We start from the raw sequence: 41,130 nt of genomic DNA on the forward strand, positions 1-41,130 counted from the left end.
TAAAGTGCAGAACGCCTTTGTGGTTTTTTTAGCTCGACCAACAAGGACGCTGCCATCACTCTCACCAGACTGGCCGGAAGGCTCGACAGTGTGCTGACTGACCCGGCGCCAGGCGAATCTTACCCGCAGGTTCGTGCGTATCAGATGGATGACACCCGCATTCCGGTGCGTTATGCCGGGTTAGATAAAAAGACCAACAGCTACTCAGTTGCGCTTGAGGAAAACGGCCCGCGTATTACCCAGTTAAAAGGGCAGTCACTTTGGGTCATTGATTTCTGAAGCAGTGAAATACGCAGGGCACATTGTTTGATGTGTCCTGCTGGCCATAAAACAGCCTTATCTTGGGTACAACCGAAGAGCTGGCATGGCACAGGCTGAGTTGAATGACGTTGTAAACTCCCGTTTGGATTATGGGTAACTGTCATATCCAATCTCAGCCAGATCCGGGCAAGTATTATATCTAAACCAGTGCTGGTTCAGATGCTCATTCCTAAATTTGCCATTAAAGCTTTCGATACAAGTATTTTCATTGTTGGGACGGCTCGGATGCTACCTCATTATCGGAATCAGGATCGGCTTGTTGTTGCTCCATCTGACGCATCATTCGGTTGCAGCGTTCCATCATCTGATTCATATTCTCCATCATATTCATCATTCCCATGGAATCTTGCTTCATCATAGATGACTTGTCACTTTCATGGGCCTGTAAGTTTGTTGCACCTAAAATAATGAAAGGTACAAGGGTTAAGATTTTCATTGTGTGTTTCATCATGCATACTCCTGTTTTTCATGTGCGTCGTAATGCTTATGGATGAGTCATTTGTTTAACTTGTCTTGTTTAGTCTGGAGCTCCGCAGGCCATTGACTCTTTATATAAGCAAGTACGGCGATGATCTGTTGATCACTCAAAATGCCCGTGAATGCGGGCATGTCACTCTCGTAACCGGGTATAACAGCATCAATACTGAACTTGGTCATCTCGAACAGCTCCTGATCCGAATGAGCCCAAGTGTGACCACTTTTATCGTGAGGTGGTGCAGGCATACGACCTGTATTGAGCCGACGTTTCCAGTTGGGTTGGCCTTCCAGTTTCTTACCGTGGCAAGAGGCACAATATTGCGCATAGATATCTTGACCGAGTTCAAGCTCCTTGCTCATTACACTCTGGCCCAACAAGACGAGATTATTGGGCGCTGTCTGTGATTCTTCGCCCCATGCCAGTGTCGGGATGTGAGTCAGTGATATAATGACGACCGCTATTTTGAACCTTCGTATTGCTTCTGCTGCGCTTAGAAATCTATTCATTGGAATAAACGGAGACCCCGTCCTCACTGAATGCATAAATCTTTAGCGTCCCAGTTTTTTCCGGCGACATCCCAGGGGCATTGCCCGGCATTCCAGGCAGTGTTATTCCAGTGATCTGAGGGCGCTCATTCATGAGCCTTTCGATGATCTCAACGGGGACAAGTCCACTGACGATATAGCCGTCGATCTCGGCCAGGTGACAACCTAAACCTTGCTCAGGAACACCGGCTGAAATCGAATGATTGCCAAAATTGCGATCATCTACACGTGTCACCTGATAACCATTTTCATCCAGATAGTCAGCATAGGCATCACAGCATCCGCAATTTGGATCACGGTAGATAGTCATTTTCTTGCTTTCCGGGGCGGAAGCGGCAGTTTTTTCCGAACTCGGGGGATCTACTCTGTTTTGCTCAGAAAAAGCGAATCCGACCACGATAGACAAAGAAAGCAGTGCTGCTGCAACGTAGTATTTTTTCATTGTGTTCTCCATAATTTGTTCAGTAAGCCGTCCAGGTTAAACCGCCATCATTGCTTTGAATCAGACCATTACCTGTACCGGCAACCACAAAATTGGAATTGACGGGGTGAACGGCAAGAGCCATGGCGTATTGGCTGGTTCTGTTCGACCAATTGAGTCCGGCGTCATCAGAAACCCAGATCCCAGAAGGCAAAGCTGCATAAAGTCTGCTTGGGTGTGAAACAGCACTGATTAAGGCAATGACAGCCTCACCATCAGGCAGTGGTTTCAGCTTTGGTTGCGGTGTTTCAGACACGAGTGCATTCATTGCATTGTTAGACTGAACGTCCTGCCAACGGCAGAAACAGTCAGGAACGCGTGTCACACCTGTTTCGGTTCCAGCGTAGATCCAAATTCCGCCCATTCCCGTTGCCAGATCAACCGAGGCCAGTGCCGTCAGGTCATGTTCGGCATCTGTCAGCCAGGGGCGGTCCATCGCGAAAGTCCATGACCGACCGGCATCATTACTCTGCCAGAGACCGTCACCGCGAATGGCAGCATATAATGTGTCTGGGTTTCCAGCAGCTACTGTCGCTGCAGTAACCACAGCCTTCGGCAAATCTTGGCCTCGTCTTGTCCAACTGTGTCCGCCGTCCTCAGATATGGCAATACCGCCCGTTGTCAGACCAGCGATAATCCTGCCGGGAAGAGCGGGATGTGTGGTCAGTGTAGTCACTTCACCTTCTGCTTCTGCAGAGATAGGAAGTGATGCCCAGGTTTCGCCTTCTTTCTTTCGTATCAGTGTTCCGTGGGCAACGATGAGTGCGTCACCGTCAAAGGCGATTGCCGAATATAGCGAATCCCCGCCAATTGCATAACGAATGCTCCAGGGTAAGCTGATCAGTCCTGCTCCCGCTGCGATTGCGCTGATGAAGGCACGTCTGGATATTCGAGAATAGAATGCCGTTTGCGTCATAAAGATGCCCTTATGTTGATAAGTTCACATACAGCGAGACTAGGGCGTTTGAATCGCCCAAACTCGGTAATATCACCGAGAAAGAATCGCTGGTATAGCAAGCAGTTCCAAAGTGTTCGGAGTCATAACAATCTCAAAGTCAGTCAACTGACCATAGATATGAACATGAGCTGCCTGCTGGCAGTTAAACGTAGAGCGGTTTTCTGGGGGGATGGGGATCCGGTTCCGGGGATAAGCTGGCGTGAAAGCGTGGAACGAATACAAATGGCTCGATGACAGCAAGCTGTGTGGGTAAGTTATTTTGGGTGAGGATTAACAGAGGTAGTTGTGCACATTGCCCGTTGAACGTGACACAGTTAGCCTCAAGCATCATGGTTTCGTCACATCCATCACAAAGAACTGACATTTCCATCATGTGATTTTGTCCAACAGACATTTGACTATCCATTGTGGAACGACCCAGCGTTTGCAGTGAAAAGCTGAGTAATATGGAAGCAAGGGCTATGTACGCAAGCACATAATGTCGTGTTGGTAAGCGTTTCATAACGCAAATTAAAGCACATGGGCCAGATCTGGGCAAGGTGAGAGCGTTGCTTCAGAGAGATTAACCTGACTATCTTTCATTTGTTTTAATCTTGATACGAGGGAAGGCTGAAACGTTTGGGATTCATCAAATAATTTTTGACTTCGGGCTGTTGTGATCATGAAATGGCTTAAAAGTGAAACCGTGTGCTCAATAAGTAATGCCAGTTCTGCGCTGCATTTAAGTCTCGGATAACTCCGCCTTCGAGTACCCATGTTGGATGAATCCATTGAACCCCGGCAGTGAGTTGATGAACCAAGCTACCTCCTTCCCTCCAGCGTCCATTGAATTCCATGACACTATTCAGCTCTGGCGGAATGCCCCAGTCAGGTCGTTCTTCTGGCAAGAGGCGATATTGCCAGGAGATATCATAACGTCCACTGTTAGGTCGATGTTCTACGCCAGCTTGATATAAAACATCAATATCAATTTCATGACGATCCTGGAAGTGCGTAAACACAAAACCAGACTGTATCGCAGCATCTCGGCTCGCTTCCGTCGGAACAATAGCTCCGCCCAGCACCCCGATTCGACGAGTGCCGGTGAGGCTATCCTGCTGCCATGCCATATACCGATACAAAACAGATAAGTCGCCGTGCTGATCGGCCCCACCGGGCGACAACCGATAAGGAATACCCAGCAACAAGGTCTGTTCTGCTGTCAAGCCATAAGCGGCGCTGAGCGATAACACATCAGTGTCTAATCCGCTGATGTGTTCAAAAGTGGTGCGAAGCACCGTGCCGCCTTTATCAACCGGTAAGGCAACAAATGAGCGCAGCCCCATTCCGTATGCAGGGGAGACAGCAACCAGACAAATCAGGCATGCGATAGTAAAACGGTTATTGTGGATTGTTTTCATCGTTCAGAACCGTGATTTTAACTGGAGTAAAACCGGAATCCAGAACCGCTTGTTTGAGGGTATCGATACTTGGAGCATCCCCTTCGGTTTCAAGCCGCACTTTTTTATTTTTTAAACTGACTTGCACTTTGGAAACAGATGGCATGTCAGTAAGTTTGCGCTGAAGGCTGTCGACACAGAAGGCACAGGTCATACCATGAACCTCAATCTCATAGGTCTTCGCAACAGCTGTTTGTATGTTTATTAATAGCACAATGAACAGGGCTAACATCAGTCGTTGAATCATGTTGATTTCTCCTACCCAAATGCCTGACGAAGTGGTAACAATCCATAACTAAAGAAAACACCGGTAAACCAAATGCCGACACTGAGCCAGAATATTCTCCTGTTCCAGCGTTTGGCTTTTTGGCAAAGTGCGGCCATTTCCGGATCGGAGGGACACGTCTGATCGGGGCGCCAGATTAGCCAAGCCAGGAAGAGCAGTAACAATGCGGACAGACTTAAGGTCCAAAGCTTGTGTTCAGCCAAAAATACCAAACCGGGAATGTTGTAATTCAAGCTGGCCAGAGCAGCACCAAACCCTAAAGACACCATGAGCACCGGTAAGGCACAGCACAACAAGGTACTGCTGGTCGCTAACAGAGTTAGCCATCTCAGCCAGGACTTATCTGATACCTGATTAACCACGGCAGCACCCTCCTGCTTGCTTGGACGTCCGAAGATGCTGGATCGGCGGACAAGGCACAGAGCCATATGAGCAGAAAACACAGCAATCCCCTGAATGGGGTTTGAGCAGGGTATGGCAGTTTGAGCACTCATGGAACCATAGGCAGGCATCAAGCGGCATCGTGAGTGTTTCCTTGTATCCACATTCCGGGCAGGTGAGTTCTGACTGTTCTATTATCTTTTTCATCAAGATTGACCCTGAAATATCAGTGATATCTGATAGTATAAAACCTAGAGTAACTACAGGTTCAAGTGGGAGGCTGCGATGAACTTACCGCAATTTTCAATTGGTCAGCTTGCTCAGCGTGCCGGATGCAAAGTAGAAACAGTGCACTATTACGAAAAAGCTGGCCTGATGCCCAATCCACCACGGACTGACGGAGGGCACCGAGTGTATACCTTGCCACACGTCAAACGGCTCAACTTTATTCGCCGCAGTCGTGAGCTTGGCTTCAGCATTCAACACATCAAAGAGTTGTTGAGGTTCATTGATGAACCAGATCATTACTGTTGTGAGGTTCAGGCAATCGCAACACTTCATGCCAGAGCAGTACAGCAGAAGATTGATGATCTTGAACGGCTTAAAGCAGCATTGGACAAGATGGTTAGTCAATGTAAAGGACACCGTTATTCTATTGAGGAATGCCCGATCATCGATGCGCTTTATGTGGAAAAATAAAGAAAATCTGAGTTATACCTATAGGTATTCCCTTCACAGGAATGTGGTACACAATCACTTAGGTGAAAATTTAGTCGCATTCTTCCTTAAATGCTTATTGTGTCTTAGCACAACGAATGGCACTTCAGATATAAGTTCAGATTGAACATGGCAGTACCTACTGCACCGTAGTTATCAATTCTACTTTATCAAACGCTTCACCTATACGATGGACGATATAGTGACTCAATGTTGAATATCTACGTTGGGCTGAAAAACCAATCATTTCCCACTCAATCAAGTGCTTTGAAGTCACTTGGGTCATAAATCTTACCGCATAAAATGTAATCACTGCCGTTGAGTCTCTGTTTACATTCTTGACAATTATTTAAAAAATAGAACTATCACTATTGTAAATGATTGTGATATTTGTTTTCATTTGCTGCCTTTGATGGCGCTACTGAAGTCACTGATCTCTTTGTCGAAACAGTAGTTGCTATGTGATCAGCAACTCTAAAGGGTAGGCCTTGGTGGATTTTAATAATCATGTAAAGGAGTGCGAGGCGTGGGCCAGCGAGGAAATTTCGTTTTTGGATTGATATTCACTGTTCTGGGGGGCTTGCTTTGTAGTGCTTCAATATCGGCGGCTGAAACCAGAACAGTACAAGGTGAAATCGGAGACGTCACTCTGGCAGGAACGCCAACACGTATCGTCGCGCTCGAGTTCTCATTTGTGGATGCCATGGCAGCAGTGGGTGTTGCGCCTTTGGGTATTGCGGACGATGGCAAGCCGGAGCGCCTGATTCCTGCCGTGAAGGCGGTTGTCCCAACCTGGCAATCTGTTGGCTCGCGCTATCAGCCGAGCCTGGAGGCGATTGCCGAATTAAAGCCGGATTTGATTATCGCGGATTTAGAGCGACACAGCACTATTTATCAGGATCTGAGCCGTATTGCACCGACTCTGATGTTGAAGAGCCGGGGAGAGACGTATCAGGAGAATCTTGAAGCGGTGCTCACCCTGGGCAAGGCCATTAACAAATCACAAGAAATGGCGGTTCGCCTTCAACAACATAGGGAAATCATGTCGGCTTTCAAAGCTGAGATCCAAGTATCTGGTACTGTTCAGTTTGCCGTACTCTCTGATCGGGGCATGTGGATGCACGGACCCGCGTCTTATGCTGGCAGCGTATTGGACTCATTGGGAATTAAAGGTCCAATTCCGGAGCAAACTGAACAAGCTTACATTCCAACCAGCCTGGAGCAACTTCTGGCCGCTAACCCTGACTGGTTGCTCATTGGCCGCTATTCAGAGCAAACACCACTGGATGAATGGCAGTCGAGCCCGATGTTCTCGTTGCTACAAGCGGTAAAGCATGATCGAATTGTGGAAGTGTCGCCGGCACTTTGGTCTCTGAGCCGTGGCATGCTGGCTGCTGAGGGGATGGCTGAGAATATTGCTCAGTTAATGAATAATCAGTCATGAATCGTTCACCTTCAGCAACATACCGCGTTGCTTCAAGTAAACCGTTCTCTTTTCAAGGCGTGGCAAGGTGGAGCCTGTTGTTGGCATTGGCAGGCAGCGGAGCGGTAGCGGGCTTGCTCAGTTGGTCTAGCTTCTCCCTGAGCTTGTCTGATTTGACCGATCTGATCTTGGCATACCATGAGGCCAGCATTGCTCAGCAACTGATTATTAATATTCGCCTGCCGCGGGTATTGTCCACTTTTATGATCGGTGCAAGCCTGGCTGTTGCCGGCGTACTGATGCAGGGTGTGACACGTAATCCGCTGGCGTCTCCGGCTATTTTGGGGGTGAATGCCGGGGCGGCTTGTTTCATGGCACTGTCTGCAATTGGGCTGGCTGTGATGAGTGAGTTGCATCCGTTGCTTTGTGCTGTGCTTGGCGGAGCGTTGGGCGGTTTGATGGTGATCGCACTTGGCGGGTATTTTAATGGTAACCGCATCAATCCGGTGCGACTGGTCCTGGCTGGGATCGCGATCAATGCCCTGTTGGCCGGGTTGACACGCGCCTCTTTGATCATGGCTGATGAGATGGCTTACAGCATTCTATATTGGCTGGCTGGCTCTGTCGCTGAGGCTGGTTGGCAACAATGGTCGCTGCTGTGGCCAGTTTGTACTGTGGCTTTATTGCTCTCGTTCTGGCTGGCTCCGCAGCTCAATACTCTGGCGCTGGGTGATGAAGTGGCTGAAAGCTTAGGGATCGGCCTGGGCAAGGTGCGTTTTATTGCTGTACTGGCTATTTTGGCTCTGGCATCTGCCTGTGTGGCTATCGCTGGGCCAATTGCTTTTGTTGGCTTGATTGTGCCGCATGTCTGCCGCGCGATTGTCGGCAATGATCACCGAATGCTATTACCGTATGCCGCACTGGGTGGGGCGACTTTGTTAGTGTGGGCGGATGTCATGGCAAGAGCGATAGGCTTTCCTGCTGAAACGCCGGTGGGTGTCGTCACTGCTTTGATTGGTACTCCCTTCTTTATATTCCTTTCAGCAAAAGGGCGCGGCTAATGAAGTTGGTTTTCACGCAAAAGCCTGTTGGTCTGGCTGTGTTCGGGTTAATTTTCGCCGGTGTTGTGAGCTTGTATACCGGGGTGAGCGACTTGGACACTGGACAGATTGTTCGTGCTTTTCTCTATGGCGGGGAGCATGACTTCGTTGTGAATCACTACCGGTTGCCCCGTCTGGTGCTGGCGATGCTGGTTGGAACGGGGTTGGGTTTGTCGGGTGTTCTGGTTCAGGGCGTGATCCGTAATCCGCTGGCTTCTCCGGATTTAATGGGGATCAGTGCCGGTGCCGGGTTGGCCGCGACCAGTCTATTAGTGATCTTTCCACAAGCACCGTTATGGGCACTTCCTGTTGTGGCCATCGTCGGTGGGCTGTTGGCGGCAATGATGATTTATGCGACGGCGATGCTGACGAAACCGACACCGGCCCGCCTGGCACTGACAGGGGTGGCAATCAGTGCGTTCTTATCCAGCGGGATTGATTTCCTTCTGATTGTGCATCCCATAGAAGTTAACACGGCCATGGTCTGGCTGACCGGCAGTTTGTGGGGGCGAAACTGGCAACAGTTTCCGCTCCTGTTTGCCGCGGTGTGCTTGTTGATCCCGGTTGCTTTCTGGCTTGCCTGGCGTCTGGATGTGCTGGGTAGCGGTGAGCTTATTGCCCGAGGGCTAGGTGTTCATGTGACTCAGGTTCAAGTTCTGGCATTGATTGTCTCAGTGGTACTGGCCAGTGTCAGTGTATCGGTTGCCGGAACGATTAGCTTTGTCGGATTGCTCTCGCCGCATCTGGCCCGGCTATTGGTCGGTAGTAAGCATCATATCCTCATTCCGATGGCCGCATTGATTGGTGCGATCTTGGTACTCGTGAGCGACATTTTGGCTCGGGGACTCATACCACCCACTGAGTTCCCGGCAGGTGTTATCACTTCAGTGATCGGTGCGCCTTATTTCATTTATTTGTTATCACGGTATAAGGGCTGGTAATGCTGAACGCGATGAATATCACCGTTGGGTATGGCGATAGAGCAATCCTCAAGAATCTGTCTGTCTCAATCCCGGAAGGAAAAGTGACGGCGTTGATTGGTCCGAACGGATGTGGGAAGTCAACATTGCTTAAAACGCTGTCTCGGGTGATCACGCCATCATCCGGACTGGTTCAATTTAATGGTCGTCCATTAAATAAGTGGGTAAGTAAAGCGATTGCCCAGCATATCTCCCTGTTACCGCAGAACTTACACCACCCGGAAGGAATCACAGTCCGCCAACTGGTTGAGTATGGTCGTACACCTTATGTATCGCATTGGGGCCGCCTGACACAGGCTGACCAGCATGTCGTTGAGCAAGCGATGGTACGCACCGGCGTTGATGAACTGCAGCATACTTTGTTGGATAACTTGTCGGGAGGACAACGGCAACGGGCATGGATTGCGATGATCCTGGCTCAGGATACTGAGGTCGTGATGCTGGATGAGCCGACGACGTTTCTGGATCTCTCACATCAAATTGAGTTGATGCATATTATCCGTGATATGCAGGCGACCGGAAAAACGGTTGTCGTTGTCCTTCATGATCTCAACCAGGCTGCGCGATATTGTGATCACCTGGTGGTGCTCAAGGGTGGGGCGATTGAAGCTGAAGGAGAGCCCGAGGTCATTATGACCCACCAGTTATTGGATGATGTTTTTTCGGTGAAAGCCAGAGTCGTGGCTGATCCGGTATCCGGCACACCTTTGTGTGTGCCGTTATAACAATAAATAGCTGCCGTCGGTGGCGAAGTGTCATGGATGCTACATGTGAGTAGCAAGCATTATGATTTTTAAGACGTAAGTAGGATAAGAAGCGTGGCGAATAAAACTCAAACCCCCTCTCAAACCCCCTCTCAAAACCCCTGGAAATATTCATTGCTCGCTGGTTCGGTCGTATTGGCCCTGAACGCGCAGGCTGCGGAATACCAGACAACTGATGAGGTGATGGTGATCACCGGCAGTGTGATTGGCACATCAAGCCCAGAAGAAGTAAGAGATTACCCAGGTAGCCGTACCGTTTTAACCCAGGATGACATCAAAAAGTCAGCAGCCTTGTCAATTGACGGCGCTTTGCAGCGGGTGCCCGGCATTAAGATCCAGGATGAAACAGGAACTGGGGTATTACCAAACATTTCGGTTCGGGGTTTGAAAGCGAGCCGAAGCGGAGATGCTCAGTTTTTGATGGATGGTGTGCCTATGACGCTGGCACCCTATGGGCATACAGGCCAGTCTATTTTTCCTTCCACTTTGAGCACTTTAGACCGCATTGATGTGGTACGCGGTGGCGCAGCGGTTCAGTATGGCCCGAACAATGTTGGTGGCGTGATTAATTTGGTAACTAAACCAATTCCGCAGGTGTGGGAAACTGAACTGAGTAATAAACTGACTGTGTTTGAAGGCGGTGATACACCCCTGAATGACTTCTACCTGCGCACTGGCGGCTGGGTGTCGGATAACTTTGCGATTCAGTTGGAAGGTAACGTCTTAACCGGAGAAAGCTTCCGTGAGCACACGGATACCGACGTCAAGAACTTCCAGTTGAAAACTGAATGGTTGGTTGATGAGTTACAATCTGTGGAAGCATTTGTACAACGTTATGATGCAGATACCCAAATGCCAGGAGCTTTAACCCCTGCCGATTATCAGGAAGACCGGCATCAATCTACTCGTCCATATGATAACTTTGAGGGAGAAACAACACGATGGAACGTTCGTTACAAGCGTGATATTTCAACGCTCCCATTTTCGGATCTGGCGGAAGCTGAGGTGTTGCTGTTTGGTCACCATGCCAAGCGTAACTTTGAGTGGGGCTTCAACAGTGGCGATGGCCACTGGGCCGATCCGGGGATTGAGTCGACTCACTTACGTACTTCTCCGCGTACCTTTGATGTTTATGGTATCGAACCTAAGGTTAATTTCTTTATTGTGGGCACCAGTATCAGTCAAAACTGGATTATCGGCACCCGGTTTGTGAACGAAGACATTGACTATAAGTTGACTCAAACCGCCTTCGCCGATGGGACAACGACCACCCCTCGTGACTGGAACCTGGCAACCGATGCCTGGGCGGCCTACGCCAGTAACGAAATGGGCTTCCTGGACGATACGCTGATGGTTACCCCAGGGCTGCGTTACGAGTCAATCGACATGCGTTTTCATGATTTAGGCAAGGAAACGAGCGACGATAACCAGGTCAGTGAGCTGTTGCCAGGTCTGACACTGGCTTATCACTTGACTGAAGAATGGGTCGGCTACGCTAATGGTCAGCGCTCATTGCGTGCGCCGCAGATTGCCTATATTCGCGGCAAAGGAGAAGAAGGCATGGAGCTGGCGTGGAACTATGAGTTAGGTGCACGCTTTACTGGCGAAGAATCAGCCTTCAATATCGCGCTGTATCGTATAGACTTTGAAGATCAGCTGCAATGGAATAGCAGTGAGCAGTCGTTTGATAATATCGGTGAAACGCGCCATCAGGGGATTGAAGTAGAAGGCAGTTATTCACCGATGGCGCTGCCAGAGCTGTCGCTGCATCTGGCGTATAACTACCTGAATGCTGAGCAGCGGGAGGGTGAATTCACGGGGAACCGCTTGCCATATACCTCAAAGCACCAGGTTATCTGGGATGCGACCTATGATTTGCGTGGCTACGAAACAACTGTATCCGGACTGTACTTCAGCGATGCCTTCAGTGATAACGCGAATACGGCAGATGAAGATGCCAGCGGCGCAACAGGCCGCATTCCGGCTTATACCGTGTGGAATTTCAATGTCGGTAAGGACTTGTTCGCGAACGACAGTGGTACGTTGCGAGCAAACATTTCTATTAATAACCTGTTCGATAAAGAATACTATTTCCGCGGCATTGATGTCAGCCCGGTAGGGCGCTACCCGGCACCAGGGCGTTCGTATAGCCTGGATGTCAATTACTCTTTCTAATTTAATTGGCCAGCCCCTTCTCAATCACGTTTAAAAGAAGGGGCACCCGCTTTTCATATACGCTTTAAGAAGCTGTTGAGTCGATGATGTCAAACGAGCGCAGTAAGTTCGCTTCAATCAGAGAAAACTGTTTGCCCTTAGACCTTACTCCAGGGTCTACAATGTTGCTAGGTGGGTGCGTAGTGAAAGCTATGAGTACTGCCCACAGTTAACCGGTGAACTTGTATGATTTTATGGAACAATCATCATGACATCTAAACGTAAAATTGAGATATTCAGTGCCGGTTGTATTGTGTGTCAAGAGACTATAGAACAGGTAAGGAATATGGCTTGCTCATCCTGCGAAATCACCGTTCTTGATATGCATGAACCGAGTGTGTCCAAACGGGCGAAGAAACTTGGAATTCAGTCTCTTCCTGCTGTTGTTATTGACGGAAGACTTGCTGATTGTTGTACCAACCGTGGTATTGATGAGTCGGTGCTCAGAGCTGCTGGGGTAGGTTCTCCTTTAGCGCACAGTAAGTTTTGACGATTAAGAAAGGTTTGTCGAAACGTCAATATTCACGAGAATCATCCAACATCCTGCTTTATCCGTTCAAGTGATCGATATTTGTGAGCAATCTGGCAATGACCCCGATGAGCAGACATATTGTGGTGGTCGTTTTATGAAAAGCCGGAAACCTTACGTTTTTCGGCCGGGAAATGAACTAATAATTGGCAGGCACCTAAGTCTGCAAAGTAACAACGCCGCTGTACTTGGAGTAACCATTGAGCAGAATTGAATATTTTTTCTTCAAATACGAACAAAGATCTATCGTCTTTTGCGTTCCTTCGATTTAACACCCCCAAACCGGCAATTCGCAACCTGAAACTTGTTATTTCCACTGATAAACACCCTCAAAAACCGTCACACCGCAACCGCCTGCCGGTGGTAATATATTGCGCAAAATGTTTGATATCGCTGCTTTTTTGTTAAGGAGGCGTTGTGAGTGCGGATGACGATTCAGTGAAAAAAAGATATCCCAGGGCATCTTATGCGCCCCTTGAGGATTACTGCGCCGTTGCACCTCCGCCGTCGGCAGGGGAAGACCCGGAGCCAGTGGCACAGTTTGAGTACAGTTTTGATCTGTCCTGTTCGGCAGAGTCATTGCACCAGCACAGCACTTGCGAATTTGCGTTAGGCAACACCGAAGCAGAAGACTGGCGGACAAATTGGCAAATCAAACCCGTTGAACAGGGCTATCGCCACACCACAGAGGTCAGGGTTGAAGAGCCAAAACATTTGTACGTGATCCGCGCCAGCTCATCACTGGGTGTGACTCCGGTTGAGCCGGTGACCGTTCATCCCAAAGGAGCCGGTCAGGCTCAGGAAGCTTTCGTGGCTGTTATGCCTGCGGTGGAAATTGACGGTCGTCTGGGCCACCCCACACAGGGTTACTTCTACCATTTTTGTGACGATAAGCTGATGCAAGAATACCAGATTCTTGGTAATAAGCGCTGGGCATTTCAGGCGACGTATTCAACCCACGACCGGCTTCACGATGATCTGCACCATGGCGTACAGAGTGCTATTTTGCTGCCGTGGAAACGGGGCGGGCAGAAGGCAGACAATCAGTATCTGGTCTATCGGCGTGAGCGGATCACCCGCCTGCATCTGGATAATCTGAGTGAAGACTGGCTGGTAAAAAACGGCGTGAAAATCGATCTCGGTGCGCTGCTGGATGCCATCAAAGAGCCTGTTGTTGTGCGGGAGAACAAGAACAATGAGCAGCGTCAGACTGAGTCAACAAGCTCTTATACGGTGCAGCACGATCCGGCCACCGGACAGCGGGAATCATGGTCTGATATTGCTCGGCAATACGGCCTGACCGCCCGCGAATTGCTGGATTTGAATCCAGGCTATGAAGAAAACCCCTTATTACTGGAGGCGGGGCATATTCTGACGGTGCAATCACCGGATGCTGTGGCTGCCTCCGAGCCGGTCAGAGAACGGCCGCCGGTGCCGCCAGCCGATGTTAATCAGCCGCTCAACACTTGCTATCACTACGACGGTTCGTGCATTGAAGACACCAGCATCATTCCGATGTACCCCAGCGGGCTGGCGGCAGACATTCCCGTCGTGCGTATCAAGTCGGTGGTAGCGCCGGTGTTTGCCAAGTCCTGTGACGTCCCGAAAGGGTGCACAGACGCAGGTACATCGCCAGAGCCGATCACCCATTTCGGGCCGTTCTCGTGGTTCTTCAGCCCGGCTCATGCTAATCCGGTCGCGGCCTCTCTTGAGGTGCAGATGGCCTCTCGGGTAGTGCGCGCTGCCAATCCCGGCGGCGCGGTTGGCAATAACGCATTCAGCTCGGCCAACAAGGACGCCGCCATCGCCCTCACCAGGCTGGCCGGCAAGCTCGGCAGTGTGTTGGACGACTACCGCCTGATGACCTCCGGCGGCATTACCTCAGTGCTGATGATGCATCGAAAAATCCGGCACGATGACGACACCCAGCATACCGAAGAAGAACTGCACAACCTGGACAGCGTGCAAAGTCGGATCCGCATCCGCCTGACCGACCCGGCGCCGGGCGAATCTTATCCGCAGGTTCGTGCGTATCACATGGATGACACCCGCATTCCGGTGCGTTATGTCGGACTGGATAAAAAGACCAACAGCTACTCCGTTGCGCTGGAGGAAAACGGCCCGCATATTACCTGGACGCCGAATGAAGAGGGCAAGCCAGAGTGGCAACTGACACCGGATCATGACGACAGTTTTGAGGCGGACGATATTCACACCATACCGATATCTGATATGCCAACCCCGACGGTTGAAACCAATCCTGCCGCAGAAGAAGCACACTGGAGTGATGCGATCCTGGTGTTTCCTGACGGTTCTGAGATTGCGCCGATTTATATCGTCTATAAAGAAGATCGGCGTAATCAACCAGGTGTTGTTACTGGTAAAGGGAAAGACGTACCATGGGAAGACGGGTACTGGCTGGGCAAGGCGGCCAATGAGGGTCAGGGGCAGTATATTCCAACCGCGATTGCAGATGCCTTGAGAGGTAAAGAGTTCAGTCGTTTTTCAGAACTCCAGTCTACGTTCTGGTTGGAGGTGGCTAAAGATCCACAGCTGATGAGCCAGTTTAATCGTCGTAACCAGGCACTCATTCGTAAAGGTAATGCGCCAGCGACAGAAAAAGAGTTTCACTGGGGGGCGCCTGGAAAAGAAAAAAAATTAAAGAAATTCTCGTTGCACCACGTCGAGCAAATCCAGCACGGCGGGGCGGTATATGACCTGGACAATCTAAGAGTGGTGACACCTCGCCTGCATTGGGGGGAGATCCATGGTACTAAGGGGAGACGCAATGTTGACAATGAAAAATAGCTTGCAGGACTACACAGAAACTGAGTTCTTCGAAATTCTGGAGCAGACCATTGAAGCCGAAGAGGAAGACGTCGACACATTGGCGGATTTTTTTGAAGAGCATGTTCGTCATCCAAAAGGGTGTGATTTGTTGTTCTATCCTACCAAATGTGGAATTGAAGACACTTCTCAGGCTGTGATTGATGAGCTGAAACGCTGGTACGCCGAGCAGGGCTTACCCTGCTTCAAATCTGAATAATCATCCAGCTACACGCCACAATAGCTCAACTCCGTTGATTGTGGCGTGTATCTAACCTTCAGCGAATTTTAAGCTGCCGCGGAATCACTTCGACGCCGGGGTGGTACCGTCCCGCGGTGGCATTGAGTGCCAGTTCCAGTGCGCTGTCAGCAATATCTTCAAACTGTTGTGGCAGAGAATGTATGCGCATTGGCAGAAAATCCAACAGTCTGTGATCGCCAAAGGTCGCCAGTTTGATGGTGGCCATCAGCTTGGGGTGGGACAGAAAACAGTCCAGCATGCCTTCAAACAGGGTGTAGGAGGTAATGAGTATACTGTCCGGCACCTGATCGCTGTCAATCCAGGTCTGCAGTAGGCGCTGGCCTTCTTCAGGGCTGAAGTGCGTGCCATACAGCGTATTGACGGCTATGTCTGGCCGGTGATCACGGATGGCGGCATGGAATCCCATTTCCCGCTGTTGCGAGATACCCAGATCCGGCACGGCGCCAATCAGGCCAATAGAAGCAGTGTCAGCTTGTATGAGCTGCTCGGTCAGCGCATAAGCACCATCGTGATCTTCACTGATTACACAGGCAAAAAACTCATCATCCAATCCACGGTCAATCGCGATAACCGGGACACCGGCTTCCTGGATCTGGCGGTAAAAACCATTGTCAGCAGGTAAGCTGCTCGCCACAATCAGAGCGTCGATACGCCGTCCGACCAGCGTCTGCGCCACTTTCATTTCTGTCTCTGGTTCATCGTCAGAGCAGCTGATAATCACCTGGTAGCCGGCTTTGCGGGCATCACGCTCAAGAAGCTTGGCCAATTTTGCGTAACTGGAGTTTTCCAGATCCGGGATGATCAGGCCCAGCGAACGTGAGCTGCCTGCCCGCAGCGCGCTTGCGGCATGGTCGGGTTTGAAGTTGTGTTCATCAACCACGGCCATGACTTTTTGCTGGGTCTTTTCACTGATCCGGTACTGGCTGGCTTTGCCGTTAATCACATAGCTGGCCGTCGTGCGGGAAACGCCCGCCAGTCTGGCAATTTCATCTAGCTTCATCGTGTCTCATTCACTTGAAAATCAGGCAAAGTGTGTGGTGGATCATAGATTGAAAACGGATCCAATGTCCAATGTTTGCAATTCTTGCTGAATCGATCCAGCATCATAGCTGAAAGGTTTCAGCACTGTCTTATCAGGTATTCTATACTCTCTGGTACATCGCTGAAACTTTTTATTTACCTCGTTGCTGAATCGTTTCAGCTTGGCTTAAGTTGTCATTGAGCATGAATCGGTTATCAGACAAAACACTCAGTATATCCGGCCTCCAGAGCCGGTGAGAACAAACAGGGGAGTGAAACATATGTTGTCACTGACGCAGCAAGACATAGTGCTGAATCAATCAGCCAGAGATAAAACCGCGGCAATATCGGCCCTTGCCGGTGAACTGACACAACAAGGCTTGGTATCTGAAGGCTATGTCAAAGGCATGCTGGCCCGTGAAGCGCAAAATTCGACCTTTCTCGGTAGCGGGATTGCTATTCCTCACGGGACAACCGATACCCGTGATCTTGTTCAGCAAACCGGGGTGAAAATTCATCACTACCCGCAGGGTGTCAACTGGGGTGACGGTAATACTGTGTATCTGGCGATTGGCATTGCTGCGAAATCGGACGAACACCTCGGGATTCTGAAACAACTGACTAAAGTGCTGTCGGCAGATGGTGTGGCAGAGCAGATCCGGCAATCTAACACTGCTGAGGCTTTAATCTCACTGCTCAATGGCGACATTCAGCTGGAAGCCGATTTTGATGAGTCACTGATTGCCCTGCATTTTCCTGCGACCGATTTACTGCAGCTGACAGCGGTAGCAGCTGGCCTGATTAAAAATAAGCAGGCAGCCGATAACGCATTTGTTGCTGATGTGATAGCTGAGGGTGCTTCGTATCTGGGGCAGGGACTGTGGCTGGCCAGAAGCAGCAAAGGGGTTAGCCGCACGACCATGTCTTTTGTGACGCCGTCACAAGACATCATCCACCAAGAACAATCTATCCACCAAGAACAACCGGTGAAAGGCTTGCTCATGCTGGCAGCCTGTAACGCGGCCTGTCATAAGCCGCTGAACCTGCTGGCGCAAAAGCTCTATCAGAACCAGTTGCAAGCCCTGTTTGAAGCCGATGCGGCACAACTGCCGGCCTTGTTGACAGACGCTCAGCCAGCGGCGAGCGATGAGGCTAACACAGCGGTGTTTAAGATTCGCAATGCGCACGGCCTGCATGCCCGCCCCGGCGCCATGCTGGTGAGCGTGGCGAAGAAATTCGAATCGGCTATTCAAGTGAAAAATCTGCAGGGCGACGGTAAATCTGTCAATGCCAAGAGCCTGATGAAAGTGATTGCACTGGGTGTTAAGCATGGTCATGAACTGGAATTCATGGCTGACGGCTCGGATGCCCCTGAAGCCCTGTCGGCCATCGGTGATGCGATTGCTGCCGGACTGGGTGAGGGCAGATAGATGAACACTCAGGTAACCCGAAATGACACCCAACCCAAAGTGGTGGCGGTCAATCTCAATCCGGCGCTGGATTTGACCGGCAGTTTATCCGTGCTGGAGGCCGGTACGGTCAATCTGGTCGAACGAGGATCTCTGCACCCGGCAGGAAAAGGGGTCAATGTCGCTCGTGTGCTGGCCGAGCTGGGCGCTGCTGTGACTGTGACCGGTTTGCTGGGAACCGAAAATCAGGATCCGTTTTGTGAGCTCTTCAGCCAGTACGGTATTGAAGACGCGTTTGTCCGTGTGCAGGGAGCAAGCCGGATTAATGTCAAACTGGTTGAAGCCAGTGGCCGTGTCAGTGACATCAATTTTCCCGGTGTGACAGTCAGCCAGGACGATGTTGCCGCCATGGAAAACAAATTGTTTGAGCTGGCCGAGCAGCATGAGGTGTTTGTGATTGCAGGCAGCCTGCCGGCGGGACTGAGCCCGCAAGTTTGTGCGGACTGGATCAAAAGATTAAAAGAGCAGGGCAAAAAGGTGCTGTTTGACAGCAGTAATCAGGCCCTGAAAGCCGGCCTGACGGCTTCGCCCTGGCTGGTGAAGCCCAATGATGAAGAGTTGTCCGCCTGGTGCGGCAAGACATTGGAAACACCCGCTGAGCTGAAAAGCGCCGCGGAAACGCTCTATCGTCAGGATATCGCGAATGTCGTGGTGTCGCTGGGCGAAAAAGGCGTGATGTGGCTGGATGAATCTGGCTGGCTGTACTCACAGCCGCCAGGCATGGAGGTCGTCAGCACCGTTGGCGCCGGGGATACCCTGGTGGCTGGCTTATGCTGGGGTTACCTCAATCAATGGAATAAACAAGAAACACTGGCGTTTGCGACGGCGTTGTCGGCACTGGCAGTGACCCAGATAGGGGTCGGCGTACCTGATGCCGGGTTGCTTAACCAAACGTTGGAAAGTGTTCAGATCAGTAACCAGCAGCCTGTTGGCCAAAACGTGAATTGTTGAATGACAAAGGTGACGACATGAAGATAGCAATACTGACCGCTTGCCCGAGCGGAATCGCAAATACGGTCATCGCGGCCGGTTTAATGGAACAGGCGGCCAATGCACTGAACTGGCAGGCTGAGATTGAAGCCCAGTCCAGTATTATGCCGGTGACACCGCTGTCACAAACCGCCATAGAGCAGGCAGATGCTGTGGTAGTAATTGCAGATTGCCCGGTGGATCTGAGCCGTTTTGTTGGTAAAAAAGTGTATCGCGGCGGCATGGCCGATTGTCTGGCTGATCCTGATGCCTTCCTGCAATCGGCGGTATCACAGGCAACTGTGCTGGAGCAGGCGGAGCCCGTCGCTGCAGAGTCCGCATCAACTTCTGCGGCTCAGCACATTGTTGCCATTACGGCATGCCCGACAGGGGTCGCACACACTTTTATGGCAGCAGAAGCGCTGGAAGCAGAAGCCAAACGCCAGGGGTATAGCATTAAAGTCGAAACCCGTGGCTCGGTGGGAGCCAAGAACCAGTTGACGGCTGAAGATATTTCAGCGGCTGATTTGGTGATCATTGCTGCCGATATAGAAGTGGATCTGTCTCGTTTCGAAGGAAAGCGACTGTATAAAACCAGTACCGGTGCCGCATTGAAGAAAACCCGGCAGGAGATCGACAATGCTTTTGCTTCGGCTTCCGTGTTTCATGGTAAAGCCTCCGGCGCGGCCACGCCGTCAGCCAAAGAAGAGAAAACCGGTCCTTACAAGCATTTGATGACGGGCGTATCGCACATGTTGCCATTGGTGGTTGCCGGTGGTCTGGCTATCGCCCTGTCGTTTGTGTTCGGTATTGAAGCGTTCAAAGAAGAGGGCACCTTAGCTGCGGCATTAATGCAGATTGGTGGCGGCTCGGCCTTTGCACTGATGGTTCCAGTGCTGGCGGGCTATATCGCGTACTCTATCGCGGACCGCCCGGGTCTGGCGCCGGGTTTAATTGGCGGTATGCTGGCCAGTTCTACCGGGGCCGGATTCCTTGGTGGTATCGTTGCCGGTTTCCTGGCGGGGTACAGTGCCAAGCTGATTGCAGAAAACGTGCGTTTACCCTCTTCGATGGAAGCACTGAAACCCATTCTTATCATTCCGCTGCTAGCCAGCCTGATCACCGGACTGGTGATGATCTACATCGTTGGCGGTCCGGTGTCTGCGGCCATGAACGGGTTGACTGAATTTTTGAACAACATGGGTTCAACCAACGCTGTGCTGCTGGGCATTCTGTTGGGCTGTATGATGTGCTTTGATTTAGGTGGCCCGGTCAATAAAGCGGCCTATACCTTTGGGGTTGGTCTGCTGGCATCCCAAACCTATGGCCCGATGGCGGCCGTGATGGCAGCCGGTATGGTACCGGCGCTTGGCATGGGCCTGGCCACTTTCCTGGCTAAGCGTAAGTTTTCACAGCCTGAGCAGGAAGCGGGTAAAGCCTCTTTCGTGCTGGGACTGTGTTTTATCTCAGAAGGGGCGATTCCATTTGCCGCTCGTGATCCCATGCGAGTGATTCCGAGCTGCATGGCTGGCGGCGCGTTAACCGGTGCATTGTCTATGCTGTTTGGGGCAAAACTGATGGCACCGCATGGTGGTCTGTTTGTGTTGTTCATTCCTAACGCCATTACACCTGTGCTGATGTATCTGGTCGCGATTGCAGCAGGTACGATTCTGACGGGAGCCACCTATGCGTTTTTGAAACGCACTGAACAGGCGGAACTGGTGACGGCATAATGAAAAGAGCCCCAGACATATAAAATGTCTGGGGCGTTGCCACCGCTGCCTACTGAATCTGTGGGTGCTTATCCTCATTATGCACTCTGCTTTCCCCAAAAAGCGCATGACATAGAGTGACTGAGAACACCGACCGCTTTGTTGTATGTAGGCTCTCCGTGCGAGTAAAAACTGCCGTATTGGCGAATGCGCATTTTTCCCAATTATTATTGTTGATTGCCCAATGTCATCGTGGATGCATTGATGTTGTTATTATTGCCATCGCATGTTGCCTGCGATTATTCTTCGACTGTGTACAGAATGGTGTCATCACTGGTAATCAGCAGGTAGGTATCCCCTGGCTCCAGGTTAGGTAAACAAAGATCCAGTTGCTGCGGATCTACCACCTCGCCGTCCTGACCTTTGGTCGCTGAAATTTCAAACTTATCACCACAACTTGCCATCAATATGGTTGACGAGACTTTACCTGCAGCAACATTGGTTGAGCCAGTGGCTGTGGCTGACTGGTAATCAATTTTGATGTCTGTGTTGGTAAAGACTCTGAACCCGTACTGATCATCCGGTACGTCATCGTCGTTATCGCGTCGGATAGAGGTCACTCTGAAGCTATTGGTGGTTTCCCCATCCAGCCAGACAATCGTCCACCAGTCCTCACCATTGTTGAGCAGGGTATTTGTCTGCGCCGGTTCTTCTTCCAACTGGTATTTGGTGTCCCAGATACCAATGGAGACAGGCTGGGCTGAACTGCCGCCCCAACGGTGCATATACTCGCGATGTGTGCTGTCGCTGATCGGGCCTCCTTGCATATTACCTGTGGTGAACAAACTGGTAGTGCTCGCATCTGAGCCGTTTTGCACAAATACATTCACTTGCTCGCGGGCTGTATTGACGAAGGTCAGTCTGGCCTGGTGTTCAAGCTGACCGCTGCCACCTGATGCATCGCCAGAATCACTGCCTGAGCCGCCACCACAGGCAGTCAGCGTTACAATAATTCCCAGATTAAGCGTAAAACCCCAAAATGGCTTATTCATTTGCCACCTCTAGTTGGATTAATTTATTCCTTTCTCAGTAAGCATATTTCAACGATTGGAGCTTTTTTGAGTAATAAGGGGGGCGCAGAAAAGTTTTCATTAATTAGTTCAAATTGCGAGGTTTTTTCACTCTCAAAGCTGAGACACGCTGTCTGGCGGCGGGATAATGCATGCACTCAGCAAATCGGGAGGAGAAATATTCGTGACGCAGGAAAACCACTAAACCATAGTTTGACACTATGGTTTAGTTAATGGCGTAGTTAATTTTATAACATTATCAATACTATTTTATTAACACATTCTGCGTTTCAGGCCGCTGATATCCAGCAACCGGGTTGAGATCTCTTCAACCGACAGAGAGGTGGTGTTGAGATAAGGGATCGCTTCGCGGCGGAACATGGCCTCTACTTTTGACAACTCACTTTCACATTGCCCTTCACTGGCATACTGGCTGTTGGCGTAGCGCTCATTGCGTATGGTGACAAGGCGCTCTGTATCTATGGTTAAACCGTATGTTTTGTAACGATAAGGTTCAATCCCTTTGGGTAGTCTGAGGCTGTTCATATCGTCAGCTATGAAGGGGTAGTTCACTGCACGAATGCCAAACTGCATGGCCAGATAGAGGCTGGTAGGGGTTTTGCCACATCTTGATACGCCAAGCAGAATAATATCGGCCTTATCCAGGTTACTCAGGGATATTCCATCGTCATGAGCCAGGGTGTACTCGATGGCTGCGATCCTGTCCTGATAGCTTGCCACATCACGGCTGATGCTGTGTGAGCGGCCCAGCATGGCATTGGGTTGCATGTTCAAATCTTTACTCAGAGGTTGCACCAGAGCGTCAAGCACATCATACAATTTGGCCTGACATTGATTAATAACGGCTTTTACTTCAGGCAGAACGATGGAGTAAAAAACCAGTGGCTCGATGCCGGATACCCGATGAGCTTCATCAATTTTTTCTTTGACTTGCTGAGCGCGTTCAACCGACTCAACAAAAGGCAGTGTGGTTTGGCGAATCTCGAGGTTAAATTGACCGAGTACGGCATGCCCAAGTGTTTCAGATGTAATCGCTGTACCGTCAGAAACGTAAAACACATCACGAAAATCAGATTTGCGGCGCATAATAAGTTGAGTCCTTTAGATGATCCTGTAACGATTGAGGCCAACATACAATTTATAACTATAACCCTACAGGGTAAGTGTTCTGCTGAGCAAGGTTTTGCCAGCAGTTTGTCTCGAACGGTTACTATTCTGAAGCAAGTTTTTTTTTGAATGCTAAAGCAATCGTTTCCGTTAAGAGTTTGCCCACACTATACAGCTGATCCAATACAAGGAGACTTCCCGTGCAACAGAATGTTGTTTGGTATGATGCTTTATCAATGAACGACGTTGATAAAGTTGGTGGTAAGAACGCATCGCTGGGCGAAATGGTCGCCAATCTTGCGAATGCTGGCGTGAAAGTACCTAACGGTTACGCAACAACATCTTATGCATTCAACCAGTTTCTGGAAGCCAATAACCTGAATGATCGTATTTACGATCTGCTGGATACGCTGGATGTCGATGATGTGAACGCGCTGAAGCAGGCGGGTGATACTATCCGTAAATGGGTGTATGAAGCACCGTTGCCAGCCGACCTTGAGCAGGACATTCGTCAGTGCTACAAGGAACTGGGTGAAGGTGACGAGATGTTGTCCGTCGCTGTACGCTCTTCTGCAACCGCTGAAGACCTGCCAGATGCCTCATTCGCAGGCCAGCAGGAAACTTTCCTCAACGTTCGCGGTATCGATTCAGTTTTCGAAGCCGTGAAACACGTATTTGCTTCTCTGTTTAACGACCGTGCTATCTCGTACCGTGTTCACCAGGGTTTTGACCATAAAGGTGTGGCACTGTCTGCGGGTATTCAGCGCATGGTACGCTCTGATAAAGCCTCTTCCGGTGTGATGTTTACACTGGACACTGAATCTGGCTTTGATCAGGTCGTGTTCATCACTTCTTCTGTAGGTCTGGGTGAAATGGTCGTGCAAGGCGCGGTTAACCCGGACGAATTCTACGTACATAAACCTACCTTGGTTGCCGGTAATCCTGCCGTCGTTCGCCGTACTCTGGGCTCTAAGCTTCAGAAAATGATTTACGGTGAAGGTAAAGCCCTGGGTACACAAGTTGTTATTCAGGACACAACCGCCGAAGAGCAAAACAGCTTCTCCCTGACCGACGCCGAAGTCGAGGCTCTGGCGAAGCAAGCCATGATCATCGAAAAACACTACGGTCGTCCGATGGACATCGAGTGGGCGAAAGACGGTATTACCGGTGAGCTGATGATTGTTCAGGCGCGTCCGGAAACCGTTCGTTCCCGTGATGATGCCAATGTGATGGAGCGTTTCCACCTGAACGGCCAGGGTACATCTCTGGTTGAAGGTCGTGCTATCGGTCAGCGCATCGGTACCGGTGTGGTCCGTGTGGTGAATCATCTCGACCAAATGGATCAGGTACAGGCTGGTGATGTGCTGGTGGCTGATATGACTGACCCGGACTGGGAACCTGTCATGAAGAAAGCGGCTGCCATCGTGACTAACCGTGGTGGTCGTACTTGTCACGCGGCGATCATTGCCCGTGAACTGGGTATTCCTGCCGTTGTCGGTTGTGGTAACGCCACCGAGCTGCTCAAAGACGGCCAGATCGTGACAGTTTCCTGTGCACAAGGCGAAACGGGCTTTATCTACGAAGGTGAACTGGATTTCGAAATCCGCCGCTCTGAAGTGGACAACCTGCCTGAACTGCCACTGAAAGTCATGATGAACGTGGGCAACCCGGATCGTGCATTCGACTTCGCCTGCATTCCAAACGAAGGTGTGGGTCTGGCGCGTCTGGAGTTCATCATCAACAAGATGATCGGCATTCACCCGAAAGCGCTGCTGAACTATGACGCGCAATCGGACGAGCTGAAAGCTGAAATTGATCGCCGCATCGCTGGTTACTCCGACCCGGTTGAATTCTACATTCAGAAACTGACCGAAGGGATCTCCACCCTGGCTGCCGCATTCTGGCCGAAGCGTGTGATTGTACGGATGTCAGACTTCAAATCGAACGAATACCGCAATCTGGTTGGTGGTGTGAACTTCGAACCGGTTGAAGAAAACCCGATGATTGGTTTCCGTGGCGCATCGCGTTACGTGTCGCCTAAGTTCCAGGATTGTTTTGCACTGGAATGTGAAGCGATTAAACGTGTTCGCAATACCATGGGTCTGCGTAACGTTGAAGTGATGATCCCATTCGTGCGTACCGTGAGCGAAGCGGCTTCTGTAATTGACTTGCTGGCCAAATTCGATCTGCGTCGCGGCGAGAATGGCCTGAAAGTCATCATGATGTGTGAGCTGCCATCGAACGCGATTCTGGCCGAAGAGTTCCTGAAGTACTTCGACGGCTTCTCGATTGGTTCCAACGACATGACACAGCTGACGCTGGGTCTGGACCGTGACTCAGGTGAAATCGCCCACATGTTTGATGAGCGTAATGAAGCCGTGAAAGCCATGCTGTCGATGGCCATTAAAGCAGCCCGTAAAGCCGGGAAATATGTCGGTATCTGCGGTCAGGGCCCATCTGACCATGACGATCTGGCCGACTGGCTGATGGAGCAGGGCATCGATTCTGTTTCACTGAACCCGGATACCGTGGTGGAAACCTGGCTGCATCTGGGTAAGAAATAAGTACAAGTCAGCTAAGCTGAAATGAAAAAGCCCGCGCATGTCGCGGGCTTTTTCATGCTTGTCCGTCTTGTCAGGCAAAGGGGATATCCGTGCTCAAAACACACTCGGATAGTTCCTCCCCCTTTTCAAGGGAGAGGCTAGGAGGGGTTACAAGGCACAGACGCCAAATATGTGCTCACTTCACGAACCCCACCCTGGCCTCGTTTTGCCAAGGAGAGGGAAATTTCGTACTCACAACACACTCGAATAGTTCCTCCCCCTTTTCAAGGGGGGAGGCGAGGTGGGGGCAACGCACAAACGCTACATTTGTGATCACTTCGCGACCACCCTTAAACAACACTCACCGCCTCTTTTTCCTTCCGGCGGGTAAAGGCAATCCCGGCCACTAAAACCGCGAAGCCAATACAGACCCAAACCGGTAATTGCGGGAAAATGACAGCCGTACTGGCAAGTAAAGATGCCAGACCATAACCCAGGGTATGCGACATCGAAATCAAGCCGGCGATCTTTCCGGGTTTTTCCGGGTTGGTTTGTGTTGCCATTGACGTATATGCCGGCACTAAAAGTGCAGCGCCTACGGAAACCACGACCATGGCGATAGTGAATACCCAGAAAGCCGAGTTGAGGAAAAGCACGAAACCAGCCAGCAGGGCAAAGCCGCCCAGCCGGTACATGGTGTCGATGTCCAGTTTCTTCTTTTTGATCACCAGCACCTGGGTCAACAGGGTAAACGCGGCGCTCAGAGTCAGCAGCAAGCCAATAGCCTGACTGATGTCATCTGTGGCCCACATGGTGATCGATTCAATTAAAGGCGACAGGCTGTATTGCAGCAAAGCAACAACCGTGCAAAGCAATAAACCTGTCAGTAAGAACGGCAGCAGCGTCATTTCCGGCAGTTTACGTGACTTGCCTGGCGGCGATGTTTTTTCTGAATCCGCTTTCGGCGTAAAAGCTGGTTTGGGCAGCCAGCAGGCGCCAAGCAAGGCAATCACTGGAAATGCGACCATCAGCATCAGTGGTGCATAGGTGTGCAGTTGTAAAGCGCCCATCGCCAGCAAAGGGCCAATCAGCCGTCCTGTGCTCAGCCCGATGCTGACGGATGTTATGGCTTGCAGGCGGTTGCCTTCACCGCACAGTAATATCGCCCAGTGCTGACTGGCCGGCACCATACCTGCCACAGTACAGCCGTAAATGATACGCGCCACTATAAGCCCGGCCAGCCACAGGTAGGTTTGTTCGCTGAACTCATTGCTGAGGGCGGTGAAAATGAGTAGAAGCAGAAAACTGACCGCCATTCCGGCTAACGCCTGAAGAACGACAGTTTTTGGCCCGTTCCGGTCACTGAAGCTGCCCCAGAAAGGTGCCGAAGGCAGAAACAGGAAACTGCCAATCGCAATCACAATCGACCAGGTGGGCAAGCCAAATGCGGAGTGTTCAACAAGAAAGGGAAGTGACACTAATAAACCATTTTGTCCGATGCCCATTAAGGCAGCGATAAGCGCGATAAGGGTAAGGTGAAAGCGACGTTGTGTTCGGCTGGCATCGTGCGTCATGTTCCCGTCCTGACTGGAAATGAGTGTGAAAATCAGGTGATACAAAGCAAAGGAGAAGTGTTCTCGTTCTCACTTGAGATTAGTGATGGGTATCCTACATCTAATTAATGGTTGTGAAAACTATTATCATTAACAGTAGGCTGTGATAAAGTTCGTGCACTCTGTTGTGCAACACATTACCGCATTCATGTATCAACTCATTGACGCTGCCTTTGATGTGGACGGGAAACGGATTCTTCATCCTACGTCACTGGCCTTTGAACCCGGAAAAGTCACGACTTTGCTCGGCCATAATGGTTGTGGCAAATCCACTCTGATGAAACTGCTCAGCCGGCAAAATGTGCCTGCTGCCGGGCAAGTTTTGCTCAAAGATCAGCCTATTCAGAAGTTTGACAGTAAGACATTTGCTCTCAATGTCGCTTATCTGCCTCAGCATCCACCGATCACAGATGGTGTGACAGTGCGCGAATTGGTGTGTTTTGGCCGGTATCCCTGGAAAGGTGCATTCGGTCGTTACAGCCAGCACGATTACCTGTTAGTCGATGAAGCGATTGAGAGAGTGGGGCTGGCCCACTTTGCTGATCGTTTTGTTGCTACCTTGTCTGGCGGTGAAAGACAACGGGCCTGGGTCGCCATGTTGCTGGCACAACAGAGCAAGTGTATTTTGCTGGATGAACCGACTTCTGCGCTGGATGTCGCCCACCAATATGAATTGCTGCATTTAATCAGGGAATTGAACCTCAGCCTTGGATTGACTGTCATCATGGTGTTGCATGATGTCAACATGGCAGCCAAGTTCAGCGACCACTTAATTGCTTTGCATTCAGGTAAAGTGATCGCACAAGGGGCGCCAGAAGAGATGATGGCCCCTGATGTTCTCAAGAAGATATATGGCATGGAGCTGGCGCTGTTTTCGCATCCGCAAACCGGCCAACCGATCAGTTACATTCCATAGCAATAAAAACAGGGAAAGACCGTGAGAAAGACTATCGCATTGCTTTTTACCGTACTGACTTTTCAGAGTCAGGCGATGACGATAAAGCACGAGTTAGGCGAAACAGAATTTACTGAGCCGCCTGAGAAAGTGGTGGCACTGGACTGGGCGCTGACAGAAACCGTGCTGAGTTTGGGGGTGATACCCGCAGGTGTCGCGGATAAAGACGGTTACCGTACCTGGGTAGGCGAGCCTGCATTACCCGATTCAGCGATGAATGTCGGCTCACGGCGAGAACCCAATCTGGAGTTGCTGGCAGAGATGCAGCCAGATGTTATCCTGGTCAGCAATCACATGAGCCCTGTCTATCAGCAGCTAAATGCCATTGCGCCGACACTGGTGTACACCATTTACAGCGATTCGAAAACACCGCTTGCCAATGCCGTTAAGGTGACTCAGCAGTTAGGAAAAGTGCTGGGCAAAGAGCAAAGGGCGCAATCTGTTATTGAAACCGTATCGGCTCACCTCAAGCAAAACGGTGATAAAGTCCTTGCTTCTGAGGCAGGGCAAAAACCTTTGATGTTTGTTCGGTTTATCAATGATAAAACCCTGCGTATTCACAGTGAAGGGTCTCTGACTCAGGACACTATTACGGCGATGGGGCTGAAAAACGACTGGCAGGAGCCGACCAATATGTGGGGATTCACCACAGCCGGTATCGAAAAAATGGCTGAACATCAAAACACGAATGTGATGATTTTCGGCCCGTTGAAAGCGGATGAGCAAAAGAAGCTGATTCAATCACCACTCTGGCAGGTGATGGCGTTTACCCGTTCGGATTCCGTTTATGAGTTGCCTGCGATCTGGACTTTTGGTGGTTTAGTCTCAGCGCAGCGCTTTAGCGATTTCATTACACAAGCATTGACACAGAACTAATGCCGTCCCAGGTTACTTTGATGGATTCATTGCTGCGCTCGGGCCAACAAACCCGGCTGCTGTTGATTATACCGGGCCTGATAGTCGTTATTGGCTATCTGCTCAATCTTACCGTGCCTTATTCGCAAGGGTTGCCATTACTCTGGGAAACGCTGCTCAATTACGATCCCACCAATTACCAGCACATTATTGTTAACCTGACGTATTTGCCTCGCCTGGTGGTTGCGGTGTTATGTGGTTTTTCCCTGGCAGTTGCAGGGGCTGTCATGCAATTTGTGTTACGCAACCCAATTGCATCGCCAACGACCCTGGGTGTGGCCTCTGGTGCCGAGCTGGGTATGGTACTGGGTATCTTGTTATTGCCGGCATCTTTAGCAACACCTTCATTTTTTCCTGCGTTTCTGGGGGGCTCTCTGGCTACAGCTCTGGTGTTTCTGCTGTCGGCTAAACGGGGGTTCGCGCCTGTTCATATGGTACTGGCTGGCATGGTGATCAGCCTGTTTTTTGGTTCTGTCAATACCATGCTGTTACTGCTTCATGAGCAGACTTTGTCGTCTGTTTTTGTCTGGGGTGCGGGTACGCTGAATCAAAACGGGTGGGATACAGTCACGACTTTGCTGCCTATGACGCTCTTACCGCTGGCTGCTTTAATGTTATTGCAGCGCCCGTTAGCGTCTTTGCAACTGGGCGATGGCGTTGCTAGCTCGCTGGGTATAAACGTTAAACAGATTAAAGTGTTGTGTCTGGGGCTGGCCATTTTTATGACGGCAAGCGTGGTCAGCGAAGTAGGGCTGATTGGTTTTGTCGGCATCGTTGCACCAGCCGTTGCGCGTATGCTGGGTAGCCGGAAGTTGCATCAGAATATTCTGCTCAGTGGGGTGATTGGCTCGCTGATGCTGCTGCTGGCTGATCTCATCATTCAGCCATTCTCTGGTGTCGGCGGCGAGATGCTGCCAACGGGTGCCATGACCGCCTTGTTAGGTTCACCGTTTTTACTTTGGCTGCTGAGGCGAAAAACCTTACAGTCCGAGCTTAGAGCAAGGGATGAAAGTACTGCTCACTACCATCAGCGTGATTTTAAAAAGACCGTGCTGATTTTGTCTGTGTTTGCATCTTTATGCTTGATCCTGGCGATCACCGTGGGCCAGGGGCAGCAAGGCTGGTCCGTGACTTTTACGGGCGCTGTCTGGGAATACCGTTTCCCCCGGGTGGCTGTGGCTCTGCTTGCGGGCATTGGTCTGGCACTGGCAGGTACGATTATTCAGCGTGTGACAACCAACCCCATGGCAAGCCCTGAAGTCTTGGGTATCAGTTCAGGAGCCGCTCTGGCACTGGTTATCGGTGCATTGCTTGGTATTTCCGTTGAACGTCATGAACAAGTCATGCTGGGTACGGCGGGGGCGTTGCTCGTAACTGCAGTTATCTGGTTGATGGGCAAGAAGCATCAGTTTGCACCTACGCAGACTTTGCTGACAGGTATTGCATTAAGTGCCGGCCTTGATGCTTTCCTGCGCATCGCGATGTCCTCGGGGCAGGATAATGTCCGCGCTTTGCTGACCTGGCTTTCAGGTTCCACCTATTTGGTTTCAGCTCAGGATGTCACCTTACTGGCTATCGGTGTCGGCGGGCTGCTGATAGTCACTTTGTCGCTGAGTCGCTGGATCGACCTGATTGGGTTGGGTGAAGTCGGTGCAACCAGTGTCGGCCTGGATTGCCGGCGAGTCAGGCAGTTATTGCTGTTACTGGTTGCGGGTTTGACAACGCTTTGCACTATCGTGATTGGTCCATTGAGTTTTGTCGGGTTACTTGCCCCGCATATGGCGCGCACCCTCAACCAGTACACGGCAAGCCGACAACTCATTGTTGCCTGTTTACTGGGTGGTTGCCTGATGATGGTTGCCGATTGGATAGGGCGAAACCTATGGTTCCCCTGGCAATTTCCCGCGGGCTTGCTCGCTTCAGTGATAGGCGGCGGTTATTTCCTGTATTTGATGCGAAAGTAGCGTTTTCAGTCGATATCTAAGGTCACAGAGTGTGTTTTGGTAAAAAGCACTGCATTTGTTTCGAAAGCCAGCAATGATTGCTGGCTTTTTTACTTTTAGCTCAGTCAGATACCAAGTCTCAATAACAGAATTTGCCATATAAAAAATTCAAATAGAATTAACATAAAAGTATTGATTATGTTTTTGATAATCATTAGCATTTGACGCAATTGTTAATGCAATGAGTTCATTATGAAAATACATAACACATCCTGCGCAAACTTAACCTCGGATCAGCATGATGTTGCCGCGGCCTGTTTCTTAAATGCGCTTGCCAGAGAATGTTCATCCATTCAGTTTGAGTCAGGAAGCGAAGGTACGAGTTTTCTGATTCCGCTAGCCAATCAGCAGCAAATTCGTATTCCTCTTCGTTATTACTCTTCTTTGGGTGTTCATGAATATCATTTTCCGGCCTTGCTGGATGCCGGGACATCCAGTGAAATCAGCTTTCCAGAGCTGGTCGCTCTTATTCTGGAAGAGCCCTCGCTGGTTGGTTTGGTGACAGAAGAACAAAAACATATTTTCATCAAACGTGTTATGGAAAGTCACCACAATACCTACAGTGCTACCAGCCAAAGCCCCTATGGTGAGGTGCTGTTTAACCAGGCGTTGAATTTTCAGCAAGCGGAGCAGGGGCTGCTGATTGGCCACTCTTTTCATCCGGCTCCTAAGAGTCGTGAACAGTTCAGTACAGACGATGCGAAACGGTTTTCTCCTGAGTTTGGCAGCCATTTTCCCCTTCGCTGGCTGGCTGTTGATTCATCTATCACTGTGTCTGGCAGCTCTGCTGAACAATCCGTCACAGAGCGCATGTCCGAGCTGATTCGCTCTGACGCAAGGTTTAATCAGGCACTGTTAGAATCGCTTACTGATAATCAGGTTCTGCTTCCAGTGCATCCCTGGCAGTGGCAAGTATTTGGTCAGTATCCGGATGTCATTGAATACTGCGAGAAGGGGTTGATTAAAGACTTAGGGGAATCAGGATGCGACTGGTATCCAACCTCGTCGACGCGTTCATTGTATGCGCCTTCTTCGCCGTACATGCTGAAATTCTCGCTGAGCGTGAAACTGACAAACTCAATTCGTAACCTGTCGGTCAAAGAAGTGATTCGTGGTACTCGTTTGAATCAGCTCTTTTCAGATACAGATATTCAGCATGTGCTGGGTAACGGGAAAGGGTTTCAGCTGATGCAGGAACCTGCCTATCTGGGGCTGATTGATAAAAACGGAAAAGCCATAGATGAATCTCTGGTGGCGTTTCGTGACAATCCGTTAGCAGACAAGGAAAATGAAGAAGCGGTTGTGCTGGCAACCTTGGCACAGCAAAATCCATTTGGTGGTAAAAGCCTGTTAGCAACACGGGTTGCCGATTATGCCGCCAGTCAGAAAATTAGCTCAGAGCAAGCTGCGAAAGCCTGGTTCCAGGCGTATTGTGAGCATTGCGTTATTCCTTTGTTTAACCTTCAGGCCAACTATGGCGTGGTATTTCTGGCTCACCAGCAAAACATTGTTCTGCAATTGCAAGAGGGTTTTCCGGTCGGCATGTATTACCGGGATTGTCAGGGAACCGGATATACCGATCTGGCTTTCGAGCGATTTGCAGATGCCTTGAGCGACACCAGGCAGGATGTCGAAAATTACTGGAGCCAGGAGAAAGTACGTCGCTACTTTGCTTACTACCTGATTATTAACTCTACATTTAACGTCATCGGTTCTATTTGTGCTGGCGCTGAAATTGAAGAAATGACGCTGATTGCCATTCTACGCGAACAGCTTGAAGCGCTTAAAGATCAGGGCGTCAGCGACTCCGCCTGTCTCGACTATGTGCTCAATGACGAAGGTCTGTGCTGCAAAGGAAACTTCTTCTGTTACCTGCAGAATTTCAATGAAAACTCCATTCCGGATCCAGCCGTGATCTACTTTGATCTGCCCAATCCACTCATCAATGTAAAGGAAGCCATGAATGTTTAATGCAAAGACGTTTCAAGTGGTTGAAGGAAGCGAAAACCCACTTCGCGTGCAGTTGACGCTATCGGAAAGTGATCTTGTCAATCCTCAGGTGATAGAACAGCTGGTTGCTGATCTGGATGGCGAATTCAGTCAACAGTTTGACTGCAAATGTTTTCAACTGGAAGCCTCTGAAGTGATTCTGGCCGAGCTGGCAAAATGGCTGCCGTTATGTGAAGGGGCGGCGTTATATAAATCGCTGTTTTACCAGATGCCCGCGCAATGGCATCGCCACACGGTATCGAGCCATTTTCCGTTGATTGAAGTGCAGACAAACAACCAGTACCGCCATCATCCGCTGCGTCCTGTCATGCCAACCGGTACTGTTTACCAGCGCTTTGATCATCAGGCCGATCTTGACATCTCTTTTCGCGTCTTTGATATGGAGCGGGATCTGGATCGATTTGTTCGCTGGATGAATGATCCCCGTGTCGCGCATTTCTGGGAGCAGGCCTGGAGTAAAGACGATCTGGCGGAGTTTGCTCAGTCCCGATTGAATGACCCGCACATTATTCCGCTGATTGGTGAGTTCAACGGCGAAGCATTTGGTTATGTTGAGGCTTACTGGGTGTGCGAAGACAGACTCAGCCCTTATTATGACGTGCAGCCTTATGATCGCGGTATCCATTTATTAGTGGGTGAAGACCAGTTCCGCGGGCCGAGGTATTTTAACTGTTGGATGCGTGCAATCAGTCATTATCTGTTTATTGATGATGTGCGCACGACTCGCATTGTTCTTGAACCCCGTTCAGATAACCAGCGCCTGTTTAACCGGATTAAAGAAGTGGGTTATCAGAAGCTGTTTGAATTTAATTTTCCGCATAAACGTTCAGCGCTGCTGATGCTGAAGCGCGGTGCATTCTTTGAGGAACAATGGTGATGATTCAACAGGCGTTGCAAAAGTACTGGCCTCAGGCGAATCGTGCCATCGTGGCCAAGATGATCAGCGAGTTTGCCTATGAGCAGGCTTTTCAGTTTCAGGTGTCAGAAGACGGGTTTATCCTGAATCTGGATCATGGTGTCAGCTACCGGTTCGAAGGAAAAGCAAACATTTGGGGGCAAGTGGTGATTGACCCGCAGACTGTCACGCGCATACCGGATACCGGGTCATTGCTAGCCACTCAATTCATGATGGATATTCAAAGCCTGCTCAACATACCGGATGAAGCATTAGCCGAGCATTTTGAAGATTTGAATGCCACCTTGCTGGGTGACTGTAAGCTGGCAGAGAAAAAACAGGCTATGACAGTGAAAGATCTGGTCAGTTTGAGCTGTGAGTTGCAGCAGACCTATTTCGACGGTCATCCGAAGTTTGCTTTTAATAAAGGCCGCAGAGGGTGGGGGACGGATGATCTTGACCTCTACGCTCCGGAATCGCAACGTGCATTTCAGTTAGGCTGGGTTGCCGTTCATCATTCGATTTTGCAAAAATCAACCAACGCACGCACCCATTGGCAGGAGTTGGTTGACTCGGCGGTCTCTGAAACAGAACAGGCGAAGTTAGGGCGTGTATTAGCTCAATGTGAGGTAGAGCAGCAGGATTATACTCTGGTACCTGTGCATCCCTGGCAGTGGTCTCAAAAATTATCATTGTTATTTGTCCGAGAAATGGCCGACAAATCTTTGCTGTATCTTGGTGAGTTTGGCGACTACTTTTTGCCGCAACTGTCTATCCGTACCCTGAGTAATGTATCCCGGCCACAGGGCTATGATATCAAGTTACCACTGACTATCATGAATACTTCCTGTTATCGGGGTATTCCTGGTCGTTATATTTTGGCGGGTCCGCTGGCATCAGACTGGATCGATCAGGTTTTTAAAAACGATCCGCTCTTGCTGGGTAAAGAGGCTGAAGTGTTGCAGGAGCCGGCTTCGGCTTATGCAGCGCAAGCGGATTACAAGCTGCTGGAAAAAGCGCCATACCGATATCACGAACTGCTGGGTGTTATCTGGCGTGAATCTCTGGCCTCTAAGCTGAGAACAAATGAATCTGCCATTTTGATGGCTGCCCTGATGGAGTCTGATTCTCAGGGCAATCCGCTGATCGGCGAATACATTGCAGCGTCAGGGCTGTCTGTTGAAGCATGGCTGACCAAACTCTTTGATGCTGTCGTAATACCTTTTTATCACTTGCTGACTAAATATGGCGTGTCGCTGATTGCTCACGGCCAGAATATTACTATCGTGATGGAAAATTTTGCACCCAAACGCATTCTGCTGAAAGATTTCCAAGGCGATATGCGTCTGGTTGATCGTGATTTGCCCGAACAGGACTCGCTTGATCCTATGGTCAAAGCCGTGACGGTACGCTTACCTGAAGAGCTGATCATCCATGATTTGCAAACGGGTCATTTCGTCACAGTGCTGCGTTTTATCTCTCCATTAGTTGAAAAGCTGGGATTCACAGAGCAGCAGTTCTATCGCTTGCTTGGCGCTCGAATCGGTGAGCATATTTCCCAGCATCCTGAACTGGAAGAGCGGTATGAGCGGCTGGATCTGTTTAAACCCCGAATTTTGCGTATTGGATTAAATCTGGCGAAGTTCAGACACAGCACTGATAGCAGTGCGTCCCGAATGTTGCCGGACATGGACGACATGCTTGATAACCCATTGGTTTTAGCCCGATAACAATAAGGAAATAGAAATGAAAATGAATAATCATAAACAATGTCTGGACTTGGCGGGTGTGGGTGTAGGGCCGTTCAATCTGAGTGTGGCGGCACTTATTGAAAGTAAAACTGAGCTAAATGCCTGCTTTTTTGAAGGTCGTGAATCTTTTTCCTGGCATCCGGGGCTGCTGCTGGACAACACCAATATGCAGACCATGTTTCTGAAAGACCTGGTGACGGCTGTTGATCCGCAAAACCCATACTCATTTTTGTCATACCTGGTTGATCAGAAAAAGTTTTATCGTTTTTTGTCTGCAGAGCTGAGTTGTATCAGTCGTCATGAATTTTCCGATTATCTGGCCTGGACAGCACACCAGTTATCAAACGTACAGTTCTCAAGCCGTGTGGAGAATATTGAGTACACGGGAGAAGCGTTTGAAATTGAAACGACGAATGGTGCTTACTTAGCGAAAAATCTTTGTATCGGCACAGGCAAGGTGCCGTTCATCCCTGATTGTGCCAAGCCGCACATCAGTGACAAGGTGTTTCATGCAGCTGAAATGGGGCTGCGTGATCGTGATTTTACCGGTAAGCGCGTCATGGTTGTCGGTGGTGGTCAGAGTGGTGCTGATATTTTCCTGAACGTGCTGAACGGTAAGTGGGGCAAAGTGAAAAGCCTGGACTGGTTATCCCGTCGTTCGAATTTCCAGCCACTTGACGAAGCGGCATTCACCAATGAGTTCTTCACACCTGAATATGTCGAAACATTCCTGGACTTGGAGCCGTCAGTCAAACAGTCTGAAATTGATGCACAGAAACTGACTTCAGATGGTGTGACACAGGCAGCTTTGTTAGCGATTTATCGCGAGCTTTACTATCGGTTTGATGTCCTGAAAGAAGACAAGTGGGTACGACTGCTGCCGCACAGAACGGTTAATGTCGTTGACAATCTGTCTGGTGGTTTTGCTATTCAGTCACTCAATGCACTGAGCCAGCAGGTGGAAGCGCATGAAGCCGATATCATTATCCTGGCGACCGGCTTCAGTTCACCGTATCCACAATGTCTGAAATCCATTCTGCCGTTACTGGAATTGGATGAAAAAGGCCGATATGGCATGACGGCTAATTTCGAATTGAAATGGAAAGGCAGCGCTGACAATAAAATCTTTGCGGTGAATGCCGGCATGCACAGTCATGGTATAGCCGAGCCTCAACTGAGCCTGATGGCATGGCGCAGTGCGCGGATTATCAATCAGCTTTGTCAAAAATCTGTCTTCGATATTGAAAGTGATAAGGGCATGATCGAATGGGTAACAGAGCGCTTGGTCACTGAGTATGCCAAGGCTTCTTAAGTGCCAATCTGGCCTTATAGATATCCTTATGAAATATAAGGCCTTAAAAAATACATAAAAATTGAACTTTTTTTACCTTGGATATGGAAATAAAGTGGCAAATGAGTATGATTATCAAACTCTGTATTGGTAGTTAACTTAAAACAAGAAGTGGTAATCATGTCCGTGAAAAAAGGGATGTTTCAATTGACGACAGTGGCAGCTGCAGTGGCCGCCACTACTTTCGTATCCAGCGCAGCTTTCGCTCAAGAATATAAGACAACGGAAGAAAAAATGGTGGTGGTGTCCAGCCGCGCACCGAAAGCGATCAGTGATATTCCAGGCACTGTCTGGTACATCGACAATGCTCAAATCGAGCAAGAATACCGTGGTGGTAAAAGTCTGGGTGAAATTCTTGCTGCAGCGGTTCCATCGCTGGACGTAAGCAGCCAGGGCAGAACCAATTATGGTCAGAACCTGCGTGGTCGTCCGATGCTGGTGATGATAGACGGTGTATCACTGAACTCTTCTCGTCTCATCAGCCGTCAGTTGGATTCTATTGATCCGTTTAATATTGATCGTATCGAAATTCTTTCTGGCGCTACTGCGATCTACGGCGCTGGCGCAACCGGTGGTGTGATCAATATCGTCACTAAAAAAGCAGAAAGTGATGAGCTACAGTTTGAGAGCTACGTCAGTACCACATCTGGCTTTAATAGTAGCGATGACTTTGATTATAAACTGGCCCAGTCTGTCAGCGGTGGCAATGACTTGGTAAAAGGTCGTGCTTCTGTTGTTTATGGTGAAACACAGGGCTATTACGATGCTAATGGCGATATCGTTGTACCAGACATTACGCAGGGCTCTGTCCAATTCAATGAAGTGATTGATGTACTGGGTACGCTATCAATTACGCCAACCGATACTCAAACAGTAAATCTTCTGGCTCAATACTACAGCAGTGAGCAAGATAGCCCGTATGGTATTTACTTCGGTCAGGATCTGGCTGGTGTAAATAAAAACATTACAGGCAATCCAGGTGATAAAAGTCTGATTGATGTCAGAGACGGTTTCGAGTCTGATCGTCAGGGCTCAACCGAACGTCTGATGCTTAATGTAGATTACATTAACACTGACTTTCTGAGCCACGAGTTACTGGTTCAGGCATCATACCGTAATGAAACACTGAGCTTTATTCCGTTTATCTATTCAACGTATTTAGCGGCATCTGAGCAGGAAACGGACGTGATCAGCCTTCGTGCCGCGATGATCAAATCCCTGGATAACCTGACTCTGACTTATGGTATTGATGGCTATATCGATAAATTAGACAGCAATCAGATGCTGTTTGACCGTCAGACCAGTTATAACTCTGGCGGCTTAGTGAATCGCAAAGCTTCGATGATTGGCCGTTATCCTGGTACCGAAGTGTCTTCTATCGCTGGTTTTATTCAGGCGGACTATGCGATCACTGAAGACTGGACAGTTGAAGGTGGCTATCGTTTCCAGTACATGAACAACAAAGTGGATGATTTTGTTGCTTCAGGTACGCAAGTTGCGATCGCCCATGGTAATGGCACGTCTGCTGATGCGGTACCGGGTGGTGAAACGGATTATGATATCGGTTTATTCAATCTAGGCACTATCTACCACCTCACCGATACAGATCAGGTGTGGGCGAATTTTTCTCAGGGTTTTGACCTGTCAGACCCAGCGAAATATTACGGTGTTGGCACTTATGATGGCCCGGATGCCAATGGCCATTACAACCTGACTGGCAGCATCAATGTCGATGACTCGAAACTGGCTGGCATTAAAACCAACAGCTATGAAATTGGTTATCGCCATGATGGCAGTGATTTGAGCATTCAGACTGCTGTTTATTACTCTCAGTCTGATAAGAAAGTGAACGCCAATAAAAAGACGCTTAACATTGAACTCCTGGATGATAAGACACGAGTTTATGGCTGGGAAGGTCAGGCATCTTACTGGGTGAGTAATGCTTTGCAGGCTGGTGTAAATGGACACCTGGTGAAATCTGAAGTGCAGAATGCTAATGACGATTGGGTGAAGCAATCTATCAACTATGCAAGTGCTTCAAAAGCTGGGGCTTGGCTGGCCTGGTTTGAAGATAGTTACGCACTGAAACTGCAAAGTCAGACTTTGTTTAATCTGGATGATGAAGCCGGCAATGAAATTAATGGTTATACAGTATTTGATTTAGTAGGTAATTATCAGTTACCAGTGGGTAGCCTTGGTTTCGGGATTCAGAACCTGCTGGATCGTGAATACAGTACAGTTTGGGGACAGCGTGCCGCGGGTTGGTACTCAAGCTATGGTCCTGCAGAAGTTTTTGACTACAAAGGCCGTGGCCGTACTTACACCCTGAACTACCAAGTGAAGTTCTGATCCGTTAAATATACATGTATCCTGCCTTTAAACCGCCCGACACCTCGGGCGGTTTTTTTATGTGTACCTCCCTTCGTGGAGGGAGTGGCTAGGAGAGGGGGCCGACGTATAACCACTACAGTATGACATTCAGGGAAAGACGATCGCTGTTGTTTTTACTGAAAAAGTGATGGGTAACCTACAGTCAATTAATGAATGTGAAAACTATGACCATTAACAGTAACGTGTGATAAAGTTCGTGCACTTTTGTTGTGCAACACATTGCCACATTCACGTATCAACTTTTTGACGTTGCCTTTGATGTGAATTGCTGAAGAAAACTGGCGAAAACAGAGAGAGTTTAAACTGCTCGCGGAGGTCATCAAAGGTGTGAAGTTCCGAGATGGCGTTCGTGGAATAGAGGAAAGTCAGCAGGACACTACTCTGGATGTTGTACACCAGATTTGACCATAGCTCGTAACATCAAGTGTTTCTGTGTTTTTTTATTATAAATCAATTTGATACATGCAAGGATTAGTGAAATCGTCCCCAACTCTAAGTATTGGTCTATGAACACACTTCATCTAAAAGCACTGTTATTAGCCGTAGAAACTGGATCGATTTCTGCCGCGGCACGTACATTGGGTAAAAAGCAATCTCAGATTAGTCAATGGATTTCTGATCTGGAAATCGACCTGGGGGTTAACTTTTTTGACCGAACAGGAAATAAAACCACTTTGAGTAAAGATGGAGAACGTTTACTTCCCTATCTTACTCATACACTGAGCCATCTTGATAAGTTTGTCCAATGTGCTGAAATTCTTATGCAAAATGAGCCGACTGTACTGATCATAGGGATTGAAAACTATATTCCAGACATTGCGTTTACGCAACCTCTGGACTTTGTTTTGGATATACCCCTATTGAGTGTTGAGGTTTATCGTGATGAAAAGGCCCAACTGGAGCAAGACTTAAGCGATGGCCATTTAGATGTCATTATTACCCATGAATCGGGAACCATTCATCACAGGGATTTCGAATATTGCCGCTTAGGGCATTATAAAGAAATTCTAGTCTGCAATCCTGACCATCCGTTGGCTCAACTACCTCACATTACCAGCAAAGATTTGAGTGAATACCGCGAGTTAGTATGGGGAGAAGTCAGTGAAAAAGACAGCGACGGTTTTAGTCCCTGTTACGGGGTATTCTCAGATATCTCCACCCTCATAGTCATGTTAAAACACAACAAAGGGTTTGCGTTTTTACCAGAGGAGTGTGTAAGCACGCAAATCGCCAAAGGCTTGTTGGCTGCTCTCAACTGTGACTTCGAACCTTCTGGCATTGACCGGAAAGTTGAATTGTGTTGGCGCAACGGATTAATCCTTTCTAAATGTGGGAGTAAGGTGATTAACGCTTTTAAGCACTATCATCAGCTGTGTAAGAAGCACTAACACAAATAGCGAGCTAGGCAGATGATGCAGTGTGCACATCCCACCAATCATAGGTATACAGGGACGAGTAAATAGGTAATAACGCCCAGAGCAACGGATCGTCCCACACTGTCGATGTAGTTGTACTAATTCAGACCTGATCTGACAGTTACCCACTTTTCAACTCGGTGCCTGTCAGATTATATCTGAGCTAGATTCTTCTCTGCCCAGATTGATTTCCCATCCTCTAATGTTTCTATTGGC

General features: G+C 49.5%; 36 protein-coding genes. 23 read left to right on the top strand and 13 right to left on the bottom strand.

Annotated features, from left to right (window positions below; genetic code table 11):
- Positions 1–90: 90 nt before the first annotated feature.
- On the top strand, positions 91–279 hold the full coding sequence (locus tag IFO68_RS14740; protein WP_192016606.1) for a hypothetical protein: 189 nt from the start codon (positions 91–93) through the stop codon (positions 277–279).
- Between the two features lie 129 nt (positions 280–408).
- Here the strand turns inward: IFO68_RS14740 and IFO68_RS22165 are convergent, their stop codons facing one another.
- The 9 genes from IFO68_RS22165 to IFO68_RS22010 form a co-directional block, all read right to left on the bottom strand.
- Complete coding sequence (locus IFO68_RS22165) at positions 409–516, bottom strand: integrase core domain-containing protein (protein ID WP_192016647.1); 108 nt, start codon at positions 514–516, stop codon at positions 409–411.
- A gap of 10 nt (positions 517–526) precedes the next feature.
- Positions 527–772 carry a hypothetical protein gene (locus tag IFO68_RS14750; protein WP_192016607.1) on the bottom strand — a complete coding sequence of 82 codons (246 nt, stop codon included), beginning with the start codon at positions 770–772 and terminating at the stop codon, positions 527–529.
- Between the two features lie 44 nt (positions 773–816).
- Complete coding sequence (locus IFO68_RS14755) at positions 817–1,158, bottom strand: c-type cytochrome (RefSeq protein ID WP_225445242.1); 342 nt, start codon at positions 1,156–1,158, stop codon at positions 817–819.
- A gap of 139 nt (positions 1,159–1,297) precedes the next feature.
- On the bottom strand, positions 1,298–1,786 hold the full coding sequence (locus IFO68_RS14760; protein ID WP_192016609.1) for a DUF411 domain-containing protein: 489 nt from the start codon (positions 1,784–1,786) through the stop codon (positions 1,298–1,300).
- Positions 1,787–1,805: 19 nt separating this feature from the next.
- The gene (locus IFO68_RS14765; protein WP_225445243.1) at positions 1,806–2,741 is read right to left on the bottom strand and encodes a WD40/YVTN/BNR-like repeat-containing protein; all 936 of its coding nucleotides are present in this window, start codon (positions 2,739–2,741) and stop codon (positions 1,806–1,808) included.
- A gap of 713 nt (positions 2,742–3,454) precedes the next feature.
- The gene (locus IFO68_RS14770; protein WP_192016610.1) at positions 3,455–4,183 is read right to left on the bottom strand and encodes a hypothetical protein; all 729 of its coding nucleotides are present in this window, start codon (positions 4,181–4,183) and stop codon (positions 3,455–3,457) included.
- Positions 4,164–4,469 (bottom strand): heavy-metal-associated domain-containing protein, encoded by a 306-nt coding sequence (locus IFO68_RS14775; RefSeq protein ID WP_225445244.1) that lies wholly within the window; start codon positions 4,467–4,469, stop codon positions 4,164–4,166. The genes IFO68_RS14770 and IFO68_RS14775 overlap by 20 nt, the downstream gene beginning before the upstream one ends.
- Positions 4,470–4,480: 11 nt before the next feature.
- Positions 4,481–4,870 carry a hypothetical protein gene (locus tag IFO68_RS14780; RefSeq protein WP_192016650.1) on the bottom strand — a complete coding sequence of 130 codons (390 nt, stop codon included), beginning with the start codon at positions 4,868–4,870 and terminating at the stop codon, positions 4,481–4,483.
- Entirely contained in the window at positions 4,863–5,096 is a 234-nt protein-coding gene (locus IFO68_RS22010; protein WP_336510278.1) for a GDCCVxC domain-containing (seleno)protein, read from the bottom strand. Before IFO68_RS22010 ends, IFO68_RS14780 begins: the two co-directional genes overlap by 8 nt.
- Before the next feature lie 78 nt (positions 5,097–5,174).
- On the opposite strand from IFO68_RS22010, the gene IFO68_RS14785 reads away from it, so the two are divergent.
- From IFO68_RS14785 to IFO68_RS14825, 9 genes are all read left to right on the top strand, one after another.
- Positions 5,175–5,588 carry a MerR family transcriptional regulator gene (locus tag IFO68_RS14785; RefSeq protein WP_192016611.1) on the top strand — a complete coding sequence of 138 codons (414 nt, stop codon included), beginning with the start codon at positions 5,175–5,177 and terminating at the stop codon, positions 5,586–5,588.
- Positions 5,589–6,162: 574 nt separating this feature from the next.
- Positions 6,163–7,050 (top strand): Fe(3+) dicitrate ABC transporter substrate-binding protein, encoded by an 888-nt coding sequence (locus tag IFO68_RS14790; RefSeq protein ID WP_225445256.1) that lies wholly within the window; start codon positions 6,163–6,165, stop codon positions 7,048–7,050.
- Complete coding sequence (locus IFO68_RS14795; protein ID WP_192016613.1) at positions 7,047–8,090, top strand: FecCD family ABC transporter permease; 1,044 nt, start codon at positions 7,047–7,049, stop codon at positions 8,088–8,090. Before IFO68_RS14790 ends, IFO68_RS14795 begins: the two co-directional genes overlap by 4 nt.
- On the top strand, positions 8,090–9,070 hold the full coding sequence (locus tag IFO68_RS14800) for an iron chelate uptake ABC transporter family permease subunit (RefSeq protein WP_192016614.1): 981 nt from the start codon (positions 8,090–8,092) through the stop codon (positions 9,068–9,070). Before IFO68_RS14795 ends, IFO68_RS14800 begins: the two co-directional genes overlap by 1 nt.
- The gene (gene fecE / locus IFO68_RS14805) at positions 9,070–9,834 is read left to right on the top strand and encodes a Fe(3+) dicitrate ABC transporter ATP-binding protein FecE (protein ID WP_192016615.1); all 765 of its coding nucleotides are present in this window, start codon (positions 9,070–9,072) and stop codon (positions 9,832–9,834) included. Before IFO68_RS14800 ends, fecE begins: the two co-directional genes overlap by 1 nt.
- Positions 9,835–9,987: 153 nt before the next feature.
- Entirely contained in the window at positions 9,988–12,048 is a 2,061-nt protein-coding gene (locus IFO68_RS14810) for a TonB-dependent receptor family protein (protein ID WP_225445257.1), read from the top strand.
- Positions 12,049–12,295: 247 nt separating this feature from the next.
- Positions 12,296–12,577 carry a thioredoxin family protein gene (locus tag IFO68_RS14815; protein ID WP_192016616.1) on the top strand — a complete coding sequence of 94 codons (282 nt, stop codon included), beginning with the start codon at positions 12,296–12,298 and terminating at the stop codon, positions 12,575–12,577.
- 456 nt (positions 12,578–13,033) lie between these two features.
- Positions 13,034–15,424 carry a T6SS effector antibacterial DNase gene (locus tag IFO68_RS22090; RefSeq protein WP_192016617.1) on the top strand — a complete coding sequence of 797 codons (2,391 nt, stop codon included), beginning with the start codon at positions 13,034–13,036 and terminating at the stop codon, positions 15,422–15,424.
- Positions 15,405–15,662: a bacteriocin immunity protein gene (locus IFO68_RS14825; RefSeq protein ID WP_225445246.1), complete on the top strand. Its 258-nt coding sequence runs from the start codon at positions 15,405–15,407 to the stop codon at positions 15,660–15,662. The genes IFO68_RS22090 and IFO68_RS14825 overlap by 20 nt, the downstream gene beginning before the upstream one ends.
- Before the next feature lie 58 nt (positions 15,663–15,720).
- Here IFO68_RS14825 and cra read toward each other — a convergent pair whose 3' ends face one another.
- Positions 15,721–16,704: a catabolite repressor/activator gene (cra, locus tag IFO68_RS14830; protein WP_192016618.1), complete on the bottom strand. Its 984-nt coding sequence runs from the start codon at positions 16,702–16,704 to the stop codon at positions 15,721–15,723.
- Between the two features lie 301 nt (positions 16,705–17,005).
- On the opposite strand from cra, the gene fruB reads away from it, so the two are divergent.
- Genes fruB through fruA form a run of 3 tightly spaced genes read left to right on the top strand, consistent with a single transcriptional unit; the run spans position 17,006 to position 20,895 of the window.
- Positions 17,006–18,154 (top strand): fused PTS fructose transporter subunit IIA/HPr protein, encoded by a 1,149-nt coding sequence (fruB, locus tag IFO68_RS14835; RefSeq protein ID WP_192016619.1) that lies wholly within the window; start codon positions 17,006–17,008, stop codon positions 18,152–18,154.
- Positions 18,155–19,144: a 1-phosphofructokinase gene (gene pfkB, locus IFO68_RS14840; protein ID WP_192016620.1), complete on the top strand. Its 990-nt coding sequence runs from the start codon at positions 18,155–18,157 to the stop codon at positions 19,142–19,144.
- 17 nt (positions 19,145–19,161) lie between these two features.
- Positions 19,162–20,895, top strand: a complete 1,734-nt coding sequence (gene fruA / locus IFO68_RS14845; protein WP_192016621.1) for a PTS fructose transporter subunit IIBC — start codon at positions 19,162–19,164, stop codon at positions 20,893–20,895.
- 278 nt (positions 20,896–21,173) lie between these two features.
- On the opposite strand, the gene IFO68_RS14850 is transcribed toward fruA, so the two are convergent.
- Together IFO68_RS14850 and ppsR are read right to left on the bottom strand one after the other, a co-directional pair.
- On the bottom strand, positions 21,174–21,926 hold the full coding sequence (locus IFO68_RS14850) for a hypothetical protein (protein WP_192016622.1): 753 nt from the start codon (positions 21,924–21,926) through the stop codon (positions 21,174–21,176).
- A gap of 291 nt (positions 21,927–22,217) precedes the next feature.
- Positions 22,218–23,051 (bottom strand): posphoenolpyruvate synthetase regulatory kinase/phosphorylase PpsR, encoded by an 834-nt coding sequence (gene ppsR / locus IFO68_RS14855; RefSeq protein ID WP_192016623.1) that lies wholly within the window; start codon positions 23,049–23,051, stop codon positions 22,218–22,220.
- Between the two features lie 221 nt (positions 23,052–23,272).
- Between ppsR and ppsA the strand changes: the two genes are divergently transcribed.
- Positions 23,273–25,636: a phosphoenolpyruvate synthase gene (gene ppsA, locus IFO68_RS14860; RefSeq protein ID WP_192016624.1), complete on the top strand. Its 2,364-nt coding sequence runs from the start codon at positions 23,273–23,275 to the stop codon at positions 25,634–25,636.
- 329 nt (positions 25,637–25,965) lie between these two features.
- Here ppsA and IFO68_RS14865 read toward each other — a convergent pair whose 3' ends face one another.
- The gene (locus IFO68_RS14865) at positions 25,966–27,189 is read right to left on the bottom strand and encodes an MFS transporter (protein WP_192016625.1); all 1,224 of its coding nucleotides are present in this window, start codon (positions 27,187–27,189) and stop codon (positions 25,966–25,968) included.
- Between the two features lie 187 nt (positions 27,190–27,376).
- Between IFO68_RS14865 and IFO68_RS14870 the strand changes: the two genes are divergently transcribed.
- The 9 genes from IFO68_RS14870 (at position 27,377) to IFO68_RS14910 (ending at position 40,887) form a co-directional block, all read left to right on the top strand.
- Positions 27,377–28,144, top strand: a complete 768-nt coding sequence (locus tag IFO68_RS14870; RefSeq protein WP_192016626.1) for an ABC transporter ATP-binding protein — start codon at positions 27,377–27,379, stop codon at positions 28,142–28,144.
- A gap of 21 nt (positions 28,145–28,165) precedes the next feature.
- Positions 28,166–29,059, top strand: a complete 894-nt coding sequence (locus IFO68_RS14875) for an ABC transporter substrate-binding protein (protein WP_192016627.1) — start codon at positions 28,166–28,168, stop codon at positions 29,057–29,059.
- 20 nt (positions 29,060–29,079) lie between these two features.
- The gene (gene fhuB / locus IFO68_RS14880) at positions 29,080–31,062 is read left to right on the top strand and encodes a Fe(3+)-hydroxamate ABC transporter permease FhuB (protein WP_192016628.1); all 1,983 of its coding nucleotides are present in this window, start codon (positions 29,080–29,082) and stop codon (positions 31,060–31,062) included.
- 231 nt (positions 31,063–31,293) lie between these two features.
- Positions 31,294–33,072, top strand: coding sequence for an IucA/IucC family protein (locus IFO68_RS14885; RefSeq protein ID WP_192016629.1), 1,779 nt, complete (start codon positions 31,294–31,296; stop codon positions 33,070–33,072).
- Entirely contained in the window at positions 33,065–33,988 is a 924-nt protein-coding gene (locus IFO68_RS14890; protein WP_192016630.1) for a GNAT family N-acetyltransferase, read from the top strand. Before IFO68_RS14885 ends, IFO68_RS14890 begins: the two co-directional genes overlap by 8 nt.
- Positions 33,988–35,736 (top strand): IucA/IucC family protein, encoded by a 1,749-nt coding sequence (locus tag IFO68_RS14895; protein ID WP_192016631.1) that lies wholly within the window; start codon positions 33,988–33,990, stop codon positions 35,734–35,736. The genes IFO68_RS14890 and IFO68_RS14895 overlap by 1 nt, the downstream gene beginning before the upstream one ends.
- A 22-nt stretch (positions 35,737–35,758) precedes the next feature.
- Positions 35,759–37,069: a lysine N(6)-hydroxylase/L-ornithine N(5)-oxygenase family protein gene (locus IFO68_RS14900; RefSeq protein ID WP_370630681.1), complete on the top strand. Its 1,311-nt coding sequence runs from the start codon at positions 35,759–35,761 to the stop codon at positions 37,067–37,069.
- Between the two features lie 159 nt (positions 37,070–37,228).
- Positions 37,229–39,457: a TonB-dependent receptor gene (locus IFO68_RS14905; RefSeq protein ID WP_192016633.1), complete on the top strand. Its 2,229-nt coding sequence runs from the start codon at positions 37,229–37,231 to the stop codon at positions 39,455–39,457.
- A gap of 548 nt (positions 39,458–40,005) precedes the next feature.
- Positions 40,006–40,887, top strand: a complete 882-nt coding sequence (locus IFO68_RS14910) for a LysR family transcriptional regulator (protein WP_192016634.1) — start codon at positions 40,006–40,008, stop codon at positions 40,885–40,887.
- The last annotated feature ends 243 nt before the right edge of the window (positions 40,888–41,130 follow it).

The sequence above is a fragment of the Photobacterium arenosum genome (assembly GCF_014841115.1).
GTDB classification, from domain to species: domain Bacteria; phylum Pseudomonadota; class Gammaproteobacteria; order Enterobacterales; family Vibrionaceae; genus Photobacterium; species Photobacterium arenosum.

Bases quoted from the DNA above. Each gene is read 5' to 3' on its own strand.
- IFO68_RS14770 (WP_192016610.1), bottom strand. From the start codon at position 4,183: ATGAAAACAATCCACAATAACCGTTTTACTATCGCATGCCTGATTTGT.
- IFO68_RS14910 (WP_192016634.1), top strand. From the start codon at position 40,006: ATGAACACACTTCATCTAAAAGCACTGTTATTAGCCGTAGAAACTGGA.
- IFO68_RS14890 (WP_192016630.1), top strand. From the start codon at position 33,065: ATGTTTAATGCAAAGACGTTTCAAGTGGTTGAAGGAAGCGAAAACCCA.
- IFO68_RS14885 (WP_192016629.1), top strand. From the start codon at position 31,294: ATGAAAATACATAACACATCCTGCGCAAACTTAACCTCGGATCAGCAT.
- fruB (WP_192016619.1), top strand. From the start codon at position 17,006: ATGTTGTCACTGACGCAGCAAGACATAGTGCTGAATCAATCAGCCAGA.
- IFO68_RS14795 (WP_192016613.1), top strand. From the start codon at position 7,047: ATGAATCGTTCACCTTCAGCAACATACCGCGTTGCTTCAAGTAAACCG.
- IFO68_RS14905 (WP_192016633.1), top strand. From the start codon at position 37,229: ATGTCCGTGAAAAAAGGGATGTTTCAATTGACGACAGTGGCAGCTGCA.
- IFO68_RS14870 (WP_192016626.1), top strand. From the start codon at position 27,377: ATGTATCAACTCATTGACGCTGCCTTTGATGTGGACGGGAAACGGATT.
- IFO68_RS14850 (WP_192016622.1), bottom strand. From the start codon at position 21,926: ATGAATAAGCCATTTTGGGGTTTTACGCTTAATCTGGGAATTATTGTA.
- ppsR (WP_192016623.1), bottom strand. From the start codon at position 23,051: ATGCGCCGCAAATCTGATTTTCGTGATGTGTTTTACGTTTCTGACGGT.
- IFO68_RS14865 (WP_192016625.1), bottom strand. From the start codon at position 27,189: ATGACGCACGATGCCAGCCGAACACAACGTCGCTTTCACCTTACCCTT.
- IFO68_RS14785 (WP_192016611.1), top strand. From the start codon at position 5,175: ATGAACTTACCGCAATTTTCAATTGGTCAGCTTGCTCAGCGTGCCGGA.
- fhuB (WP_192016628.1), top strand. From the start codon at position 29,080: ATGGATTCATTGCTGCGCTCGGGCCAACAAACCCGGCTGCTGTTGATT.
- IFO68_RS14900 (WP_370630681.1), top strand. From the start codon at position 35,759: ATGAATAATCATAAACAATGTCTGGACTTGGCGGGTGTGGGTGTAGGG.
- IFO68_RS14895 (WP_192016631.1), top strand. From the start codon at position 33,988: ATGATTCAACAGGCGTTGCAAAAGTACTGGCCTCAGGCGAATCGTGCC.
- pfkB (WP_192016620.1), top strand. From the start codon at position 18,155: ATGAACACTCAGGTAACCCGAAATGACACCCAACCCAAAGTGGTGGCG.
- cra (WP_192016618.1), bottom strand. From the start codon at position 16,704: ATGAAGCTAGATGAAATTGCCAGACTGGCGGGCGTTTCCCGCACGACG.
- IFO68_RS14765 (WP_225445243.1), bottom strand. From the start codon at position 2,741: ATGACGCAAACGGCATTCTATTCTCGAATATCCAGACGTGCCTTCATC.
- IFO68_RS14775 (WP_225445244.1), bottom strand. From the start codon at position 4,469: ATGATTCAACGACTGATGTTAGCCCTGTTCATTGTGCTATTAATAAAC.
- IFO68_RS14750 (WP_192016607.1), bottom strand. From the start codon at position 772: ATGATGAAACACACAATGAAAATCTTAACCCTTGTACCTTTCATTATT.
- fecE (WP_192016615.1), top strand. From the start codon at position 9,070: ATGCTGAACGCGATGAATATCACCGTTGGGTATGGCGATAGAGCAATC.
- IFO68_RS14760 (WP_192016609.1), bottom strand. From the start codon at position 1,786: ATGAAAAAATACTACGTTGCAGCAGCACTGCTTTCTTTGTCTATCGTG.
- IFO68_RS14815 (WP_192016616.1), top strand. From the start codon at position 12,296: ATGACATCTAAACGTAAAATTGAGATATTCAGTGCCGGTTGTATTGTG.
- IFO68_RS14755 (WP_225445242.1), bottom strand. From the start codon at position 1,158: ATGAGCAAGGAGCTTGAACTCGGTCAAGATATCTATGCGCAATATTGT.
- IFO68_RS14800 (WP_192016614.1), top strand. From the start codon at position 8,090: ATGAAGTTGGTTTTCACGCAAAAGCCTGTTGGTCTGGCTGTGTTCGGG.
- fruA (WP_192016621.1), top strand. From the start codon at position 19,162: ATGAAGATAGCAATACTGACCGCTTGCCCGAGCGGAATCGCAAATACG.
- IFO68_RS22010 (WP_336510278.1), bottom strand. From the start codon at position 5,096: ATGAAAAAGATAATAGAACAGTCAGAACTCACCTGCCCGGAATGTGGA.
- IFO68_RS14825 (WP_225445246.1), top strand. From the start codon at position 15,405: ATGTTGACAATGAAAAATAGCTTGCAGGACTACACAGAAACTGAGTTC.